The organism is Streptomyces sp. HUAS TT7, from assembly GCF_051550175.1.
Classification (GTDB): Bacteria; Actinomycetota; Actinomycetes; order Streptomycetales; family Streptomycetaceae; genus Streptomyces.
Map to the genome: position 1 here is coordinate 5,091,946 of NZ_CP196175.1, position 57,671 is coordinate 5,149,616.

Below are 57,671 nucleotides of genomic sequence, written 5' to 3' on the forward strand. Positions count from 1 at the left end.
TTCGGGACGGGCTGACTTTGCCCCATCTCCTGCCCCTCCTTCTTCCTCAACCGGGCCTGAATGCCGGAGAATTCGGCATTCTGGGGGCTTCTTACCGGTAAGGGGCGCGCGGCGTCGAACAAGCGTGTAGCTTGCCGGGGCAAGAGGGGCCGGGGACCGGGGGGTCCGAGTGGGCTGCCCTCAGCTCGTAGAGCTGGGGAGAGCCCAGGGGATGGGGGGTAGCTCGATGGGCGTGCGGCTCATGGTGGTCGACGACCACCGGCTGCTCGCCGAGGCACTCGCCTCGGCGCTGAAACTGCGGGGCCACCGGGTGCTCGCCGCGGCGGCTCCGGTCGCCGGGGCCGCCGAACTGGTGGTGAGCCGGGCACCCGAGGTGTGCCTGCTCGGCACGGCCTCGCCCGCCGAACCGGGGGTGTTCGACCCGATCGTACGGATCAAGCGGGAGCGGCCGCAGGTGGCCGTGGTGGTGCTCGGCCCGGTGCCGAGCCCGCGCGGAATCGCGGCGGCCTTCGCGGCGGGGGCGTCGGGGTACGTGCGCCACGACGAGCGCATAGAGGGCGTTGAGCGGGCGATGGTGAAGGCGAGGGCGGGTGAGGCGGCGGTGGCTCCGCAACTGTTGCAGGGTGCGTTCGCCGAACTCCTCAACCCGGCGGCCCAGCCCGACGACGAGGGCCAAAGGCTGTTGCAACTGCTGACCCCGCGCGAGGTGGAGGTCCTGGTCAGGGTGGCGGACGGCGAGGACACCCGCCTGATCGCGGCGGGCATGGGGATAGCTCCCTCGACCGCCCGGACCCACGTCCAGCGAGTCCTGATGAAACTGGGCGTCGGCTCCCGCCTGGAGGCGGCGGCACTGGCCGCGCGCACGGGCTTGCTGGACCGGGCGGCCCAGCCCCCGCTGGAGGCGCCGTAGCGATCATGCGGCTCGGTGGGGTGCGCTGGGGCTCCGCCCCAGACCCCGGGAGTCCCCCACCCCACCCCTTCCCGAAACCCGCCGGGGGGAAAGTGCTCCTGGGGCTCCGCCCCAGACCCCGTTCGCGCCTGAAGGGCGCTCGTCCTCAAACGCCGGACGGGCTGAGATGCCGGGACTGGCCAGCACCGACCCTGCCAGGGGCGCGGGGAACTGCGCGACCAGCCCGCCACGGTCCGCAGCCGAAGGAATACCTGCGGGAGCGCCGAGCCGTCAGGGGTGGCCTGCTTCCACCCCGCCAGGGGCGCGGGGAACTGCGCGATCAGCCACGTACGGGCCGCACCCAACCGACCCGCACCCCGCAGAACCCCCTACTCCCCGGATGACGACGGCGTAGGCGAAGCCGTAGGCCGCAGTTTCAGCCACACCAGGAAGAACACCCCCAGGGCGAGCATGCCCAGGCCCGTCCAGAGGTTGATGTTGATCCCCTGCGCCTTCTTCAGGTCCGCGGAGGACGCGAAAACCCCCGCCCCGCCCACAATCACCCCGTACAGGGTGAACAGCCCCCCGATGATCCGGCGGATGTCGAACAACCGGGCCGCCGACGCCGACTTCCGCTCCAACTCGGATACTTCACGCTGCAGTTCAGACATTTAAGGCGACCTCCGGTCAGAACGAGTAGGGGACGTAGCAGAGCGCGGCCAGCGCAATCGCGCCCCAGCCGAGAAGAGCCGGCCGGCGGTACCACGCGGCGTCGCCCTCGGCGGGCGGCTCCTCGGCGCCGGGGGACTTCGTCCCGTAGACGAGGCCCGCGAGCTCGGAGGCCGGCTTCGGTGCTGTGAACAGGGTGACCAGCACCATCACCACCGCGCCCGCCACGAAGCCCACGATCGCCGAGACGAAGTTCGCGCCCTGGTCGGTCGGGATGGACACGACACCCTGCTTGTAGATCCAGAAGTAGTTGACCATCGCGGCCGTGGTGCCCGCCAAGAGCCCCCACACCCCCGACTTCACCGACGCCCGCTTCCAGAACATCCCGATCACGAACACCACGAACATCGGCACGTTGAAGAAGGAGAACAGCGTCTGGAGGTAGCCCATGATGTTGGAGAAGGACGAGGCGATGAACGCCGTACCGATGGAGGCGAGCACCCCGATCGCGGTGATCAGGCGCCCGAACTTCAGGTAGTAGCCATCCGGCTGGTCCTTCTTCACGTACTTGGCCCAGATGTCGTACGTGAACACGGTGTTGAAGGACGACACGTTCGCCGCCATGCCCGCCATGAACGCCGCGAGCAGACCCGTCACCGCGATGCCGAGCACGCCGTTGGGCAGCAGCTCCTGCATGAGCATGGGGATCGCGTCGTTGTACGTCAGGTCCGAGCCCGCCGTGCCGATCTTGGGTACGAGCACGGCCGCGACCAGGCCCGGGATCATCACCAGGAACACGATGAACATCTTCGGGAACGCGGCGATCAGCGGGGTGCGCCGGGCCGCGCTCAGGTTCTTCGCGGACAGCGCCCGCTGCACCTCGGCGAAGTTGGTCGTCCAGTACCCGAAGGACAGCACGAAGCCGAGCCCGAGCACGATGGTCAGCCAGTTCGCGCCCAGCGGGTTGGCCTGGCCGATGCCGGTGCCGCCCCACGCGGACAGGAAGTTGTCACCGTGGCTGGTCTTGAGCGAGCTCGTCAGGCCGTCCCAGCCGCCGACCCGCTTCAGACCCAGGACCGTCAGCGGTATGAGCGCGGCCAGGATCACGAAGAACTGGAGCACCTCGTTGTAGATCGCCGAGGACAGCCCGCCGATGGTGATGTACGCGAGCACGAACAGCCCCGCGACGACGATCGCCACCCACTGCGGCCAGCCGAGCAGCGCCTCCACGACGATCGACAGGGCGTACAGGTTGACCCCCGCGATCAGCACCGCGGCGAACGCGAACAGCACCGAGGCCAGCAGGTGCGCCGACCTGTCGAAGCGCTGGAGCAGGAATTCCGGTACGGAGCGGACTTTCGACGAATAGTAGAAGGGCATCATCACGAGACCCAGGAAGACCATCGCCGGGATCGCGCCGATCCAGTACCAGTGCACGACCGCGACGCCGTACTGGGCGCCCGTCGCGGACATGCCCAGGATCTCGGTGGCGCCGAGGTTGGCGGCGACGAAGGCGAGCCCGGTCACCCAGGCCGGCAGCGACCGGCCCGACAGGAAGAAGTCGAGGCTGGTCTTCACGCTGGCGCGGGCGGCGAAGCCGATGCCCAGAACGACGATGAAGTAGATCGCCAGAATCGTGTAGTCGAGCCCGTTGGTGGGGAGCCGAAGCCCCGCGGCCAGGTAGTGCATGCGTACTCGCTTCGTCGCGCTTACTGATCCGGACGGGAACCTACGCCTCCATGTTCAGAAACTGAACAGTTTTGATGAGATTGTTTGTTTGATTGTGATCGAGCAGGGATCCCGGCCCGGTCTGCCGCCGCACTTCGCCGCCGTACTTGATCATCGATAGCAACCGCTTGCACGCCCATTGACGGAGCCTGTTGGCTTGTGGTTTGTTGTGTGCGGTTCTGTTGGATGGTGGAGGTTGGTTGCAGGTGAAGAAGACGTCGACCCGGCTCGCCGACGGTCGTGAGCTGCTCTACTACGACTCGCGGGACGACCTCGTACGGGACGAGACGGACAGCCGCCCCCTCGACCCGGTCTCGACCGCGTCCGAGATCCGCCGCGACCCGCTGCTCGGCGACGCCGTCGCCGTCGCCTCCCACCGCCAGGCCCGCACCTATCACCCGCCGGCCGACGAATGCCCCCTGTGCCCGTCGCGCGACGGGCGCCTCAGCGAGATCCCGGCCGACGACTACGACGTCGTCGTCTTCGAGAACCGCTTCCCCTCGCTCGCCGGCGGCTCCGGCCGCTGCGAGGTCGTCTGCTTCACCTCCGACCACGACGCGTCCTTCGCCGACCTCACCGAGGAACAGGCCGCGCTCGTCCTGGAGGCCTGGACCGACCGCACCGCCGAACTCGCCGAACTCCCGCAAATCCAGCAGGTGTTCTGCTTCGAGAACCGGGGCGCCGAAATAGGTGTCACCCTCGGCCACCCGCACGGCCAGATCTACGGCTACCCCTTCACCACCCCGCGCACCGCCCTGATGCTCCGCTCGCTCGCCGAGCACCGTGAGCGCACCGGCGGCCGCAACCTCTTCGACGACGTGGTCGAGCGGGAGCTCGCCGACGGCGACCGGGTGGTTGTCGAGGGCGAACACTGGGTGGCGTTCGTGCCGTATGCGGCGCACTGGCCGTACGAGGTCCATCTGCACCCCAAGCGGCGCGTCCCGGACCTGCGGGCCCTCGATGACGGCGCGCGCACAGAGTTCCCACAGGTCTATCTGGAACTCTTGAGGCGCTTCGACCGGATCTTCGGCCCCGACGAGCCGCCCACCCCCTACATCGCCGCCTGGCACCAGGCGCCGTTCCGGGGCGAGGGCGCCGTCGACCGCGCGGAGTTCGGGCTCCATCTTGAGCTTTTCACCATCCGACGCACTTCCGGCAAGCTGAAGTACCTCGCGGGTTCCGAGTCCGGCATGAGCGTGTTCATCAACGACGTGCCGCCGGAGGCCGCGGCCGAGCGACTGCGAGAGGTGGCCAGCAAGTGAGCAAGTACCTGGTGACGGGCGGAGCGGGGTACGTGGGCAGCGTGGTGGCGGCCCACCTGGTCGAGGCCGGCCACGAGGTGACCGTCCTGGACGACCTCTCCACGGGCTTTCGCGAGGCGGTCCCGGCGGGTGCCGAGTTCATCGAGGCCCGCGTCCAGGACGCGGCCGAATGGCTGGACTCCTCCTTCGGCGCCGTCCTCCACTTCGCGGCGTTCTCGCAGGTGGGCGAGTCGGTGGTGAACCCCGAGAAGTACTGGTCGAACAACGTGGGCGGCACGATGGCGCTGCTCGCGGCGATGCGGGACGCGGACGTCCGCACACTGGTCTTCTCCTCCACGGCCGCGACCTACGGCGAACCGGTCTCGACCCCGATCACCGAGACCGACCCGACGGCCCCGACCAGCCCGTACGGCGCCTCCAAGCTGGCGGTCGACCACATGATCGCGGGCGAGTGCGCGGCCCACGGCCTGGCCGCGGTGTCGCTGCGCTACTTCAACGTGGCGGGCGCGTACGGGAGCTGCGGTGAACGCCATGACCCGGAATCGCACCTGATCCCGCTGGTGCTCCAAGTGGCGCTGGGGAAACGGGAGTTCATCTCGGTCTACGGCGACGACTACCCGACCCCGGACGGCACGTGCGTACGGGACTACATCCACGTCGCGGACCTGGCGGAGGCGCACCTGCTCGCGCTCGACGCGGCGACGGCCGGCGAGCACCTGGTCTGCAACCTGGGCAACGGCAACGGGTTCTCGGTCCGCGAGGTCGTGGAGACCGTACGCAAGGTGACCGGGCACCCGGTCCCGGAGGTCGTCGCGGGCCGGCGCGGCGGCGACCCGGCGGTCCTGGTGGCCTCCGCGGCGCGTGCCCACGAGCGCCTGGGCTGGCAGCCTTCGCGCGCCGACCTCGCCGGAATCGTGGCGGACGCCTGGGCGTTCGCACGGCGGGCGGAGCACGCGGGTGAGTGAAGTGGCCGCCGCCTTCCGGGAGTTGTACGGGTACGAGCCCGACGGGGTGTGGGCGGCACCGGGCCGGGTCAACCTGATCGGCGAGTACACCGACTTCAACGAGGGCTTCGTCATGCCGCTCGCCCTGCCGCACACGGCGGTGGCGGCGATGTCCCGGCGCGCCGACGGGGTCCTGCGGATCCACTCGGCGGACATCGAGGGCCCGGTCGTGGAGCTCCGGGCCGACGAGCTGGAGCCGCTGTCCGGCGCGGGCTGGGCGGCGTACCCGGCGGGCGTGGTGTGGGCGCTGCGGCAGGCGGGGCACGAGGTGACCGGCGTCGACATCCACCTGACGTCGACGGTGCCGACGGGCGCGGGCCTGTCGTCGTCGGCGGCGCTGGAGGTGGTGACGGGCCTGGCGCTGCGCGATGCGTTCCAACTCCCGCTGTCGATGGAGGAGTTGGCGTCGATCGCACAACGGGCGGAGAATGATTTCGTAGGCGTCCCCTGCGGGATCATGGACCAGACGGCGTCGGCGTGCTGCACGGAGGGCCACGTACTGCACCTGGACGCCCAGAACCTGAGCAGGCGTCAGATCCCTTTCGATCTGCCGGCGCACGGTCTGCGGCTCCTGGTCGTGGACACCCGCGTGAAGCACGCGCTGGGGGACGGCGCTTACGCCGAACGGCGCGCCGGCTGCGAGCAGGGCGCGCGGGATCTGGGCGTACGGACCCTGCGCGAGATCCCGTTCGCACAACTCGATTCCGCGCTCGGCCAGTTGTCGTCCCCGACCGTACGGGACTACGTACGGCATGTGGTGAGCGACAACGAGCGGGTGGAGCGGGTGGCGGCGCTGCTGTCGGCGGGGGACGTCCGGGGCGTCGGCCCGGTCCTGACCGCGGGCCACGCCTCCCTGCGGGACGATCTGCGGGTGTCCTGCGCGGAGCTGGACCTGGTGGTGTCGACGGCGGTGTCCTCGGGGGCGCTGGGTGCGCGTATGACGGGCGGGGGGTTCGGGGGCTCGGCGATCGTGCTGGTGGAGGAGGCGGGGATGGGCCCCGTGACGAAGGCCCTGGTGACGGCCTTCGAGGGAGCCGGCCTGACCCGCCCGAGAGTGTTCGAGGCGGTGCCGTCGCAGGGGGCGCGACGGGTGGGCTGAGGGGGCTTTCCCCCACTCTGCCCTTTCCCGCTCCGGCCGGCACGCCGCGTTGGGGCTGCGCCCCAGGCGTGTCGGGTCAGTGCGCGCTCCGGAGCACGCCCCCGCTCGCGCCCCCGTCCGCGGCGCGGCCCAGCCGCTTGGTCAGGGTGTATTCCGTGACCCCCGGAGGATAGTCGGGGATGGCGCACACGACCTCGTACCCCCGCTTGCGGTAGAACCCCGGTGCCTGGAAGTCCCATGTCTCCACCCGGGCGAACCCGCAACCCCGCTCGCCGCGCGCCAACTCCTCGGCGGCGGTGAGGAGTTGAGATCCCAGGCCCCCCGAGCGCAGCCCCGCGTCGATCCACAGGAGGTCCACGTGCAGCCACCCCGCCCACGTACGCCCCACCAGGCCCCCCGCGAGCAGCCCCTCCTCGTTCAACCCCCAGACGTGGAGCGGCTCTTCCTTCTCCGACGGCGTCCCCCGCAGTGCGCGCAGCACCGGGGACCGCTCGGTATTCGTGTCCCGCAGCCGCCGATGCAGCTGAACCTGCCGGTCCTTGTCCACTTCTGTCTCGATACGAAACATGGAACTCACCCTAAACATTCGCGCACGCCAAGTAGCCGCACGGGTTCAATCAGTTCTGCAAAGTGCCTTCCGCTCACAGCTCACGGCCCTACGCTGATGCACAACACCGGTGGGGGCCGGTGTTGATCAGGGGGCGAGACAGTCGGGTACGTCGCCCGGGGTGGGGTAGTACTCAGTGCACGGCGGCGGCCGTGCGACTGCGGTGAACCCGGCTCCGGGCGCCGTACCCGTACCGGTCCGTCCCCCGACCCTGGGGGTGTCACTTGGTACGTATCCGAGTTCTGGTGGTGGACGACCATCGCATCTTCGCCGAGTCGCTCGCCGCGGCCCTGGCGGCGGAGCCCGACGTGGACGTCGCCGCCGCAGGCAGTGGCCCCGCGGCGCTGCGCTGCCTGGAGCGGGGCGCCGCCGAAGGGCGCAGATTCGATGTGATGCTCGTCGACGCGGACTTGGGCACATCGGCGACGGTCCCGGTGGCCCGCGCGGTGCCCGACAGCGGCGCCGAAGGCCTGGTGGACGGCATCTCGCTGGTCGCGGGCGTGCGTTCGGGCCAGCCCGCGGTGCGCACCGTCGTGCTTGCCGAGAAGGACGACCCGCGCCGGGCCGCCCTCGCCCTGCAGGCCGGCGCCTGCGGCTGGGTCGCCAAGGACTGCTCCCTGCAACGGCTGCTCGCCGTGATCCGGGGCGTCCTGCGCGACGAGACGCATCTGCCGCCCGCGCTGCTCACGGGCGTACTGCGCGAGCTGACCGCCGCCCGCAAGCACCGCACCGAGTCCGAGCGGCTCGTCGAGTCGCTCACCCCGCGCGAGCGCGAGGTGCTGCGCTGCATGGTGGCCGGGCTCGGTCGCAAGGCGGTCGCCGAGCGCCTGTTCCTGTCCCCGCACACGGTGCGCACCCACATGCAGAACGTGCTCGGCAAACTCGGTGTGCACTCCACGCTCGCGGCCGTCGCGCTGGCCCGCCGGGCGGGCGTCGGCCCGGTCGACCTAGCCGGGGATGTTGTCGAACGGGGCGGTCAACTGGCGTAGCAGGGCCGCCAGTTCGCCCCGCTGGCCGCGGCTGAGCTCGCCGAGGATGGCCCGCTCCTGCTCAAGGAGTCCGGCGAGCGCCTGGTCGGCCCGGTCGCGCCCCTCGGGCGTGAGCCGCACCAGGACCCCGCGCCGGTCGCTGGGGTCGGGCAGTCGCTCGACCAGGCCCTTCTTGGCGAGCCGGTCGATCCGGTTGGTCATCGTGCCCGAGGTGACAAGGGTCTGCGTCAGAAGCTGCCCGGGGGAGAGCTGGTAGGGGGCGCCCGCGCGCCGCAGCGACGTCAGCACGTCGAACTCCCAGGGCTCCAGGCTGTGCTCGGCGAACGCGAGCCTGCGGGCCCGGTCGAGATGGCGGGCCAGCCTGCTGACCCTGCTGAGCACCTCGAGTGGTTCCACGTCGAGGTCCGGGCGCTCTCGGCGCCATGCTGCGACCAGTCGGTCGACCTCGTCCTCCATGGCGATCAGTGTAGAGGGTCTGTCGACGTGAAGTCTCTTGACGTCAAGATATATATCGAGCCACCATTGGGCATGGAGGGGCCGGGACCCTGTTCCGCTTCGGCCAGCCGTACCTGCAAGGGGGCTCGAACATGCATTCCGATTCATCGACGACCACCACACAGACCGAGCCACCGGTCTGGGATCCGCAGCAGTATCTGCGTCACGCCGGGCATCGCACCCGCCCGTTCCTCGACCTGCTCAGCCGCATTCCGGAACTTCCCGCGATCGGCGGCCTCTCGCCTCGGATCGCCGACCTCGGCTGCGGCCCCGGCAATGTCACCGCCCGCCTCGCCGACCGCTGGCCCGACGCCCGCATCACCGGCTTCGACCTGTCGCCGCAGATGCTCGCCCAGGCCGACAAGGACCACGCCGGCACCACCTCCGGCGGCGGCTGGCTCGACTTCCAGGTCGCCGACGCCGCGCACTGGGTGCCGGACGAACCGTACGACCTGATCGTCTCCAACGCGGCCCTGCAGTGGGTTCCCAACCACCCCGAGTCGTTCCCCGCCTGGATCGACGGCCTGAGCCCCGGCGGCACCTTCGCCTTCCAGGTGCCCGGCAATTTCACCTCGCCCAGCCACGCGATCCTCGCCGAACTCTGCGAGTCCCCGCGCTGGCGCCGCCGTCTCGACGAACACGGCCGCCGCTACGTCCATATCCTCGAACCCGCCGACTACCTCACCCGCCTCGCCGACCTCGGCTGCGAGGCCGATGTCTGGGAAACCGTCTACTGCCAGCTGCTCACCGGCCCCGACCCCGTCCTCGACTGGGTGAAGGGCACCGCCCTGCGCCCCGTGCTCACCGCCCTCGACGGGGACCAGGAAGCCATTGACGCCCTGCTCGCCGAATACCGCGACCGGCTCCGCGAGGCCTACCCGCCGGGCCCGCACGGCACGGTCTTCCCGTTCCGCCGCATTTTCGCCGTGGCCAGAAAGAAATAGGGGAACTTCGCCCATGCTCGCCGCCGTCGACCATGTGCAGCTCGCCGCCCCGCCGGGCAGCGAGCCGCAGTTGAGGACGTACTACGCAGACATACTCGGCATGACCGAAATCCCCAAGCCCCCGGTCCTCGCGGCCCGCGGCGGCTGCTGGTTCCGGTACGGGCCCGTCCAGCTCCACCTCGGCATCGAGGAAGACTTCCGCCCCGCGAAGAAGGCCCACCCGGGGCTGCGCGTCACCTCGATCCAGGCGTACGCACGCCGCCTGGAGGAGCACGGCGCGAAGGTCGTCTGGGACGGCAACCTGCCGGGCCACCAGCGCTTCTACTCCGAGGACCCGGTGGGCAACCGCCTGGAATTCCTGGAGCCGGTCCCTGCTTCCGGATGAACGCCGAGTGCCCCGCCCCTTTCGTTGACCGAAGGGGCGGGGCACTCGCGCGTGGGCCTAGTAGATGCCGTTGTACGTGTTCCAGCCGCCGCCCAGGCTCACGCGCTCCTTGAAGGAGCCCGTGCCGTTGGCGTCGTAGCGCCAAGCCGTACCCGAACCGTCGACGCCGATCACGTCGGCGCGGCCGTCACCGGTCATGTCGCCCGGGGTGGCCAGCTTGTTGTAGCCGTTCCAGCCGCCGCCGAGGTCGATGCGGTTGCCGAAGCCGGGGGTCGACTTGCCCGGGTACATGAACAGGTGGCCGTTGCCGTCACGGGCCAGCAGGTCCGCGATGCCGTCACCGTTGATGTCACCGGCACCGATGAGCTTGTTGAACCCGTTCCAGCCGGCGCCGAGATCGATCCGGTTGTAGAACCCGGTCGCCTGGCCGTTGCCCGGGTAGAGGTACATGTGCCCGTTGTTGCCCCGCGCGAGCAGGTCGCCGTTGCCCTCACCGGTGAGGTCGCCGATACCGGCGAGCCCGTTGAACGCGTCCCAGCCGGCGCCGAGGTCGTTCTGCCCGACGTGCAGGTGGCCGTCGGGGAAGACCGCGATCAGGTTGCCCCAGCGGTCGTTGCTGGACAGCGAGGACGTGTACGTCAGCGCGTTGGCGGGCGCACCTGCCCAGTCGCCCGGGTCGCCGACCAGCTGGCGGTCGGAGAGGGTGCCGTCGCCCTTGGCCCAGTAGTAGTAGAGCGAGCCCTGGCCGTCGAGGGCCATCAGATCACCCTTGCCGAAGGTGGGGTTGCCGCCGCTGTTGGCCAGGGCGGCGGAGCTCCAGCCGGTTCCCATCCGCGAGCGCTCGCCGAGGCCGCCCGTGCCGTTGGGGGCGTAGAACCACAAGGTGCCCGCGGCGTCGCGTGCCACGATGTCGCCGTAGCCCGTGGTGTCGTCCATGCCGAGGATCTGGTTGTAGATCCCCCAGCCGGTGCCGATCTTGACCCGGTCCTTCAGCGGGGCTGCGGCGTTGCCGGAACCCGGGTAGAAGAACAGGTCGCCGCCGGGCGTGCGCGCCACGACGTCGGCGTTGCCGTCGGCGTTCATGTCGCTGGCACCGACGAGCTGGTCGTAGGTGCCCCAGCCGCTGCCGACCTTGATCCGGTCGCCGTACGGGCTGCCGGTGACCGAGCCGGTGCCCGGGTACAGGTACAGGTCGCCGGAAGGCGTGCGCGCCATCAGGTCGGCCTTGCCGTCACCGGTGACGTCGCCGGGGGAGAACAGCTTGTTGTAGGCGTTCCAGCCGTTGCTCGACCAGGACAGCGAGCCGCTGTTGACGGAGAGCTGGTCCTTGCCGGCCGAGTCCGTGTAGTGCGTGGCGGACAGGCCGGTGTACAGCGAGAGCTTGCCGGTCGCGGACAGGACGAGCAGCTCCGGGTTGCCGTCGCCGTCGAGGTCGCCCGGCTCGATCAGGTCCTTGAAGGAGCCGTAGCTGTTCGCGACTGTCGGGTTCGGGACGGTCCCTCCGACCTCCAGACGGAGCGATTCGTCCGGCTCGCGTACGAGAAGGTCGCTCCTGCCGTCCTTGTCCAGGTCGAAGCGGGGCTTCGACGGGACGGCCGACGTGGCGGCGTACGCCGACTTGCGCTTCGGGATCTGAAGTGAGGGCTGGGTGAACTTCTTCGCGGGCTTCGCCGCGACATGCGGCCCCGCCGGGCTGGTGTCGGCCGAAGCCGGCCCGGCGAGCAGCATGCCCGCCGACAGGACGATGGCGGTGCAGGCCGCGAGGCGGCTCGCGCGCTTGGTGCGCACAGAGGACAAAATTCCCCCCATGGGAATAAGCGGGTAGATCCGGGGGGGAATGGGAATCGCTGCGTATTCGTCGTCGCATGGGCGCGCGGAAAGGGCGCGGCACACACACCGTGGCGGCACTGCAGGCAGCCACGGGTGATTGCACGCGAGGAATGGCGAAAATCCCCCCCGGGATTGTGTGTGAAGACTACAGCGGATTCTTGTGCAGTTGAAGTGAAAATTGTGGCCGATGTCGTCCGCTGTTGCCTTGTGTGTTGCCCGAGGGGGAGTGGGATCAGTTTTTGCGGTGCCCTATCAGGCGCGGTTTCGGTTCAAGACCGTCCAAACCGTGCCAGGCCAGATTCACCAGATGCGCCGCGACTTCCGCCTTCTTGGGCTTGCGCACGTCCAGCCACCACTGCCCGGTGAGCGCCACCATGCCGACCAGTGCCTGCGCGTACAGCGGCGCCAGTTTCGCGTCGAAACCGCGGGCCTTGAACTCCAGGCCCAGAATGTCCTCGACCTGCGTCGCGATGTCGGAGATCAGCGAGGCGAATGTTCCGGTCGACTGTGCGACGGGGGAGTCGCGCACCAGAATGCGGAATCCGTCCGTATACGTCTCGATGTAGTCGAGCAGGGCGAATGCGGCCTGTTCCAGGAGTTCCCGCGGGTGCCCCGCGGTCAGCGCGCCCGTCACGCCGTCGAGCAGCGAGCGCATTTCCCGGTCCACTACGACCGCGTACAGGCCTTCCTTGCCGCCGAAGTGCTCGTACACCACCGGCTTGGAGACGCCGGCCTTCGCCGCGATCTCCTCGACCGAGGTGCCCTCGAAGCCCTTCTCCGCGAAGAGTGTGCGACCGATGTCCAGCAGTTGTTCCCGGCGCTCGGCGCCGGTCATCCGGGTTCGGCGGGTGCGCCGGGGCTTGTCTGCGGACCCTGCGGCCCCGGCCGAGCGGGAGGAACCAGAGGTGCTGGTGGTACGGGTGGTACTGGAGTCGGTCGCCACGTCGTCCATCATGCCGCCTCGGCGGCCTTTTCCCTGCGCCGGGACCGGCCGCCGTCCTCGTTCCGCTTGGAGTCGATGCGCGCCGCGCTCGGCCAGCGCACGTCATGGGCCAGCCCCAGCCGCTCGCACCAGCGGATGATCCGGGCACTGGAGTCGATCTGCCCGCGCATCACACCGTGCCGCGCCGACGTCGGGTCCGCGTGGTGCAGGTTGTGCCACGACTCGCCGCACGAGAGCACCGCCAGCCACCACACGTTGCCGCTGCGGTCACGCGACTTGAAGGGCCGCTTGCCCACCGCATGACAGATCGAGTTGATCGACCACGTCACATGGTGCAGCAGCGCGACCCGCACAAGGGAGCCCCAGAAGAACGCCGTGAACGCGCCCCACCACGACATCGTCACCAGACCGCCCACCAGCGGCGGAATCGCGAGCGACAGCGCCGTCCAGTACACGAAGTCGCGCGAGATGCGGCGGATCGCCGGGTCGGCGAGCAGATCCGGGGCGTACTTCTCCTGCGAGGTCTGCTCCTCGTCGAACATCCAGGCGATGTGCGCCCACCACAGGCCCTTCAGCAGCGCCGGCAACGTCTCGCCGAACCGCCACGGCGAATGCGGGTCGCCCTCCGCGTCCGAGAACTTGTGGTGCCGGCGATGGTCGGCCACCCAGCGCACCAGCGGCCCTTCCACCGCCATCGAGCCCGCGACCGCGAGCGCGATCCGCAGCGGCCGCTTCGCCTTGAAAGAGCCGTGTGTGAAATAGCGGTGGAAACCGATCGTCACGCCATGGCAGCCCAGGTAGTACATGAACACGAGGAGGCCGAGATCGAGCCAGCTCACCCCCCAGCCCCAGGCGAGCGGCACCGCCGCGAGGAGCGCCACGAAGGGCACCGTGATGAAGAGCAGCAGGGCGATCTGCTCGATGGAGCGTTTGCTCTCGCCGCCCAGCGTCGCGGACGGCAGCGGAGGCTCGTCCGGCGACTTGAGCAGATCGGGACTGGTGGTCATGGGGAGTACCCCCGGCAGGGTGAGGAATTCGAGAGGGATTGCCTGGCTACGGTTGCGTAACCTACGGCAACGTAAGTATGGCAGTGCCGTGGCCGGGGACAAGAGCCCGTGACGGCGGGGCGGAATGGGACACCTATCCTGGGTCTCGTCGGACAGCGCGGTCCGCAAGCCTCCAGAACCCCTCCAGACGTGCTCAAACACTGCAAGGAGCCGCACCTGTGAGCAGTGCCGACCAGACCCCCTCCGCCAGCCACGAGCTGCGCGCCGACATCCGCCGACTGGGTGACCTCCTGGGCGAGACCCTCGTCCGACAGGAGGGCCCCGAGCTCCTGGAGCTCGTCGAGCGGGTCCGCGCGCTGACCCGGAGCGACGGCGAGGCCGCCGCCGAACTCCTCGGCGGCACCGAAGTCGAGACCGCTGCCAAGCTGGTGCGCGCGTTCTCCACCTATTTCCACCTCGCGAACGTGACCGAGCAGGTCCACCGCGGCCGTGAGCTGCGCGCCCACCGCGCCGCCGAGGGCAGCCTGCTCGCCCGCACCGCCGACATGCTCAAGGACGGCGACCCCGAGCACGTCCGTGAGAGCGTCAAGAACCTCAACGTGCGGCCGGTCTTCACCGCCCACCCCACCGAGGCCGCCCGCCGCTCCGTCCTCAACAAGCTGCGCCGCATCGCCGAGCTCCTGGAAACCCCGGTCATCGACTCCGACCGGCGCCGCCACGACCTGCGCCTGGCTGAGAACATCGACCTGATCTGGCAGACCGACGAGCTCCGCGTCGTACGGCCCGAACCCGCCGACGAGGCCCGCAACGCCATCTACTACCTCGACGAGCTCCACGCCGGCGCCGTCGGGGACGTACTGGAGGACCTCGCGGCCGAACTGGAGCGCGTCGGCGTCGAGCTGCCCCCGGGCACCCGCCCGCTCACCTTCGGCACCTGGATCGGCGGCGACCGCGACGGCAACCCCAACGTGACCCCCAAGGTCACCTGGGACGTGCTGATCCTCCAGCACGAGCACGGCATCAACGACGCGCTCGAAATGATCGACTTCCTGCGCGGGCTGCTCTCCAACTCCATCCGCTACGCCGGAGCCACCGAAGAGCTGCTCTCCTCCCTCCAGGCCGACCTCGAAGCCCTCCCCGAGATCAGCCCCCGCTACAAGCGGCTCAACGCCGAGGAGCCCTACCGGCTCAAGGCCACCGCGATCCGCCAGAAGCTCGTCCACACCAAGGACCGGCTCGCCAACGGCACCCCGCACCAGCCGGGCCGCGACTACCTCGGCACCGCCGAGCTCATCGCCGACCTCACCCTCATCCAGGCCTCCCTGCGCGACCACCGCGGCGCCCTGTTCGCCGACGGCCGCATGGACCGTACGATCCGCACGCTCGCGGCGTTCGGCCTCCAGCTCGCCACCATGGACGTACGCGAACACGCGGATGCCCACCACCACGCGCTCGGCCAGCTCTTCGACCGGCTCGGCGAGGAGTCCTGGCGCTACGCCGACATGCCGCGGGACTACCGGCAGAAGCTCCTCGCCAAGGAACTCCGCTCCCGCCGCCCGCTCGCGCCCACCCCGGCCCCGCTGGACGCCGCCGGACAGAAGACCCTCGGCGTCTTCGGCACGATCAAGGAAGCCTTCGAACGGTTCGGGCCCGAGGTCATCGAGTCGTACATCATCTCGATGTGCCAGGGCGCCGACGACGTCTTCGCCGCCGCCGTCCTCGCCCGTGAGGCGGGCCTGCTCGACCTGCACGGCGGCTGGGCCAAGATCGGCATCGTGCCGCTCCTGGAGACCACGGACGAGCTGCGCGCGGCCGACGTGATCCTCGACGAGATGCTCGCCGACCCGTCCTACCGGCGGCTCGTCTCGCTGCGCGGCGACGTCCAGGAGGTCATGCTCGGCTACTCGGACTCGTCGAAGTTCGGCGGCATCACCACCTCCCAGTGGGAGATCCACCGTGCCCAGCGCCGGCTGCGCGACGTCGCGCACCGGTACGGGGTGCGGCTCCGCCTCTTCCACGGCCGCGGCGGCACCGTCGGCCGCGGCGGCGGCCCCTCGCACGACGCCATCCTCGCCCAGCCCTGGGGCACCCTGGAGGGCGAGATCAAGGTGACCGAGCAGGGCGAGGTCATCTCCGACAAGTACCTCATCCCGTCCCTGGCCCGGGAAAACCTGGAGCTCACGGTGGCGGCCACGCTCCAGGCGTCCGCCCTGCACACCGCGCCCCGCCAGTCCGACGAGGCGCTCGCCCGCTGGGACGCGGCGATGGACACGGTGTCCGACGCGGCGCACTCGGCGTACCGCAAGCTCGTCGAGGACCCGGACCTCCCCGCCTACTTCTTCGCCTCCACCCCCGTCGACCAGCTCGCCGAGCTGCACCTCGGCTCGCGGCCCTCGCGCCGCCCCGACTCCGGGGCGGGCCTCGACGGCCTGCGGGCCATCCCGTGGGTCTTCGGCTGGACCCAGTCCCGGCAGATCGTGCCCGGCTGGTACGGCGTCGGCTCGGGCCTCAAGGCGCTGCGCGAGGCGGGGCTCGACACGGTGCTCGACGAGATGAGCGAGCAGTGGCACTTCTTCCGCAACTTCCTCTCCAACGTGGAGATGACACTGGCGAAGACGGACCTGCGGATTGCCCGGCACTACGTCGACACGCTCGTGCCGGACGAGCTGAAGCACGTGTTCGCGGCGATCGAGGCGGAGCACGAGCTGACGGTGCGGGAGGTTCTGCGGATCACCGGGGGTGAGGAACTGCTCGGCGCGAACCCGGTGTTGCAGCAGACGTTCGCGATCCGGGACGCCTATCTGGACCCGATCTCGTACCTTCAGGTGGCGCTGCTTGCCCGCCAGCGGTCTGCCGCCGAGCGGGGCGAGCCTGCCGATCCGCTGCTGTCCCGTGCCCTTCTCCTCACGGTGAACGGAGTAGCAGCGGGCCTGCGCAACACGGGCTGATTGCCCCACCCCGCCCCTTCCCTAGACCCTCCGGGGGTTTGGGAAGGGGCGGCGGCCGTCCCTGGGGCTCCGCCCCAGACCCCGTTTGCGCCTTAAGGGCGCTCGTCCTCAATCTCCCCCAAGGCCTTAAGGGCCAGGGGGGACCCCCATGACGGGCTGGGTATGCCCGCATCCCCCCTGCCAGGAGCTGCTGGGCTCCGCCGAGTGGCACGACCGGGAGTGCCTGCACCGACCCTGCCAGGGGCGCGGGGAACTGCGCGAGCAGCCACCTACGGTCCGCAGGCTGACGGGCGGTGGGGTTCGGGCCGCAGCCCCGGGTGCCTGCACTGGATCCTGCCAGGGGCGCGGGGAACTGCGCGAGTAGCCACGCACGGTCCGCGGGCTGATGGGCGACGGGGGTTCGGGGCGCGGCCCCGGGTGCCTGCACTGGATCCTGCCAGGGGCGTGGGGAACTGCGCGAGTAGCCACGCACGGTCCGCGGGCTGATGGGCGACGGGGGTTCGGGGCGCGGCCCCGGGTGCCTGCACTGGATCCTGCCAGGGGCGTGGGGAACTGCGCGAGTAGCCACGCACGGTCCGCAGGGCGAAAGACGGGGGTTCGGGGCGCGGCCCCGGGTGCCTGCACTGGATCCTGCTAGGGGCGCGGGGAACTGCGCGCCCAGCCACCTACGGTCCGCGGGCTGATGGGCGACGGGGGTTCGGGGCGCGGCCCCGGGAGCCTGCACTGGATCCCGCCAGGGGCGCGGGGAACTGCGCGAGTAGCCACGCACGGTCCGCAGGGCGAAAGACGGGGGTCGGGGGGGGCAGCGCCCCCGGGAAGTTACAGGGCGATGAATGCCGCGGCCATCGTCGCCGCGCCCACCAACCCCGTCACCCAAGCCGTCCGCGGCATCCGCAGCCCCCCGCCGATCACCAGCGCCGCAAGCAGCAGCGCCCCCGCCAGGGGGAGCCAGGCGTACAGGAGGCCCGCCGCGCCGCTGCGTACCGCCTCCGTCGTGCCCGGTTTCACGACCACCGGTATGTGGTCGCCCCGACGGACCGCCACCGACTCGGCGATCGTCATGCCGGGGTGCGCCGACGAACCCGGCGAGGGCCGGTAGGGGCCGGTGCACACGTCGTCCGCGCACCGCGCCACCGTCAGCGTGCCGTGGTCGCGGCCCTTCGCCAGGACCACGTGCTGGGCGGTGCCCCACGACGACCAGAACCCGGCGACCACGAGCAGCGCGGCGACCAGGGCCATCGCGGCCCGCCGCACGTACAGCAGGAAGGTACGGCTCCGTTTCGTCATGGGGCGCGATCCTGACGGGTGACGATGCGTTCGGTCAACCTCTCCCCAAGGGAGCGGCGGTGCTTCGCCGCCCTTGTCAGGAGTTGTACGTCGACTGGGCTCGCTCCAGGCCCTCGATGACCAAGGCCTCCGCCGCGTCCGCCGCCCGGTCCACGAAGTAACCCAGCTCCTTGCGCTCCGTCGAGGAGAAGTCCTTCAGGACGAAGTCCGCCACCTGCATCCGCCCCGGCGGACGCCCGATCCCGAACCGCACCCGGTGATAGTCCGCCCCCAGCGACTTCGTGATCGACTTCAGGCCGTTGTGCCCGTTGTCCCCGCCGCCCAGCTTCAGCCGCAGCACTCCGTAGTCGATGTCCAACTCGTCATGAATCGCAACGATGTTGGCCACCGGGACCTTGTAGAAGTCGCGCAGCGCCGTCACCGGGCCGCCCGACAGGTTCATGTACGACAGCGGCTTCGCCAGCACCACCCGGCGGTTCAGCGGACCCGGCGGACCGATCCGCCCCTCCACGACCTGCGCCCGCGCCTTGTGCGCCTTGAACCTGCCCCCCATCCGCTCGGCGAGCAGATCGACGGTCATGAACCCGACGTTGTGCCGGTTCGCGGCGTACTCCGGACCCGGATTGCCCAGGCCCACGATCAGCCAGGGTGCGTTCGCGTCGGTCGTCATGGGGCCAGCGTCTCCTCACGTACGGACAAAAGTTGTGGACGAAACATGTGGGCAAAGAAAAACGGGGCGGCGGGCCAAGTGTGGCCCGCCGCCCCGTCGGAGTCCGTGCCCGGCACGGATCTCAGGCAGAGCGTGCGGCTCAGGCCTCGGCGCCTTCGGCGGCCTCGGTCTCGGCGGCCGGCTCCTCGGCCTGCGCGGCCAGGATCTGGATGACGACGGCCTCGGGGTCGGTGGCCAGGGTGGTACCGGCCGGCAGCTTGACGTCCTTGGCGTGGATGGAGGCACCGGCCTCCAGGCCCTCGATGGACACGGTGACGGAGGTCGGGATGTGGGTGGCCTCGGCCTCGACGGAGAGCGTGTTCAGCACGTTCTCGACCAGGAAGCTGCCCGGGGCCAGGTCGCCCTCGGTCAGGACGCCGACCTCGACGGTGACCTTCTCGCCCTTCTTGACGAGCAGCAGGTCGACGTGGACCAGGTAGCCCTTGAGGGCGTCACGCTGGACGGCCTTCGGGATCGCGAGCTCGGTCTTGCCGTCGATGTCCAGGGACAGCAGGACGTTCGGCGTACGCAGCGCGAGCAGCAGGTCGTGGCCCGGCAGGGTCACGTGGACCGGCTCGGTGCCGTGACCGTAGATGACACCGGGAACCTTGTTCTCACGGCGGATGCTGCGGGCGGCGCCCTTGCCGAAGCTGGTACGGACGTCGGCGGCGAGCTTGACCTCGGACATATGCACTCCTCGTAGAAGGTGAACCAAAAATTGGCGGTCACCCGGCCACGACTGGCCTGCTACGAAGAGCGCGTCGATAACGGACCGCCGTACCTCAGGTACGGCCTCCCTCGCCGAGCAACTTCCCCAGACTACCCGGCCACCCCCCACCCGCCCAATTGGATCAACCTGCATGACGCGACTATCAGGTCCGACTCCATAGGTGTTCGCCTATCCTTGCTGCTCATGGACCTGCTGCTGCACCTCAGGTACTTCCGCACCGTCGCCGAAGAACAGCACTTCGGCCGCGCCGCCGAACGCCTGCGCGTCGCCCAGCCCTCCCTCTCCCAGCGCATCCAGCGCCTTGAGCGCGAACTCGGCGTCCGCCTCCTCGACCGCGGCCGCACCGGCGCCACCCTCACCCCCGCCGGACACCTCGTCCTCGCCGAAGCCGACACCCTCCTCGACGCCGCCGACCGCCTGCGCACCCTCGTCGGCCGCGTCCAAGGAGGCGCCGCGGGCACCCTGCGCGCCGCCGTCCCGCCCCAGCTCGGCGGCGCCACCGTCGCCGCCCTCCTCACCGCCTACCGCGAGCGGAGCCCCGGCGGCGAGCTCGACCTCCGCGAACTCGACACCGCCGACCAGACCGCCGAACTCACCGCGGGCACCCTCGACGCCGGCATCGTCCGCCACCCCTGCCCCTCGACCGGCCTCGGCTTCGGCCCCCAGCTCCACCAGCCCCTCGGCGCCCTCCTCGCCGACCAGGACCCCCTCGCCGCCCACACCGAGATCGACGTACGCGAACTCGACGGCCGCGAACTCGTCCTCTTCCCCCGCGCCGGCGCCCCCGCCCTCCACGACGAAACCCTCACCGCCTGCGCCCGCCACGGCTGCACCCCCAGCGCCGTCCGCGAAGTCGCCGGCATCGAATTCACCCGCGCCCTCATCCTGTCCGGCACCCACGTCGTCGCCCTCCTGCCCCGGCCCGCCCCCGAACCCGGCACCACCTGGCGCCCCCTGCGCGCCAACCCCCTCACCTGGCGCACCTCCACCGCCTGGCCCGCCGGACGCGACGGCCCCGCCGTCCGCCTCTTCACCGAAGCCGCCCACGACGTCCTGCGCGAGACCGCGGGCCTCATCCCCACCGCCCCCCAACGGCGCCTCTTCCCCCGCCCCGCATCGGAGTTCCCGCTGTGAACACCCCCGTACGCAGCCGCATCACCGCAGCCTTCACCGACGCCGGCACCACCGGATCCCTCTGCGCCACCGACATCGACACTGGCGCCGCCATCACCCTCAACGCCGACACCCCCGTCTCCACCGCCAGCGTCCACAAGCTGTGCCTCGTCGCCACCCTCTACCGCGAAGCCGCCGCCGGACGCATCGACCCCACCACCCCCCTCGACATCCCCGCAGACGGGCGCGCCCCCGGCCCCACCGGCCTCGCCGTCATGCGCGACGCCGCCCGGCTCTCCCTGCGCGACCTCGCCTCCCTCGCCATCGCCGTCAGCGACAACGCCGCCGCCGACCTCCTCTGGGACCACATCGGCCTCGACACCGTCAACGCCACCATGAACGCCCTCGGACTGACCCGCACCATCGCCGTCCACAACCAGGCCGGCCTCTACGCCACGATGGTCACTGACACCGGCCGCAGCGGCCCCGCGGCCCTCGTCGACCCCGCCGCCGTCGCCCGCCTCACCGTCCTCGACCCCACCCGCACCAACCGCTCCACCCCCCGCGACATGGCCGCCCTGCTCGCCGCCATCTGGCGCGACGAAGTCTGCGAAGAACCCTGGGCCGACGAACTCCGCGCCGTCCTCGGCACCCAGGCCTGGAGCCACCGCCTCGCCTCCGGCTTCCCCTTCGACGACGTACACGTCAGCGGCAAAACCGGCACCCTGCCCACGCTCCGCCACGAAGCCGGCGTCGTCGAATACCCCGACGGCGGCCGCTACGCCGTCGCCGTCTTCACCCGCGCCGCCTCCACCGCCGCCACCCTGCCCGCCGCCGACGCCGCCATCGGACGCGCCGCCAGAATCGCCGTCGACGCACTGCGGGCGCCCGCCAGGGCATGAAGAACACGAGTACCAGGGCATGAAGAAGGGGCCGCGCCCCAACCGGACGCGGCCCCAACTCCCGACAACTACAAGCTAGTTCTCCTCGAAGAGACTCGTCACCGAGCCGTCCTCGAAGACCTCGCGCACCGCGCGGGCGATCGACGGAGCGATCGAAAGCACCGTGATCTTGTCGAGCTCCAGATCCGACGGATCCGGCAGCGTGTTCGTGAACACGAACTCGCTCACCTTGGAGTTCTTCAGACGGTCCGCCGCCGGACCCGACAGGATGCCGTGCGTCGCCGTCACGATGACGTCCTCCGCACCGTGCGCGAACAGCGCATCGGCAGCGGCGCAGATCGTGCCACCCGTGTCGATCATGTCGTCCACCAGGACACAGACGCGGCCCTTCACGTCACCGACGACCTCGTGCACCGTCACCGTGTTCGCGACGTCCTTGTCACGGCGCTTGTGCACGATGGCCAGCGGCGCGTCCAGTCGGTCGCACCAGCGGTCGGCGACCCGCACACGGCCCGCGTCCGGAGACACGATCGTCAGCTTCGAGCGGTCGACCTTCGCACCCACGTAGTCCGCCAGAACCGGCAGCGCCGTCAGGTGGTCCACCGGGCCGTCGAAGAAGCCCTGGATCTGGTCCGTGTGCAGATCCACCGTGAGGATGCGGTCCGCGCCCGCCGTCTTCAGCAGATCGGCCACCAGACGCGCCGAAATCGGCTCGCGGCCCTTGTGCTTCTTGTCCTGACGGGCATAGCCGTAGGACGGCACGATCACCGTGATGGAGCGGGCCGACGCACGCTTCAGCGCGTCGATCATGATCAGCTGCTCCATGATCCACTTATTGATCGGAGCCGTGTGGCTCTGGATCAGGAAGCAGTCCGCACCACGCGCCGACTCCTGGAAACGAACGTAGATCTCACCGTTCGCGAAGTCGAAGGCCTTCGTCGGCACGAGGCCCACACCCAACTGGTGCGCAACCTCCTCGGCCAGCTCGGGGTGGGCGCGGCCGGAGAAGAGCATCAGCTTCTTCTCGCCGGTCGTCTTGATCCCGGTCACAGCACAGTCTCCTCAGACGTGTTCGATGCTGCTGCACCCGCGCGGTCCCTTTCGCGGCGAGCCAGCCGAATATGTGCACCTATCACGGTACGCCGTGAAAGACGCACCCGAATCCGGTCAGTTCTCCCCGCCCGACTGCTCGGCCGCAGCCTGAGCAGCCTGCGCGGCAGCACTTCCCGGACGCTTGCGCTCCACCCAACCCTCGATATTCCGCTGCTGGCCACGGGCGACAGCCAACGAACCCGGCGGCACATCCTTCGTGATCACCGAACCCGCAGCGGTGTAAGCACCGTCCCCCACTGTGACAGGAGCAACAAACATGTTGTCCGAACCCGTCTTGCAGTGCGAGCCGATCGTCGTGTGATGCTTGGCCTCACCGTCGTAATTCACAAACACACTGGCCGCGCCGATGTTCGTGAACTCACCGATCGTCGCGTCCCCCACATACGACAGATGCGGAACCTTCGTCCCCTCACCGATCGTCGCGTTCTTCGTCTCCACGTACGTACCGATCTTGGCCTTCACACCAAGCCGCGTACCCGGCCGCAGATAGGCATACGGGCCGACCGTCGCACCCTCGCCCACCTCCGAGTCGTACGACACCGCATTGTCGACCCGCGCGCCCCGGCCCACGATCGTGTTCGTCAGACGCGAATGGGGACCCACCTCGGCACCCGAAGACAGATGAGTCGTCCCCAGCAGCTGAGTACCGGGCAGCACCACGGCATCCTGCTCGAAAGTCACCTGCACATCGACGAACGTCGTCGCAGGATCCACCACCGTCACGCCGGCCAGCATCGCCCGCTCAAGGAGACGGTCATTCAGCAAACGACGCGCCTCGGCCAGCTGCACCCGATTGTTGATCCCCAGAATCTCCCGGAAATCCCCCGCCAGCGACGCACCGACCCGATGCCCCGCCTCACGCAGAATTCCCAGCACATCAGTCAGGTACTCCTCACCCTGACTGTTGTCCGTCCGCACCTTGCCCAACGCATCCGCCAGCAACGCGCCGTCGAACGCGAACACACCGGAATTGATCTCGCGAATCGCGCGCTGCGCCTCGCTCGCGTCCTTGTGCTCGACGATCGCGGTCACCGCACCCGAGACGTTGTCCCGCACGATGCGGCCGTAGCCGGTGGAGTCGGCGACCTCGGCGGTCAGCACGGTGACCGCGTTGCGGTCCGCCTCGTGCGTACGGGTCAGCTCCGCCAGCGTCGCGCCGGTCAGCAGCGGGGTGTCGCCGCACACCACGACGACCGTGCCCTCGATGGTCTGGCCCAGCTCCTCCAGCGCCATCCGGACGGCGTGGCCGGTGCCGTTCTGCTCGTACTGGACCGCGGTGCGCACGTCGGCGTCGATGGCGCCGAGGTGGGCGGACACCTGCTCGCGGGCGTGGCCCACGACCACGACGAGGTGCTCGGGCTCCAGCTCACGAGCGGCCGCCACGACATGGCCGACGAGCGAGCGCCCGCAGATCTCGTGCAGAACCTTGGGAGTGGCCGACTTCATGCGGGTGCCCTCACCCGCGGCGAGGACGACGACGGCGGCCGGGCGGGTTGCGCTCACGGAGGTGCCCTTCGGCTTCGGGGGGTGGACACCCGAAGGATACCGGGGGGTTTCGCGGATGAAATCGGGGTGGGTGCGGGGGAAAACGCGGCGGGTCCTGACGAATGTCGTCAGGACCCGAACCTACGAAGCTCCCCCGCCAGGACTCGAACCCGGACATAGGGCACCAAAAGCCCCAGTGCTGCCAATTACACCACGGGGGATGGAAACCAGCTAAACCGGACATTTGGTCAGGTCGCCGGATTGGCACCCAACACTATGCCGTACCAAGCGCCTTCCACGCGACGGTAGAGATCGGCGCTCTTGGTCACGTAGATCACCAAGCAGCCCCGGTACGCCTCTGCGGTGTTCTTCCGTGTTGTGCGCGGGTTGTGTTTCTTGAGCGTGGCCCGCTTGAAGACCGAGGCGTCCACTCCGGCCAACTCGGCCCAGAACCGCTGGGCCTCGGCGACGTCGGCCGACTCGTGGATGCTGACGCGGAAGGTGAGGCGGTCGCGTGAGACGCCCAAGAGGTTCAGCCAGTTGAGGTAGACCTTGATCATGTCGGGGTCGCTGTTGATGAACTGCAGCACTTCCCTTCGGCGGTACGTCTTGTCCTTGGCACCCTCGGCCCAGTACAGCGCGACGCCGACGAGGAAGAGCTCCCGATCCGAGAGCTTTCCGATCTCCTCGCGTGCTGCTGCCTTGGTCGCTCGACGCTCTTCGTCCTGTGCCGCCCGGAGCTGGGTGAGGCCCTCGTTCATCAGGGCGCGCCGCTCTTCGTCCGTGTAGCGGGGTTCGGGCCTCGGGAGGTCGCGTACCCACAGCGATATCGAGCTCTTGGAGCAGCCGAGCTCGACCTGGATCTGGTCGTACGTCATGCCCTGCGAGCGGAGCTCTCTCGCGCGGTCGCGCAGGTCGTCCTTGGCGTTGGGGCGCTTGGTCCACTCCGGGGGCGGCTCGCCCTTCACCAGCCGGTGGAGGAGGTCGTTGTTGTCGACGTGCAGCCGGTCGCGGATCTGGCGCAGGCTGAGCCCTTCGCGGCGCAAAGCGATGGCCTGCTGGCGCAGGCCCTCGAAGTCGGCGTATTTGCCGGGTGTGGTTGATGTCATACGGACACGCTCGTCCGGAATGCGGATGTCCGCTCGAATATCCGGTCGATTCACTGCATCGGGGGATGATCGCCGATTTCTGGCGTGTTCGATGCGATTTCGTGCTGCGTATGCCGACGGAAAAACGTTCGCGCCCGCCCGTAGTCTGGGTGCTATGACCGCAACGGGGGCTTACCAGGAAGCCACGGGGTTGACCTCCCGTGGCTGGTGGTGGTGGGAACGCAGGCGCAGCGCGGTGCTGGATGTGCTGCTCGGGGTGATCTCCGCGCTGGAGTGTGCGCTGGAGGGTGTGAGTTTCGCAGGGGCCTCGGGGCTGCCCGTGCCGGCCGGGGTGCTGCTCGGGCTTGTCGCGGGGGCGTCGTTGGTTCTGCGGCGCCGGTGGCCGATCGCCGTGGTGCTGGTGTCGGTGGCGGTGACGCCGGCCAGCATGGGTTTCGTTCTGAGCGTGGTGGGTCTTTACACGCTGGCCGCGTCGGACGTGCCGCGCCGGATCACGGCGGCGCTGGCGGGGATGTCGGTGGCGGGGACGTTCATCGTCACGTTCGTACGGATGCATCAGAGCGTGGCGCGGGGTGATTACGACCCCGGGCGCTGGTATGTGCCGCTGCTTTCGGTGGTGATGTCGCTCGGGATCGCGGGTCCGCCGCTGTTGTACGGGCTTTATATAGGGGCGCGGCGGCGGTTGATGGAGTCGTTGCGGGAGCGGGCGGATTCGCTGGAGCGGGAGTTGTCGCTGCTCGCGGACCGGGCCGAGGAGCGGGCGGAGTGGGCGCGTACGGAGGAGCGGACGCGGATTGCCCGGGAGATGCATGACGTGGTGGCGCACCGGGTGTCGTTGATGGTGGTGCATGCGGCGGCGTTGCAGGCGGTGGCCCGCAAGGATCCGGAGAAGGCGGTCAAGAACGCGGCGCTGGTCGGTGACATGGGCCGGCAGGCGTTGACGGAGTTGCGGGAGATGCTCGGGGTGTTGCGGGCTGCCGATCAGCAGCCGGTGGCGGTGCGGGTGGATCCGGTGCCGTTGGCGGCGGTGGGGGCGGCTGCCGCGGCGGCCGCCGCTGCCGCGGAGGAGGGGCCCTGTCTGGCGGACATCGAGGCTCTGGTGGGGCAGTCCCGGGAGGCCGGGATGGTGGTGGAGCTGATGGTGCAGGGGGAGGTGCGGGGGTATGACGCGCTGGTGGAGCAGACGGCGTACCGGGTGATTCAGGAGGCGCTGACCAATGTGCACAAGCATGCGGCGGGCGCGAAGGTGATGGTGCGGCTCGCCCGTCGGGAGGCCGAGGTGGCGATGCAGGTGGAGAACGGTCCTGCGGACGGGGTGACGGCGGATGCGGGGTTGCCGTCCGGCGGTAATGGGCTGGTGGGGATGCGGGAGCGGGTGACGGCGCTGGGCGGGGTGTTCGTGTCGGGGGCGACGGATGCGGGTGGGTTCCGGGTGTCGGCGGTGCTGCCGGACCGGGCTCCGGTGGTGTCGTAGCGTCCCTGGGGCTTTGCCCCGGTCCCCCGGGGGCCCCACGACGGGCCGGGCATGCCTGAGTGGGCACCCCGCCAGGAGCAACCCTGATAGGGGCGCGGGGAACTGCGCGAGTGCCGTGCACGGCCCGGTGCTGGTCAAGGCCGGGGTTCGGGTCAGCCCGAGGTCAGGCGGATCGGCTGGGTGCCGGTGATCAGGGTGTTCAGGGCCGCGTCGATGTCGGGGCCGAGGTACCAGTCGCCGGTGTGGTCCAGGGCGTAGATGCGGCCCTGAGTGTCGATGGCGAGTACGGCCTGCTGGTCGCCTTCTTCGCCGAGGGGGGCGATGTCGGTTTCGAGGGCGCGGCCGAGGTCGGCGAGGGTGCGGGCGAGGTGGAGCCCGGCGAGGGGGTCGAAGCGCAGGGCGGCGGGGGCGTTGCGGCGGCCGGGCCCGGGGGCGGTGAGGGTGAGGCCGCCGAATTCGGCCCAGGCTTCGACGGCGGCGGGGAAGACGGTGTGGCGGTGTCCGGCGGGTGAGGTGTGGCCGCGCAGGACGTCGGCCCAGGCTTCGGCCTGGCGGATGTCCCAGCGGCCGGGCTGCCAGCCGGCGGTGCGCAGGGCGGCGTCGACGGGGACGGGGAAGCGGGTGGTGGAGATGTCCGGCATCGGCCGCGGCCTTTCCGTGAGGTTGTGGGTGTGGGGTCGGCTCAGGGTTCGACGCTGCGGACGCCGAAGTGGTCGAGCAGGGCGGTGCAGGAGCGGCAGGGGGGTGCGTAGCTGCCGTGGAGGGGGTCGCCGTCCTCGCGTATGCGGCGGGCGGTGAGTTTGGCGTGCTTGAGGGCGCGGCGGGCCTCGCCGTGGGTGAGGGGTTTGCGCTGGGCGCGTTTGGAGCGTCCTGCTTCGACGGCGGTCAGGTGTCTGGAGAGCAGGATCGCTTCGGGGCAGCGGCCGGTGAAGCGTTCGCGCTGGCTGCTGGTGAGGGTGTCGAGGTAGTCCTGTACGAGGGTGTGCAGGATTGGTGGCTGTTCGCCTTTGCCGGCGGTGCAGGTGAGGGTTTCGCCGCGTACGGAGAGGGCGGCGGCGATGGCGGGGAGGATGCCGTCGCGGCGGTGGCGGAGTAAGGGTGCGGCGGTGGTGGCCGTGGCGCTCCACCCCAGGCGTGGGTCGCCCGGTGTCCCCTTTATCGCGCTTGTTGCCGATGTTTCGCCTGGTGCGGTGTGCATGGTGCTGTGTTCCTCCCACTGGCCGCGGCTTCAGCCGCACGTGTCAGCGCCCCCGAGTTGCGGGGACAGCCTGCCAAATGCGCGTACTGGTACGGAAGCTGGGGCGTGATAAGCCGCGCGTCGCGGGCGCAGGGTGATGCGGCTGTGACGGTTGGTGACCGATATGCGGGGCCGGGACCCGGTATTGCCTCACCGCATAGTCTGGTCCTCACCAGCCAGACGCAGAGCACGCAGCAGGGGGCAACCGCCATGACGACAGGTCGGCTCGGGCAGCATGCCGCGCCACCGAACGCGGCCTATGCCGGGCAGGTCGTGCACTTCCCGGATCCGGTCCGGGCTTCCCGGCATCCCAGAGGGGTGCGGGTGGACGAGAGCGGCTTCCCGGTTTTCTCGGTGTACGCCCGTGCGGCGGCGGAGATCGCGGAGCCGCCCGAGGGTTTCGGGGTGGACGAGCTCCGGCTGACCGACTACGTGTCGGCGAACGCGGCGCTGGCCGCGGCGGGCCATGAGCTGTGGGACACGATCGCTCCGGTGGCGACGCCGCACGGCTGGACGTGGCATCACGTGCCGGGCGGCCGCCGTCTGGAGCTGGTGCCGGTCGAGGTGAAGGCGCTGCTGCGGCATTACGGCGGTCTTGCGACGGCGCAGGTCGAGCACGGCAAGCGGGGTACGCGTCCGCTGCAGGAGACGCGGCCCGCGCATTTCGGTCTGCCGAAGGGCTCGGTGTCGGTGACGGAGTCCCAACTCCTCGGTGTCGAGGAGGACTTGGGGTACCGGCTGCCGGGCGCCTACCGGTCGTTCCTGAAGGCGGCGGGGGGCTGTGCCCCGGTGGGCGCGGCGCTCGACGCCGAGCTGGGGCTCCTGGTGGACCAGCCGTTCTTCACGGTGCGCGACGAGGCCGCGGTCAATGACCTGGTCTACATCAACAAGTGCCTGCGGGATCACCTCACCAAGGACTATCTGGGCGTCGCGTTCGTGCAGGGCGGGATTCTCGCGGTGAAGGTGAAGGGTTCGGCGGTCGGTTCGGTGTGGTTCTGCGCGTACGACGACGCGCGGGACCGGGACGGGCTGAGCGTGCAGGAGCGGGTGGAGCAGTTGCTGCTGCCCTGCGGGGACGATTTCGACGCGTTCCTGGCGCGGCTCGCGGGCAATCCGCCGGAGCTGGAGACCGTGGCGAATCTGATGGTGGACGGCGGCTTCGCGCGCGCCGTCGAGACGACCTCGGTAGGGGAGTGAGCCGGCCGATGGTGACTTTCGCTCAGGCGCAGGAGCGCGCGGAAGAGTGGATCAACGGCGATGTGCCCGCGTATCAGCACCGTGAGGTGCGGGTGCGGGAGTTCGAGCTGGGCTTCGTGGTGTGGGCCGAGGACCGCGAGAACGGGCCTTCGGGCGGTGGCGGCGCGCAGCGCCTGGTGATCGCCCGGGACAGCGGCGAGGCGTCGCTGTGGCCGGCGCTGCCGGTGGGTGAGGTGATCCGCCGGTACGAGGAGGAGTACGGGGTGCCCGAGGACGCGCCGCCCGCGCCGGAGCCCCCGGCGCGGATCGATCTGAACCAGACGTCGTTCCTGCTGAGCCCGCCGGAGTGGCTGCAGGAGGCGGCGGACAAGCTGGGGATTCCGGACCGGCGGGGCGAGAGTGCCGCGTCGGGCGCTTCTCAGGGGGCCGGTGCTTCTCAGGGTGCCGGTGTGCCGGGTGCCGGCGCGTCGCATGGCGCTCCCGTCCCCGCTCCGGCTGCCCCCGAGCCTTCCGCGCCCGCGTGGCCGACGCCCGCTGCCGCCTCGCAGGGTGGCCCGGCTTCCGGGACTCCTGCCGGGGGCACGCCCTGGGCGGGGACGGACACCAACGCGGGTTCGGACGACGGTTCGGTGCCGCTGCCCGCGACGGTGTTCGCGCCCTCCCTTTCCGGTACGGACGGTGAGGACGCGGCGGCGCCGAGGGTGCTGCCCGAGGCGAAGACGGCGCTGATGGCGGGGGGCAGTCAGCTTCCGCCGACGGCGCTTGCGCCGGCGCTCGACCCGCAGGCCGCGCCGCCGCCGGGGTCGACCCCGCCGCCGGTCGCGCCCGCGCCCGCCCAGCCCACCGGTCCCGCCGCCTCTTCGGGTGCCGGGGACATCGCGGATGCCGCCACCAGCAAGGCTGTCGGTCCGCCGCCGGGTGCGCGCGGCGCGCGGGGCGGGATTTCGGCGACTCCGCCGCCGCCCGGTGCGCCGGGTACTCCGGGTGCCCGTCCGGGCCCGTCGGCGCCGCCGCCCGCGCCGGGTTCGACTCCGCCGCCGGGTGCGCCCGCCGGTGGTTATCTGCCGACGCAGCTGGTCTCGCACCTCGGGCCCGAGGGCGCGCAGCCGCCCGGCCCGCCGACGCCGCCGCCCGCGCAGGGCAGTGTGCACCAGGCCGCCACGATGTTCGCGGACCCGAGCCAGATGGGCCCGGCCAGCCAGGGCGGCCAGGGTGCGCCGATGCCTCCGGGCCCGCCCGGAGCGCCCGGCGCCCCGATGCCTCCCGGTCCGCCCGGAGCCCCGGGTGCCCCCGGCGCCCCGATGCCCCCCGGTCCTCCTGGCGCGCCCGGCACTCCGCCCGGCGGGGTGCACCAGGCCGCGACGATGTTCGCGGACCCGAGCCAGATGGGCCCCGGCGGTCCCGGTGGCCCGGGTGCTCCGGTGCCGCCCGGTCCTCCTGGCGCGCCCGGTGCCCCTGGTGCTCCGATGCCTCCCGGTCCGCCCGGCGCCCCGGGTGGTCCCGGCGCGCCCATGCCGCCCGGTCCTCCCGGTGGCGGTGTGCACCAGGCGGCGACGATGCTGGCGGGTCCCGCGCAGATGGGCCCCGGTGGCCCGGGTGCTCCGGTGCCTCCCGGCCCGCCCGGCATGCCGCCGGGTGGTCCCGTGCCGCAGGCGGCGCCCGCGTACGGCTATCCGCAGCAGCCCCCGGCGGGGCTGCCGACGGTCGGCCCGGGGTATCAGGCGGTGCTGCGTTACCGCGCGCCCGACGGTTCCGAGCAGCAGCTCATCCGCCGTTCGGCGCCGGGCATTCCGCACCCGGAGTGGCAGATCTTCCATGAGCTGCGGGCGATGAACGTGCCTGCCGACCATGTCCTGGAGCTGCACACGGAGCTGGAGTCGTGCGAGCTGCCGGGTGGTTACTGTGCGCGGATGATCCGCGAGCAGTGGCCGCAGGTGCGGATCACGCATGTGGCTCCGTACGGCAAGGACCACGGTTCGCGCCGGCAGGGTGTGCAGCATCTGCTCACCCACCAGGGCGAGTTGGCGCAGGTCGCGGACGGTCCGGCCAGGCCGCAGCCGGTGCGGGCGCCCATTGCGGCGGTGCAGCCGGTGCCGCCGCTGCCGCCGGAGGGTGTGGCGCACGAGCTGGCGGGCGCGTTCGGTCCGCAGGGCGTGTTCCGCTTCGACCAGCGCGCGGTGTCGCGTCAGGGTGTGCCGGAGGTCGTGGCGGTCACGCTGGTGTGGGCGGGTCTGCCGGTGGACTTCGGGCCGTTCTTCTGGGCGCAGGCCGCGCCCGGGCAGCCGGTGCCGACGCTGGCGGAGCTCGCGCAGCAGCGTGGTGTGCAGCCGGCCGCGGACGCGGGTTCGTACCTGGTGATGGGCTCGGACTTCGGGCGGGCGATCTGTGTCCAGTACGGGACCGCGAACATCGTGGCGGTGCCGGTGGAGGCGGGGCCGGGCGGGCAGTCGGTGCCGCCGCAGTTCGTGAACTCGGGGCTGCCCGAGTTCGTCCGCTCGCTGGCGCTGCTCGGCCGGATGTGGCGGCTGCGGTTCGGGCTCAACCCCGAGCAGGCGGGCCGCTGGACGGTCGACTTCCAGGCGCAGCTCGCCGCTCTGGACCCGGCGGCGCTCGCGTCGCCGGAGAGCTGGTGGTCGGTGCTTCTTGAGCAGATGTGGGACGGGCTGCTCTGACCGCTGCTTTTTGCCGCGCCGAGGCGCTCACCGTGCGGGTCGCGGTGGGCGCCTCTGGCGTGTGCCACCTGGGGGATTCCGGCTTCTGACGCCCATTGGCGCATCCTTGAGCGGGTGATGTGGGCGGAGTGTCGCGTTATGGCCGCTTCGCCTCGATCGGTCAGGATGCGATCGGTCAGGGTGAGTGAGCGCCGGTCGGCCAGGACGGGCACGCCGGGCCGCCCGTGGGTGCCAAGGAGAGGCTTCAGGATGAGCGCAGCATCGATGTCACCACCACCGCGGCCGACGGTGGAGCCGTTCGGTTTCGGCTGGGGCCGTGGCTACCGTCCCGATCAGGTCGACCGCACGCTGGCCCTGATCTCCCAGGAGCGGGACGCGGCCTGGGAGCGGGCGGCCCGGCTCACCGTGCTCGCCAAGGAGATGTCCGCCCAGGCGGCCGTCCTCGGCGAGCAGGCCGCGGCGCTGGGCCCGCAGACGTACGACGCGCTCGGTGGGCGCGCCGGGGTGCTGTTCGCGCTGACCGTCGAGGAGGCGGACGCCATGCGGGCCGGCGCCGAGGAGGCGGCGGCCGACACGGCGCGTGCCGCCGAGGAGGCGGGCCGGGCGATCCGGGACGCGGCGCGGGCGCACAGCGAGGGGGTGCTCGCGGAGGCCGAGGCGCAGGTGCAGCAGACGCTGCTCGCGGCCCGCACCGAGGCGGACGAGATGCGGCTCGCGGCCCGCGCCGACGCCAAGGAGCAGCGCGAGGAGGCGGCCGACGCCCTCGACGAGATGCGCCGGCGCTGCGAGGAGTTCCTGGCCGGGCAGGAGCAGCAGCGGACCGAGGCGTTCGAGGCCGGTGAGCGTGAACAGGCCGTCCGGGAGGCCGAGTTGGACACCAGGGTCGCCGAGCTGACGGCCGCCGCCGAGGAGGGGCTGGAGGAGGCGCGGCGCTCGTTCGCCGAGGCCGAGGAGGAGGCGCGCCGCGCCCAGGAGGACGCGGAGGCGCGGGCGGCGGAGCTGGTGGCCGGGGCGCGGGCCGCCGAGGAGCGGATCGTCGCGGAGACGGAGCGGCTGCTGCGCGAGCACGCCGGGTCCCGTGAGCAGGTGCAGGCGCACATGGCGCATGTGCGCAACAGCCTGGCGACGCTGACGGGCCGGCCGGTGGATGAGGACTCGCCGGACAACTCCCCCTCCGAGCAAGGGAGTTAGGGGGCGTCTTCCTGGTTCTTGCTGTGCTCGGCGAGGACCGGGAAGCGGCGCGGGGCCAGGAGGAGCAGGACGAGCAGCGACAGGACGGCGGCGATCGCGGCGCCGATGTAGACGTGGCCGACCGCGCTCGCCACGGCTCGGCGCAGGTAGTCGGCGGCGTCGGCGGTCAGGGCCGCCGGGTGCTGCAGGGCGTGCGATACGGAGTCGAGGTCGCCGGGCAGGCCCGGCATCGGGGCGTGGGCCAGGCGCGCTGCGAGGGTGGCGTTGGCGATGGCGCCGAACAGGGCGGCGCCGACCGACTGGCCGACCTGGCGGCAGAACAGGACGGACGCGGTCGTGGTGCCGCGCTCGGCCCAGCCCACCGTCGACTGGACGCCGATGATCAGCGGGAGCTGGAACAGGCCGAGCGCGCCGCCGAGCAGCAGCATGAGCAGCGCGGGCTGCCAGGCCTGGCCGGGGAAGGGCAGCAGGGGGAAGGCGGCGAGGATCAGTGCGGCGAGCGCGATGCCGGTGATGGCGCTGTTGCGGAAGCCGATGCGGGTGTAGACGCGGCTGGAGAGCGCGGCCGACAGGGGCCAGCTCAGCGTCATCACAGACAGGACGAATCCGGCGGCGGTGGGGTTGAGGCCGAGGACGGACTGGGCGTACGTGGGCAGGAACACGGTCGGGGCGACCATGAGCAGGCCGAGTCCGCCGAGTGCGAGGTTGACCGCGGCGATGGTGCGCCGGCGCCACACCCAGCCGGGTATGACGGGTTCGGCGGCCCGGCGCTCGACGTACACGGTGAGGGCCGCGAGTGCGGCGCTGCCCGCGAGCAGGGCGAGTGAGGGCGCGGAGAGCCAGGGCCAGGCGACGCCGCCCTGGACGAGCGCGGTGAGCAGCAGGGCGCCGGTGGCGAAGACGCACAGCGCGCCGGCCCAGTCGATGCGGGGCCGGGTGGCGGGCTTCGGGCGGGCGGGTTCGGTGAAGTGCCGGGCGACGAGATACAGGGCGACCGCGCCGACCGGCACGTTGATGAGGAAGATCCAGCGCCAGTCGGCGTACGTGGCGAAGAGGCCGCCAAGGGCGGGTCCGGCGACCGCGGAGACCGCCCAGACGGTGGACAGCTTGGCCTGGATCTTGGGGCGTTCCTTGAGCGGGTACAGGTCGGCGGCGATCGTCTGGACGGTGCCCTGGAGGGCGCCGCCGCCCAGGCCCTGCACGATGCGGAAGGCGATGAGCGCGGCCATGTTCCAGGCGAAGGCGCAGAGTACGGAGCCGGTGAGGAAGACGATGACGCCTGCGATGAGGACGGGCTTGCGGCCGAAGGTGTCGGAGAGCTTGCCGTAGACGGGCAGGGTGACGGTCACGGCGAGCAGATAGCCGGAGAACAGCCAGGAGAAGACGGCGAATCCGCCGAGGTCGCCGACGATCTGGGGGACGGCGGTCGAGACGATGGTGCCGTCGAGGGCGGCCAGGGCCATGCCCATCATGAGGGCCGCGACGACCGGGCCGCGCCCGCGCGTGGGGGCCGCGTCCGGTGTCGCGCCGGGTATCGCCGCTTCGGTGCCGGGTGCTTCGTCGGAGACGCTCACCGAGATCCCTTCACTGTGCATGCATCTGGGGGACTCACCTTCTCACCCGGGCCTGGAGTCGCGGCAGGGGTGGAGGCATCCCCGAGACGTACTGGTCCCACGGGTGGAGACCCCTAAGGGGCGGTCCCTACTTGGGGGCAGGGGGTGTTCGTCCCGGCGGAGGAGGTGGCGGTATCCCTTCGGTCCTTACCGTGGTTTTACGTCGGGACGCGCGGCCGGGGTGGGGAAAGCCCCACCTCAAGACTGCGCCTGGCACCAGGGCGCGGGGCCCTGCATGGCTCGACACTCGATGCGTACGTCAGCGACTGGCTGAAATTGACCTAGGAGAATTACCGTGACAACGGCTGTGACCATTCCCAGGCACGGGGACACTGGAGGGCGTACGGCGGTCGCGGCCCGGGCGCGGCAGGTCGTGAAGGCGTACGGATCGGGTGAGACCCGGGTGGTGGCCCTCGACCACGTCGATGTCGACATAGCCCGCGGCCAGTTCACCGCGATCATGGGCCCCTCGGGTTCCGGCAAGTCCACGCTGATGCACTGCCTGGCGGGGCTCGACACGGTGACCGGCGGCCAGATCTACCTGGACGAGACCGAGATCACCGGCCTCAAGGACAAGAAGCTGACGCAGCTGCGCCGGGACCGGATCGGGTTCATCTTCCAGGCGTTCAACCTGCTGCCGACGCTGAACGCGCTGGAGAACATCACGCTGCCGATGGACATCGCGGGCCGCAAGCCGGACGCGAAGTGGCTGGAGCGTGTGGTGGAGACGGTGGGCCTGGCGGGGCGGCTCAAGCACCGGCCGACCCAGCTGTCCGGCGGCCAGCAGCAACGCGTCGCCGTGGCAAGGGCGTTGGCGGCGCAGCCGGAGATCATCTTCGGTGACGAGCCGACCGGAAACCTGGACTCCCGGGCGGGTGCCGAAGTGCTCGGCTTCCTGCGCCAGTCCGTCGACGAGCTGGGCCAGACCATCGTGATGGTCACCCACGACCCGGTGGCCGCCTCCTACGCGGACCGGGTGCTCTACCTGGCGGACGGCCGCATCGTGGACGAGATGTTCCGCCCGACCGCGGACGCCGTCCTCGACCGTATGAAGGACTTCGACGCGCGGGGGCGGACCTCGTGAGCGTGCTCAAGACCTCGATGCGCAACTTCCTCGCGCACAAGGGACGGATGGCGCTCTCCGCCGTCGCGGTCCTGCTGTCGGTGGCGTTCGTGTGCGGCACGCTCGTCTTCACCGACACCATGAACACCACCTTCGACAAGCTGTTCGCGGCGACCGCCTCGGACGTCACCGTCAGCCCCAAGTCGGCCTCCGACGACGGTGCCCCCTCTCGGACCGGCAAGCCCGACGCGCTGCCCGCCTCCCTGATCCAGCGGGTCGAGAAGGCGCCCGGCGTGGGCAAGGCCGAGGGCGGCGTCGGCAGCACCAGTGTCACGGTCGTCAACGCCAAGAACGAGAACATGGGCTCCTCCACCGGCGCCCCGACCATCGCCGGCAACTGGACCGACAACGACCTCAAGGCGATGGAGATCACCTCCGGGCACGCCCCGCGCGGGCCGACCGAGATGATGGTCGACGCCGACACCGCCGACAAGCACCACCTCAAGATCGGCGACTCGCTGCGCACCATCGCCGTCACCGGCGACTTCACCGCGAAGATCACCGGCATCGCCACCTTCAAGGTGACCAACCCGGGCGCGGCCGTCGTCTACTTCGACACCGCGACCGCCCAGAGGGAACTCCTGGGCGCCACCGGCCAGTTCACCCAGATCAACGTCACCGCCGCGAGCGGAGTGAGCGACACCCAGCTCAAGCAGAACGTGGCGGCCGCGCTCGGCTCGGGCCCGTACAAGCTCCAGACCGCGAAGGAGGCGGCGGACGCCGGCCGGGACAGCGTCGGCTCGTTCCTCGACGTGATGAAGTACGCGATGCTCGGCTTCGCCGGGATCGCCTTCCTCGTCGGCATCTTCCTGATCATCAACACGTTCTCGATGCTGGTCGCCCAGCGCACCCGCGAGATCGGCCTGATGCGCGCCATCGGCTCCAGCCGCAAGCAGGTCAACCGCTCGGTGCTCCTGGAGGCGCTGCTGCTCGGCGTGTTCGGCTCGATCCTGGGGGTGGCCGCGGGAGTCGGCCTCGCGGTCGGCCTGATGAAGCTGATGGGCTCCATCGGGATGGAGCTGTCCACCGGTGACCTCACCGTCAAGTGGGCGACGCCCGTGATCGGCCTGGTCCTCGGTGTCGTGGTGACCGTCGTCGCCGCCTACGTTCCGGCCCGGCGCGCCGGGAAGATCTCGCCGATGGCCGCACTGCGCGACGCCGGCACCCCGGCCGACGGCAAGGCCGGCGTCGTCAGGGCCGTCATCGGTCTGGTCCTGACCGGCGCGGGCACCGCCGCCCTGTTCGCCAGCGCCAACTCCTCCAAGGCGGCGGCCGGTTCGGGCCTGCTCGGCCTCGGTGTCGTCCTCACCCTGATCGGCTTCGTCGTCGTCGGGCCGCTGCTCGCGGGCGGTGTGGTGCGGGTGATCAGCGCGCTTGTGCTGCGGATGTTCGGCCCCGTGGGGCGGATGGCCGAGCGCAACGCGCTGCGCAACCCGCGGCGTACGGGGGCGACCGGCGCGGCCCTCATGATCGGCCTCGCCCTGGTGGCGTGCCTCTCGGTGGTCGGCTCCTCGATGGTCGCCTCGGCCACCAGCGAGCTGGACAAGTCGGTCGGCGCGGACTTCATCGTCTCCTCCGGCACCGGCCAGCCGATCGTGCCGCAGGCCGCCGACGCCCTGAAGAGGACCCCGGGCATCGCGCACGTCACCAACTACAAGGACATGGACGCGAAGGTGACCGCCCCCGACGGCAGCACCTCCAAGGACGGGAACCTGATCGCCGCCGACCCGACGTACCAGCAGGACCTGCGGCGCAAGGTGGTCTCCGGCGACCTGGCCGCCGCGTACGGCAAGGACGCGATGTCGGTCGGCGACGCCTTCGCCACGGCGCACCACGTCAAGGTCGGCGATTCGATGACCGTCGCCTTCAAGGACGGCGGGACCGCCCGGCTGAAGGTCGCGGCGATCACCTCGGACGACACCAACGTCGACAAGGCCGCGATGTACGTCAGCATCGCGACGGCCGCGAGCTACGTCCCCGCCGACCGGATGCCCAAGAACGTGATCATGTTCGCGAAGGCGGAGGACGGCAAGGCCAAGGAGGCGTACGCGTCCCTGAAGGACTCGCTGAAGCCCTATCCGCAGTACAAGGTGCAGAACCAGGCCGACTTCAAGCAGGACCTGAAGGACCAGATCGGCCAGCTCCTGAACATCGTGTACGGCCTGCTCGCCCTCGCGATCATCGTGGCGGTGCTCGGTGTGGTGAACACGCTGGCCCTGTCGGTGGTCGAGCGGACCCGGGAGATCGGCCTGATGCGGGCGATCGGCCTCTCGCGCCGGCAGCTGCGCCGGATGATCCGCCTGGAGTCGGTGGTGATCGCCCTGTTCGGCGCGCTGCTCGGCCTCGGGCTCGGCATGGGCTGGGGCACGACCGCGCAGAAGCTGCTCGCCCTGGAGGGCATGGGCGTCCTGGAGATTCCCTGGCCGACCATCATCACGGTGTTCGTGGCCTCGGCCTTCGTGGGCCTGTTCGCGGCGCTGATCCCGGCGTTCAGGGCGGGCCGGATGAACGTCCTGAACGCGATCGCGACGGATTGACTCCCTTTACTCCACGCGTAGTTGGAGCAGTACGTAACCCCCGGCCACCCCGGCGACCGTGTAGACGGCGCCGGGGTGCAGTCCTTTCGCGTACCGGACGGGGTCGCCCGCCCAGCCGTCGGAGTTGTCGAGCGCGATGTAGTCCGGGGTGACGGGGCGCGCTGCGCCGACCCAGAAGACCCGGCAACGGGAGGTGAGCCGGGCGATCGGCCCGACGTTCGACTCGACACTCGCCCCGTCCGGAATCCGCCCCAACAGCCGCTCATGGGCTTCGACTTGGGGACTCTTGCGATACGTGGCCGGGTCGGTCAGCGCGGCCAGCGGCAGCGAGGGTGTCAGGGCGAGGGCCGCCGCGGCCGCGCAGAACGGCAGGTTGCGGGCGTACGAGCGAAGCCAGGGGCGGGGGCCGTACTTCGCGGAGGCCACCGCGTCGGCGAGGGCGAGCGCGAGGACCGGCATCAGGACCGCGCTGTAGTGCCAGTCCGTCGACCAGTAGTGGTCGTACGAGGACAGGAAGCGCCAGCCGAGGGTGGGCAGCGCGGCGAGCAGCAGCGGGGAGCGCAGCGCGAGAAGACCGGTGGTGGGCAGCAGGACCCAGAGGAGGGTCCGGGCCTTGACGTCCCAGCCGGCCAGAGGGCCTGGGCCGCCCATCTTCCCCCAGTAGTCGTACGCGCCAGAGGAGTTGAAGGCAGGTATGACGACGGTGAGGGTGACCAGGGTGGCCACCGCCCCGAACACGGCCACGGCGACGGCGTACCGCACGGCGCGGGGTGATGTGCGGCGGGCACGCAGGGCGACGACGACGGCGAGTGCGGCCGTCGTCAGGCCGAGGTCCTCCTTCACGAGGACGAGCGGCAGCGCGTACAGGAGGGCCGCCCGCCACCGTCCGCGCAGCACGGCCTCCAGGCCGAAGGCGATCAGCGGGACGGCGAAGCAGATCTCGTGGAAGTCGAAGTCGGCGGCCCGCTGGATCCCCCACGAAAGCCCGAACGCGGCTCCGACCGCGAGCCCGGGCCCCCGCCCGAGCAGCCGGGCCGAGGCGCGGGTCACCGGGACCGCGGCCAGCGCGAACAGGGCGGACTGGGCGACGAGCAGGGTGACGGGCGTGGGGAACAGCCGGTAGGCGGGGGCGAGCAGTGCGGTCACGGGACTGAAGTGATCCCCGAGGATGTCGGCGCCGGGCCCCTTGAGATCGGCGACCGGCGCCTGGAAGTGGGCGTAGGCGCGCACGACTTGCTCGAAGATCCCGAGGTCCCAGGACAGGGTCTCCATCCGCCGGTAGCGCAGCACGCCGAGGGCGGCGTAGGCGAGGAAGAGGGCGGCGGCGAGGAGGTGGGGATCGGCGGCGGGCGGGGGTATTCGGGACGGAAGCCTGTCGTGATTCTCCTGCTCTGTGCTGTTTTGAGCCTGATTTTCGGGCAGGGTGAGGAGAGCTCCGGACACGGTGGGGTTCCTTGGGTCAGCGGGGGCGGGCGGTCGGGGTGACGGATCCGGAGTCGTCGGGGAGGGAGAAGGAGGGGGACGGGGGCGGTGAGCCGAAGGGCGGGGAGGGGGTGGCAGTGGCGGTCGGCGGCGGGGTGGGGTAGGAGGGGCTGGGCCGCTCGGACGGCGTGCCCGTGTCCCGTGCGGGGGAGGGCGTGCCGGCGTCCGGAGTGGAGGCGGGCAGCACCGGCGGGCTCTGCTGGAGCCGCAGGCCGAGCGCGGCGCCGGACCCGGCGAGCAGGCACACGGCGCAGGCGGCGAGCGCGGCCATGGTGCGGCGGCGGCGCCGCAGGCCGCGTGCGGCGACGCGTTCGGCGGGCTCGGGGACGATGCCGCGGCCGCCCGCGTCGGCGGCCCGCTTCAGGGCGCGGGCCAGGGACTCCTCGTCCCGGTCGAAGTCAGACACCGTGTTCTTCCTCCAGGAGGCGGGGCGCGAGGGCGGCCCGGGCGCGCGAAAGGTGGGTCTTGACGGTGCCGGCGGTGATGCCGGTCTCGTGTGCGACCTGGTCCACGCTCAGGTCGCACACGTAATGCAGTACGGCGACTCGGCGCTGGCGGTCGGAGAGGCCGCGCAGGGCGTCGATGAGGGCGACGGTGCCGGGGTCGGGTTCGGGGGCCTCGGTGCTGTGCACCTGGTGGTGGCGGCGCCAGGCTTCCGCGGCCCTGCGGCCCCGGCGCCACCGGCTCACCGCGAGCCGCCAGGCCACGGTGCGTACCCAGGCCTCGGGGCCGGCCCCCGCGTCGAGGCGGTTCCGGCGGCCCCAGGCCCGCACGAACGCCTCCTGGACTACGTCCTGGGCCTCGTGGAGGTCGCCGGTCATCAGGTAGACCTGGCCGACCAGCGGTTTCACGGAGTGAGCGTAGAACTCCTCGAACTCCTCGTCGGTCAAGGTGGCGCTCCTGTGGGGGTGGGTAGGTCTCACGGGGTATACGCGCCGGGGGCGGTGCGCGGTTGACACCGCGGGGCGACTTTTCCCCACCCCGGGGGGGTTGAAGGCCCCTGGGGCTCCGCCCCAGACCCCGTTCGCGCCTGAAGGGCGCTCGTCCTCAAACGCCGGACGGGCTGAAATGCTCTGGTGCGGGCCAGCACCGACCCTGCCAGGGGCGCGGGGAACTGCGCGACCAGCCACGCACGGTCCGCAGGTGAAGGGGCGGAGTGGGTCCGGGGCACAGCCCGGGGGTGTCCGCACCGACCCTGCCAGGGGCGCGGGGAACTGCGCGAGCAACCGCCCACGGTCCGCAGGCCGAAAGGTGGCAAGGGGGTTCGGGGCACAGCCCAGGGGAGCTCACACCGGCCCTGTTAGGGGGCGCGGGGAACTGCGCGAGCGACCACTCACGGTCCGCAGGCCGAAAGGCGATGGGGGCTGGGGCGCAGCCCCAGGGGGTTGGGGGTGCGGCGGGCGGCGGGCGGCGGGCGGCGGGTGTCGGTGGGGCGTCGTACGCTGGAAGCCCCCCGGCCCGTAACACGTGTCGGGCGGTTCGCGTTGCCCACTCCCCGGGATGGATGCCCTTCATGAGCCTGCACGGTCTGCTGGACGCCGTTGTACGAGACCCCGCGTTCGCTGAAGCGGTGAGGGCCGCCACCGACGGCCACCGGATGCACGTCGACCTGGTCGGCCCCCCGGCCGCCCGCCCCTTCGCCATCGCGGGCCTCGCGCGCGAGGCCGGGCGGCCCGTGCTCGCCGTGACCGCCACCGGCCGGGAGGCCGAGGACCTGGCGGCGGCGCTCCGCTCGATGCTGCCCGCCGAGGAGATCGTCGAGTACCCGTCGTGGGAGACGCTGCCGCACGAGCGGCTCTCGCCCCGCAGCGACACCGTGGGCCGAAGGCTCGCCGTCCTGCGCCGCCTCGCCCACCCCAGCAAGGACGACCCCTCCGCCGGCCCCGTCAGCGTCGTCGTCGCCCCCATCAGGTCCGTGCTCCAGCCTCAGGTCAAGGGCCTGGGGGATCTGGAGCCCGTCGCGCTCCGCATCGGGCAGTCGGCCGACCTCGGCACCGTCGTCGAAGGGCTCGCCGCCGCCGCGTACGCCCGCGTCGAACTCGTCGAGAAGCGCGGCGAGTTCGCCGTGAGAGGCGGCATCCTCGACGTTTTCCCCCCTACCGAAGAACACCCCCTCCGCGTCGAGTTCTGGGGCGACGACGTCGAGGAGATCCGGTACTTCAAGGTCGCCGACCAGCGCTCGCTCGAAATCGCCGAGCACGGGCTCTGGGCGCCGCCCTGCCGCGAGCTGCTGCTCACCGACGACGTGCGCACCCGCGCCGCCGCCCTCGCCGAGGAGCACCCCGAGCTCGGCGAGCTGCTCGGGAAGATCGCCGAGGGGATCGCGGTGGAGGGCATGGAGTCCCTCGCGCCGGTTCTCGTCGACGACATGGAGCTGCTCATCGACGTCCTGCCCAAGGGCTCGATGGCGGTCGTGTGCGACCCGGAGCGGGTGCGGACCAGAGCCGCCGACCTGGTCGCCACCAGCCAGGAGTTCCTCCAGGCGTCCTGGGCGGCGAGCGCCGGCGGAGGCCAGGCGCCCATCGACGTGGACGCCGCCTCCCTGTGGGGCATCGCCGACGTCCGCGACCGGGCCCGCGAGCTCGGGATGATGTGGTGGTCGGTGTCCCCGTTCGCCGCCGACGAGGCGGACCTCACGGAGACATCAGCCGCTGACGCGGCGGGGTCCACCCTCAAGCTCGGCATGCACGCCCCCGAGACGTACCGCGGCGACACCCAGCGCGCGCTCGCCGACACCAAGCAGTGGCTCGCCGACGGCTGGCGCACCGTGTACGTGACGGAGGGCCACGGCCCGGCCTCGCGCACCGTCGAGGTCCTCGGGGGCGAGGGCATCGCGGCCCGACTGGCCGTGGACCTGGCCGAGTTGACGCCGTCCGTCGTGCAGGTCGCCTGCGGCACCATCGACTACGGCTTCATCGACCCGGCCCTCAAGCTCGCCGTCCTGACCGAGACCGACCTCACCGGCCAGCGCACCGCCACCAAGGACCTGGGCCGTATGCCGGCCCGCCGCCGCAAGACCATCGACCCGCTCACCCTGGAGGTGGGCGACTACATCGTGCACGAGCAGCACGGCGTGGGCCGCTACATCGAGATGGTCCAGCGCACCGTGCAGAACGCGACCCGCGAGTATCTGCTGGTGGAGTACGCGCCCGCCAAGCGTGGCCAGCCCGGCGACCGGCTCTACATTCCCACCGATCAGCTGGAGCAGGTCACCAAGTACGTCGGCGGCGAGGCGCCCACCCTGCACCGGCTCGGCGGCGCCGACTGGACCAAGACCAAGGCGCGTGCCAAGAAGGCCGTCAAGGAGATCGCCGCCGATCTGATCAAGCTGTACTCGGCCCGTATGGCCGCGCCCGGCCACGCCTTCGGCGCCGACACGCCCTGGCAGCGCGAGCTGGAGGACGCGTTCCCGTACGCGGAGACCCCCGACCAGCTGTCCACCATCGCCGAGGTCAAGGAGGACATGGAGAAGACGGTCCCCATGGACCGGCTGATCTGCGGCGACGTCGGCTACGGCAAGACCGAGATCGCGGTAAGGGCCGCCTTCAAGGCCGTCCAGGACGGCAAGCAGGTCGCCGTCCTGGTGCCCACCACGCTCCTCGTCCAGCAGCACTTCGGCACGTTCACCGAGCGCTACGCCCAATTCCCGGTCAACGTAAGGGCGTTGAGCCGTTTCCAGACCGACACCGAGGCCAAGGCCACGCTGGAAGGGCTGGGGGACGGCTCCGTCGACCTCGTCATCGGCACCCACCGGCTCTTCTCGTCCGAGACCAAGTTCAAGGACCTGGGCCTGGTCATCGTCGACGAGGAGCAGCGCTTCGGTGTCGAGCACAAGGAGCAGCTGAAGAAGCTCCGCGCCAACGTGGACGTACTGACCATGTCCGCGACACCCATTCCCCGTACGCTCGAAATGGCCGTCACCGGCATCCGCGAGATGTCGACGATCACCACTCCGCCCGAGGAGCGCCACCCCGTCCTCACCTTCGTCGGGCCGTACGAGGAGAAGCAGATCGGCGCGGCCATCCGGCGTGAGCTGCTGCGCGAGGGCCAGGTCTTCTACATCCACAACCGGGTGGAGTCCATCGACCGGGCGGCCGCCCGGCTGCGCGAGATCGTGCCCGAGGCGCGCATCCAGACCGCGCACGGGCAGATGGGCGAGAGCCAGCTGGAGCAGGTCGTGGTCGACTTCTGGGAGAAGAAGTTCGACGTGCTCGTCTCGACGACGATCGTCGAGTCGGGCATCGACATCTCCAACGCCAACACCCTGATCGTCGAGCGCGGCGACAACTTCGGCCTCTCCCAGCTGCACCAGCTGCGCGGCCGGGTGGGCCGTGGCCGCGAGCGCGGCTACTCCTACTTCCTGTACCCGCCGGAGAAGCCGCTGACCGAGACCGCGCACGAGCGGCTCGCCACCATCGCCCAGCACACCGAGATGGGCGCGGGCATGTACGTGGCGATGAAGGACCTGGAGATCCGCGGCGCGGGCAACCTGCTGGGCGGCGAGCAGTCCGGGCACATCGCGGGCGTCGGCTTCGACCTGTACGTCCGCATGGTCGGCGAGGCCGTCGCCGACTACCGGGCGCAGATGGAGGGCGGCGAGCAGGAGGAGGCCCCGCTCGAAGTCAAGATCGAGCTGCCGGTCGACGCGCACGTCCCGCACGACTACGCGCCGGGCGAGCGGCTGCGCCTCCAGGCATACCGCGCGATCGCCTCGGCCAACTCCGAGGAGGACATCAAGGCCGTGCGCGAGGAGCTCACCGACCGGTACGGCAAGCTGCCCGAGCCCGTCGAGAACCTGCTCCTGGTGGCCGGCCTGCGCATGCTGGCCCGCGCCTGCGGGGTCGGCGAGATCGTGCTCCAGGGCGCCAACATCCGTTTTGCCCTCCCGTCACCCGGCCACCGCCCCTCAACGAGCGCTGACGCGCGCCCCTCTCCATTGGAGTTGAGGGAGTCCCAGGAGCTCCGCCTCAAGCGGCTCTACCCCCGTACGGTCATCAAGGCGCCCACCCGGCAGATCCTGGTGCCCCGCCCGACCGCGGGGAAGATCGGCGGGAAGCCGGTGGTGGGGCGGGAACTGCTCGCGTGGACGGGTGAGTTCCTGACCACGATCCTGGGGTCCTGAGGACGCAGGGGAGGCGGGTGGCACCGTTCGGCGCTGCCCGCCTTTTCCGTGCCGGGGGGAGTTGTGGCGGTACGTCAGATCCCGGATCAGCTCGCGGCGATGGAGGACTTCGGCGGGGCGACAGCGTGGACCGGCTCGCCGAAGTGCGAGAAGTCGAGGGTGCCGGGGCTGTCGCCGCCCACGGTGACCATCTTCAGGAGGTACGGCTTGCCCGAGGTCGCCACGTCGACGGTGAAGCTCTCGTTGCCGTCCTTCTCGGTCAGCACGATCGCGGGCCGGCCGTCGACCTCGGTGGTCGCGCCCTTCTTGGCCGCGTTGTCCTTGCCCGGGGCGCCGAGATAGCTGTTCAGGTCGCAGACCGAGGCGAGGTCCTTGCCGTCGGCCGAGTCGGTGTTCGTCTTCGTCCACTTGGTCATGCCCTGCGGCCGGAGGTAGACCGTCCTGCCGGTCTTGATGAGGCCGACGGCGTCCTTGCCCGCCCCGATGGTGCCGGTGCAGTCGCCCTTGGCGTCCATGGCCAGGTCCAGCTTGGTGGGGCCGTCCTGACGGTCGTTGATGTCGGCCTTGAGGCGCAGTGAGGGGGCCTGGCGGTTCGCCTTGAGGGCGTCGGTGAACATCTGGCCGCCGGTACGGTCCGCGTCCGGGCCCTTCGGCGAGGCGGCTGCCGGGCTCGCGGCGGCGGGCGCCTGGGGCGCGGCCGAGTCCTTGGCGGCCGTGCCGGAGCCGGAGCCCGAACAGGCCGTCAGGGCCGTGGTGGCGCAGGCGAAGAGGATGGTGGTGGCGATGGTGCGGCGGCGCATGGCGTGAACTCCCCCTGGGGGTGGTGGTGCTGGGCGGGCGGAATGGGGCGGCAGGTGTGGCGGGCCGGGACACATGAGAGCAGCTGTCTGTGAACCGAGTCAACATCGACATCTGAATCGTGATCGTTCATGGCGTGTATGGAGTACTGCGGTGCGCTTCGGTAGGGTCGGCAGCACGCGGACGAGGGGAGCAGTCAGGTGCCGGAGCACGCAGCGGAGGTGACCGCGGCCGCCATCGCCCGGCTCGCGGGGGTGGGCCGCGCGGCCGTCAGCAACTGGCGCCGCCGGCATGCCGACTTCCCCAAGCCGGTCGGCGGCACCGAGACCAGCCCCTCCTTCGCACTCCGCGAAGTCGAGCAATGGCTGCGTATCCAGGGCAAGTTGGCCGAGGTCCCGCTGCGCGAACGCGTCTGGCAGCAGCTCTCGACGCATCCCGCGGGCGCGGTCACGGCCCTGGTCCACGCGGGCTGCGCCCTGCTGGCCGTACGGGACCACCCCGCCAAGTGGCGCGAGCTGGCCGCACTTCGGGGCGCGGGACTGGCCGAGGGGCTGCCGGGGCTTCTTGGGGAGGTGGTGGGGGAGCGGTTCGGGGAGGCGGACCCCGCAGGTGCTGTTCACAGCCGCTCTGTGAACACCCCCGACGCCGCCGAGCTCGCCCCCTCCCTGCCCCTGTTGCGCGGGGTCGTCGAGCTCGCCGCCGAAGCCGGGGCCCGGGAGGCCTTCGAGTTTCTGCTCGGGCGGCATCTCGACGCCAACCCCCGTCAGTACACGCTCACTCCGCAGGGGCCCGCCGAGCTCATGGCCGCGCTCGCGGGGCCCGTGAGCAGCGTTCTCGACCCGGCCTGCGGCACCGGCACCCTGCTGTGCGCGCTGCCGGACGCCGTTGCCCTGCACGGCCAGGACGCCGACCCCGACCTCGCCGCGCTCACCGGACTCCGGCTCGCCCTCGCCGGGTCCGCCGCCATCCGTACCGCGGCCGCCGACTCGCTGCGCGCGGACGCCTTCGGGGCCCTCGCCGCCGACGCCGTGCTGTGCCACCCGCCGTTCAACGAGCGGGCCTGGGGCCACGACGAACTCGCCTACGACCCGCGCTGGGAGTACGGCCTCCCGGCCCGTGCCGAGTCCGAACTGGCCTGGGTGCAGCACGCGTTGGCCCGGCTGCGCGAGGGCGGCACCGCCGTCCTTCTGATGCCGCCCGCCGCCGCCTCGCGCCGCTCCGGGCGCCGGATCCGCGCCGACCTGCTGCGCCGCGGCGCCCTGCGCGCGGTCGTCGCGCTGCCCGCCGGGGCCGCGCCGCCGTACGGCATCCCGCTGCACCTGTGGGTGCTGCGCAGGCCGGACGGCGCCGCCCGGCCCGCGCCCGAGCTGCTCCTCGTCGACACCGCCGGGATCGAGGGCGTCGCGGTGGACGGCGGCCGCGACCGGCTGCCCTGGCCCGCGCTCCAGTCCGCGGTGCTCGACGCCTGGACCCCCTTCGACCGCGACGGCACGGCCGTCGAACAGCCCGGGGTCAGCCGGTCGGTGCCGGTCATCGAACTCCTCGACGACGACGTCGACCTCGCCCCGGCCCGCCATCTGCCGCCGCCCGCAGCCGAGGGCGGCACCGCCGCGCTCGACGGGGTGCGCGAACGCCTCGACGCCACCCTGCGCCTGGCCGCTGAACTGACGCCGCCCGCCGCACCCGCCCCCGCGCAGGGCGCCCGCTGGTCGCCCACCACCGTCGGCGAACTCGCCCGCGCGGGCGCCCTGGTGCTGCGCGCGGGCGGCACCGGCACCGGGCCGGACGGGCCCGCCGTCCTCACCGAGCACGACGTACTGGCCGGGACCGCACCCTCGGGCACCCTGCCCGAAGGGCCCGCCGAGGACCCGGTGCTGACCCGTCCCGGCGACGTCGTGGTGCCCGTGCTCGGCGGCGGCACCGTCGCCCGGGTCGTGGACGAGGCGAGTGCGGGCGCCGCCCTCGGCCGCAACCTCCAGCTCCTGCGGCCCGAACCGGCCGCCCTGGACCCCTGGTTCCTCGCCGGGTTCCTGCGCGGCACCGCCAACAACCGCCAGGCCAGCAGCTACGCCACCACCGCCTCCCGGCTCGACGTACGCAGGCTGCACCTGCCCCGGCTCCCACTCGCCGAACAGCGGCGCTACGGCGAGCGGTTCCGGGCCCTGGCTGCGTTCGAGGATGCGCTGCGGCTCGCGGGCAGGCTCGGCGAACAGCTCGTACAGGGCCTGCACGACGGCCTGACGGACGGTTCCGTCGAGCCCGGGTGAGGGTGGGGCGGACGGTTCTGCCGGGCCTGGGCGAGAGGGGAGTCGCGGAGCGGGGTGTTTCCGGGAATCCGGGGGCCGTCCCGGTCCCGGGTGACGGTTGGATACCGGCCGGGGGATCGCCCGGGACGTTGTCAGTGGCGGTGTATACGCTCGTATCCCTGACCCGTCCCGGTCCCCGTACCCGTCCCAGTTCCAGGAGCAGAGATGCACGGCCCCGGCTATGGACCGCCGCAGCCCCGCCCCTCGGGCGCGGGGGCGATCGCGCTGCGCGTGCTGTTCGCGCTGCTGCCGCTGCTCAGCATCGGAATGCTGTCGTGGACCGCGCTGCTGCGGCTCGCGATCGTGACCCGGCGCGGGGCGCACTGGGCGCTGTTCTGGGCCCAACTCGCCGTATTCGTCTTCTTCTTCACCTTCATCGTGGCCGCCCCCGACGAGAACGACTGGCGGACGGACGTCGGGATGATCGGCCTGCTCGCGCTCGCCGTGGCCAGCACGGCGTACTTCCTGTACGCCGACATCCGCCACGCGGCGCAGGCACCGTTCGCCGTGCCCCCGTTCGGCCAGTACGGGGGGCCGGCCGGTTACGGTCCGCCGCACATACCGGGGACGCACATACCGGGGGCCACGGCCCCGCAGTTCGGGCCGTACGTGAACCCGTACGCCGACACCCCCGTGCCGAGCACGCCCCCGGCCCCCGTGCCCCCGCACACCCCGGCCGCGCCCAGGATCGAGCAGGTCAGGGCCGAGCTCGACGAGCTGTCGCAGTACCTGCGCAAGGGGACCGAGGGCGAGGCCAGGTGACCGAGGGGCGGGTCGTCGCCGGGCGCTACGAACTGGCGGCGCTCCTCGGCCAGGGCGGCATGGGCCAGGTGTGGACGGCGTACGACCAGCGCCTGGACCGCCGGGTCGCGGTGAAGCTGCTCCGGCCGGACCGGGTCGCGGGCGTCGGATCCGCCGAGGAGGTCGACGAGCTGCGGCGCCGGTTCGTGCGCGAGTGCCGGGTGACCGCGCAGGTCGACCATCCCGGGCTCGTCACCGTGCACGACGCGGGCAGCGACGGCGACGACCTGTACCTCGTCATGCAGTACGTCGAGGGCGCCGACCTCGCCGACCACCTCGCCGAGCACGAGCCGTACCCCTGGCCGTGGACGGTGGCAGTCGCCGCCCAGCTGTGCGCGGTGCTCTCGGCGGTGCACGCGGTGCCGATCGTCCACCGCGACCTCAAGCCGCGCAATGTGATGGTGCGCCCCGACGGCACGGTGACCGTGCTCGACCTGGGCGTCGCCTCCGTCCTCGACTCCGACACGACCCGGCTCACGCACACTGGTTCGCCCATCGGCTCGCCCGCCTACATGGCGCCCGAGCAGGCGATGGGCGGCGCGGTCGGCCCGTACACCGATCTGTACGCGCTCGGGGTGCTGCTGCACGAACTGCTCAGCGGGGACGTCCCGTTCGCGGGCTCCACCGCGCTGGGCGTCCTGCACCGCCACCTGTACGAACCGCCCGTCCCGGTCCGCAGACTGCGCCCCGAGGTACCCGAACCGCTGGAAGCCCTCGTCCTCCGCCTCCTGGCCAAGGACCCCCAGTCCAGGCCGAGTTGTGCACAGGAGGTGTACGAGGCGCTGGTGCCGCTGCTTCCGGTGCGGGGCGGTCCAGGACCCGCGGGGCCGCTCGACCCGACCCGGCCGTTCCTGCGCCCGCACGCGCCCTGGCCGGACCGCGCCGCGGCCACCGCGTCCGGGCCGGTCGCCCCGCCGGTGCCCTCCGGGCCCCCGCGGCCCGATGTCGCGGGCGCGGTCGACGAGGTCAAGCGGCTGCTCGGCGAGGGCCGCATCACCCAGGCCGTCGACATCCTCGGCTCGATCCTGCCCGCCGCGGCGGCCGAACACGGCGAACGGTCGCCGGTGGTACGCATCCTGCGCAAGCAGTACGCGGCGACGCTGATGGACGACGGGCAGTACCGGCGCGCCCTGCCCGAGCTGCGCCGGCTCGCCGCCGACCGGGCGGCCGAGGCGGGCCCCGCCGACCCGCAGGCCCTGGACTTCCGGCACGACGTGGCCCAGTGCCTGGAGCAGCTGGGCGAGGCGGGTGCGGCGCTGGCCGAGTACCGGGCGGTGTTGCCCGGCTTCGAGGCGCGGGACGGGTCCGCCGACCCGTCCCGGGTGTTCGGCATCCGCCATCGGATCGGGCACCTGCTGCTTGCGGTGGGCGACCACGGGGCGGGACATCAGCAACTCCAAGCGCTGCTGTGGGATGCGGAGCGGGTGTACGGGGTGCAGCACCCCTACCCCGCCGAGCTGCGCCGCGCCCTCGCCCGCCAGCGGGAGGTGCGGGGAGGGTGAGCTGTCCGCTGGGTGCGGGTGCGGGTGCGGGTGCGGGTGCGATGGTGCGTGCGGGCCGGCGTCGCTGGCTGCGCAGTTCCCCGCGCCCCCCATATGGCCTCCTAGGGCCGGGGAGCGTGAGCGTGCTGCGGGGTGCGGTTGTTCGGCCTCGGGCCGTGGGTGGCTGGTCGCGCAGTTCCCCGCGCCCCTAGCGGGTTTGCTCCTAGCAGGAGCGCCCCTGGCAGGGGGGGCATTTCAGCCTGTCATGGGGGTCCCCCCTGGCCCTTAAGGCCTTGGGGGAGTTTGAGGACGAGCGCCCTTAAGGCGCGAACGGGGTCTGGGGCGGAGCCCCAGCTACGCCCCGCCCGTCCGGAACCGGCGGCGTACCGGCCCCCGCACCCCCACCCCCACCAGCGCGAGCAACGCCCCCACCCCCACCGCCGAGCCCGACCGCAGGCCCGGGGGACGGAAGTCGCAGGACACCGAGCGAGCCCCGGCCGACAGCGGGACGGCGACCAGGCCCAGATAGTCGCCCGCCGGAGCCGCCCCCGCCCCGTTCACCTCACAGCTCCACCCCGCGATCCGCGGCATCGCGAACACCGCCGTTCCGCTCGCCCCCGCGGGGAGCTCGGCGTGCACCGAGCTCGACGACACCGAGACCGAGGCGGCCCCCGTCGCCCGCAGCCGGTCCACCGCCCGCGCCAGCGCCCCCCGGTCCAGACACCCCAGCTCCGCGTGGCGATCCGCGGGAGTCAGGGTGATGTGGGAAGCGGGGCCCGGCCCCGCCGAGGGGCCGAAGGGGATCAGCGGCGCCCGCCGGCTGGGCGCGCCGCCGCGCATCTCGACGACCGGGCCGTCGCCGAGGCGCGCGGACCCGAAGTGCTCCGGCGCCCACAGGAAGATGTCGGTCCCGGCCGGGCAGCCCTGCGTGAGGGTGCGGGTCGTGTAGACCCGGGCGCCGAGCAGGAGCTCCTGGTTGCGGAACGGGTTGCTGCCGTACGCCGGTTGGGGCCCGGACGGCCGGAGCGTGACCAGGGGCGGGGTCGCGGCGGCCCGGATCAGGGCGGGGTCGCCGCCCTTCTCGGCGACCCGCACCCGCGCGCCCACCGAGAAGATCGCGTCGGTCACGGGGTTGTCGAGGCTCTGGATCGCCCGCCCCCGAGAGGTCCAGCCGCCGCCGAGCGCGGTCATCGTACGGTTCAGGACTTCCGGGGTGAGGCTGGAGTAGTAGGCGCCGCCCTCGCCGCCGAGCAGCAGCGGGTCGTTGTTGGTGATCTGGCGCTGGCCGGGGTCGGTGCGGTAGCCGGGCCAGCCCGGGGCGTCCGACTCCAGCGCGGCGCGTGCCGAGTGCTCGGCGCCCCAGGCGGGATAGCCGTCCATGCGGGCCGCCCGCTGCTGGTCCCCGTACGCCGTGGTCACGCCCGCCTGCGCGATCTGCGCCCCGGCCAGCAGCGCGAGGGCGAGAAGGGAGAGTCCCCGCCGGCCCCGGCGGGCCAGGAGCAGACCGCCGGTCATGGCCGCAAGGCCCAGGGCGAACAGCGGATACGTCCAGGCCGAGACCAGCTCGCTGAAGGCCGCGCCCGCCGCGATCAGGGCGAGTACGCCGCCCCCGCCGAGCAGCGCGCGGCGCCCGGGGATTCCGTACGACAGACAGATCCAGGCGGCGATCACGAGGATGCCGCACAGGATGAAGGTCTGCCGGTAGGGGCTGCCGTTGGGGGTGACGAAGGCGTGCCAGGCCAGATGGGCCGGCTTCCACTGGAAGGACAGCGCGACGGCGAGCGCGAGCCCGCTCCACGCGTACCGCTCGCGGCGCGGGACCGCGCGGTGGAAGGCGAGGGCGCAGGCGAGAAGCAGCGCGCCGGTGCCGAGGAAGACGGCGGGGGAGGAGAAGGAGTACGTGCCGGGCAGCGTGCGGGCCAGGTAGTCCGGCCAGGACACCGGAGCGAACTCCCGCACCCAGCCCGGATGCGCGTGCTTCGTGCCCAGATAGATGGTGAACAGGAGCGGCGCCGAGAGGCCGATGCCGATCACGAACGAGCGCGTGGCGAGCAGGACCGCCCGCACCCGGCCGCGCCGGTCCGTGTCGCGGTCCACGTACAGCAGGAGGAGCAGGACGAGTCCGGCGCCGATCGTCGCCATGTACGCGGTGTAGAAGTTGGCGATCCAGGCGAGTGCCACGAGCAGCGGGCCGAGCACCGGCCGCCGCCCGGTCCTGGCCCAGTGGCCGACCAGGCAGAGCAGCGGGAAGGCGATCAGGCCGTCCAGCCACATCGGGTTGTAGATCGACTCCAGGACCGACCAGCCGCACAGCGCGTACGAGGCGCCGAGCACCCCGGCCATCCAGCGGCGGGGGGCCGCCGGGCGCAGCGCGAGAAGCAGCACCGTCATGGCGACGGCGGCGGCCGCCATCTTCAGGACGGTGATCACATACACCGCGAGGTCGATCCGGTCGCGTGGGAAGAGAGCGACGAGCAGCGCGAACGGGCTGCCGAGGTACGTACCGAGGTCGGGCAGGAACGAAGTGCCGTACCCCGACTGCCAGTTGAGGAGAAGGCCGCCGTCGGCGCGCCCGTGCAGCAGGTCCCACAGGTGCTCGTGGAAGGGGATGAACTGGTTGCCCAGGTCGTTGATGCTGCGGGTGTGCCGCTGGAGCGGGCCGAGCGGGACGACCCCGGCGACCGCGTCCGCGCCGCACACCGCGATCAGGGTGATCAGTGCGGAGAGGGCGGCGGGGCGGGCGGCCGGGCGGCGGGTGGCAGCGATCCGCACCGGGGCCACCGGTGGGGCGGGGGCGGCTTCGAGGGTCGGCATCGAGGTCCTTTGCTGTGCGCTGCCGTCGAATATGCCGGACCCTCCGGGGCGGCGCAGTGGGCCGGGAACTCAGTTCACGCAATGGACGGCGCGGCTTCACCCGGCTTCACCCCCGCGACCGATGGGGGTCGCGAATCGTTGGGCGAATCAGTGGCCCCGGCCACGCCGACTGCCTAACATCGATCACCGCAAGGTCTTAGCAAGGTCCGTCGCCACGCCGCACGTATCTGCTCCGCCGGGAGGCTCCTTTGCACCGCCGCCGTCGCACCGCGCTCTCCGTCTCCGTCGTCCTGCTCGCCGCGGGCCCGCTCCTCGCGGCCTGCGGCAGTACGGCCCACCCGGGGGCCGCGGCCGTCGTCGGGGGGCAGCGGATCGAGGTGTCCGCACTCCAGGCCGAGGTCAAGGACGTACGGACGGCGCAGGAGAAGTCCCCGCAGTCCGCCCAGCTGATCAAGGACTCGGGGCAGCTCGGCAAGGTGAAGCTGAGCAACATGATCTTCGACCGGGTCCTCGCGCGCGCCGCCGAACAGGCCAAGGTGAGCGTCAGCCGCAAGGACATCGAGGACGCGCGGGCCGCGATGGTCCAGCAGGCCGGCGGCGAGGACCAGCTGCGCGAGCAGGCCCTCACCAATGGCGGGCTCGCCCCGAACCAGATCGACGCGTACGTCCAGCGGCAGGTCACCGAGCAGAAGCTGGCCGCCGCGATCGGCGCCCGCACCCAGCAGGACCTGCTGCCCGCCCTGGTCAAGGCGTCCAAGGCCCTCGACGTGGACGTGAACCCGCGCTACGGCAGCTGGAACGCGAGCCAGATCCAGCTCGCCGACTACCAGGCCCCCTGGCTCGCCAAGCCCAAGCAGCCCGCGGCCCCGCAGGCCGCCCCCGAGGAGCAGCAGGGCGACCCCGGGGACTCCGTCTCGACCGGCTGAGGCAGCGGGTAGGTTCGACGGGTGACTGCTGTTGAAGAACCCGGCCGAATCGTTCTGCTCACCGCGAGCCACCGGGTCGCCCCGGGCCTGCTCTCCTGGCCCGCGTGGCAGACCCTGCGCGCCGCCGACCTCGTGCTGTGCCCCGACGCCGGGCACCCGCAGCTGCCGTATCTGCGCGAGGCCGGCGTGCCGGTGGAGATCTCGGCGCCGGACGCGCAGGAACTGGTCGAGGCCTGCGCCGGGGGCCGGACCATCGTCGTCCTCCCCTCCGGCGAGGGCGACCGCCGCCTCACCGACGGCCTGGCCCGTCTGGCCGGCTCCGGCCGCGTCCAGATGCCGGACCTGGAGCTGCTCCCCGGCTCCTACGACCTGCCGGGCGCCCGCCTGCTCGACCTGGTCCAGGTCATGGACCGCATCCGCCGCGCATGCCCGTGGTCCTCGCAGCAGACCCACAAGGGCCTGGCCAAGTACGCGCTTGAGGAGGCGTACGAGCTGGTCGAGGCGGTGGAGGAGGGGGACCGGGACGAGCTCCGCGAAGAGCTGGGGGACGTGCTGCTGCAAGTCGTCTTCCACGCCCGTATCGCGGAGGAGGACGCGGAGGCTCCCTTCTCGGTGGACGACGTGGCGGGCGGCATCGTGGAGAAGCTGATCCACCGCCATCCGCATGTGTTCGGTGCCGAGACGGCCTCGACGCCGGAGGAAGTGAAATCGCACTGGCTGCGGATGAAGGCGGTCGAGAAGCAGCGTTCCTCCGTGACGGACGGGGTGCCGCTGGGCCAGCCGGCCCTGGCCCTGGCGGCCAAGCTCTCCGCGCGCGCCCGGACGGCGGGCCTGACGGTGCCGCTTCCCTCCGGGGAGGGTGTGGGGTATCGCCTCCTCGCGCTGGCGGTGGAGGCGGAATCGGCCGGGGCCGACCCGGAGGCGGCACTGCGCGCCGCGGCGCGGGCCTACCGAGAGGCAATCCGCTCGGCGGAGGCGGCCTAGCCCCGGCGGGGTGAGCCGGGGCTCAGCCCCGGACCCCGATGGCTCGTGTGGGGTGGGCTGAGGTCCGTTGCCGGGGGCGCTGCCCCCGGGCCCCGCTCCTCAAAGGCCGGAGGGGCTGTATATGAGTACCGCTGCGGACCGTGCGTGGCTGGTCGGGCAGTTCCCTGCGCCCCTGGCAGGGTCGATGCTGGCCCGCATCGGGGCACTTAAGGCCTTGGGCGAGTTCGAGGACGAGCGCCCTTAAGGCGCGAACGGGGTCTGGGGCGGAGCCCCAGGAAACGATCGCCGGGCCGCGCCCGGACATCTCACCCCCGGCGGGTTCAGGGAAGGGGTGGGGAGGGGCCGACGGGGTCTGGGGCGGAGCCCCAGGATCGGGCCGCCGGGTTGTGCCACTGGTGGGACCGGGCGGTTCAGGGGAGAGGGCGGGATACGGTCGAGAGGGCGGGATACGGTCGAGAGGTGCAGGACAACAACCCCATTCCGCCCGCCCCGCCCGCCCCCGAACTCTTCACCTGGGAGTTCGCCACCGACCCGTACCCGGCCTACGCCTGGCTGCGCGAGCACGCCCCCGTGCACCGCACCCGGCTGCCGAGCGGCGTCGAGGCGTGGCTGGTCACGCGGTACGGGGACGCCAAGCAGGCCCTCGCCGACCAGCGGCTCTCCAAGAACCCCGCACACCACGACGAGCCCGCCCACGCCAAGGGCAAAACCGGCATCCCGGGCGAGCGCAAGGCCGAGCTGATGACGCATCTGCTCAACATCGACCCGCCCGATCACACCCGGCTGCGGCGTCTGGTGTCGAAGGCGTTCACTCCTCGTACCGTCGCCCAATTCGCGCCCCGGGTGCAGGAGTTGACCGACCGGCTCATCGACGCGTTCGAGGCCGAGGGGTCGGCCGACCTCATTCACGAGTTCGCGTTCCCGCTTCCCATTTATGCCATCTGCGATCTGCTCGGCGTGCCCCGCGAGGACCAGGACGACTTCCGCGACTGGGCGGGCATGATGATCCGGCACGGGGGCGGCCCCCGAGGGGGTGTCGCCCGCTCCGTCAAGAAGATGCGGAACTACCTGGCCGAGCTCATCCACAAGAAGCGCGAGAACCCCGGCGACGACCTCATCTCCCGGCTCATCGAGGCCAGCGACCACGGCGAGCACCTCACCGAGAACGAAGCCGCCGCCATGGCCTTCATCCTGCTCTTCGCCGGATTCGAGACGACGGTCAACCTCATTGGCAACGGTATGTACGCCTTGCTCCGCAATCCGGGGCAGCGCGAACGGCTTCAGGACTCCCTCGCGGCCGGGGAGACCGGTCTTCTCGAAACCGGGGTCGAGGAACTTCTCCGCTACGACGGGCCCGTCGAGATGGCCACCTGGCGGTTCGCCACCCGGCCCCTGACGCTCGGCGGGCAGGACATCGCGGCCGGCGACCCCGTGCTCGTCGTGCTCGCCGCCGCTGACCGTGACCCCGGGCGCTTCGCCGATCCGGACACCCTCGACCTCGGCCGGAAGGACAACCAGCACCTCGGATACGGGCACGGGATCCACTACTGCCTCGGTGCGCCGCTCGCCCGGCTCGAAGGGCAGACCGCACTCGCCACCCTGCTGCGGCGCCTCCCTGACCTGCGGCTCGCGGTGGAACCTGACGATTTGCGCTGGCGCGGCGGGCTCATCATGCGCGGACTGCGCACCCTGCCGGTCGAGTTCACGCCCTCACCGGAAACATCCGGATGTGACGGTCCGTCAAGACTGTGACTTTTATGTGATCCCCGCTGCATCGACTTGTGACAAGCGTTCGAGTACGGCTACGTTCACCGTTCATTCGGCTCAGCAGTCACACGGAAGGCCTTATCCATGCGCTCCGGGAATGGACGGCATCGTCGACCTCGCCAGGCACCCGCTCTCGTCGTCGCGGCAGGAGTGACCGGATCGGCCATCGCGCTTCCCCTACTCGCCGCGACCGGCGCGAACGCCGCGGACGCGACCACCTGGAACCAGGTGGCCGCCTGCGAGTCCGGCGGAATGTGGAGTGCCGACTTCGGCAACGGCCTGTACGGCGGGCTCCAGTTCTCGCAGGCCACCTGGGAGGCGTACGGCGGCACGGACTACGCGCAGCGCGCCGACCTCGCCAGCCGCGCCCAACAGATAGCCGTCGCCGAGCGGGTGCTCGCGGCCAAGGGGCCGGGGGCCTTCGCGAACTGCGGCACCGGCGCCGGGCTCACCAAGGGTGGCGGCTCGGCGGACGTCGACCCGGGCGCGCCCGACACGTCGACCGGGACGCCCACGCCCGCTCCCGCGACCCCCACCGCCCCGGCGATCCCCACCGCCCCGGCGACCAAGGCGCCCGACGCCACGCCGACGCCGAGCGGCTCCACGCCCGCCACGCCGGCCCCGGGTGCCACGAAGCCGAGCGACCCGGCCAAGTCCCCGACGCCGTCCGCGTCCACCCCGGCGAGCCCCGGCAAGCACCGCGGGGCGCCCTCGCCGGAGGAGAGCGCGGGCACGGCGCCGGGCGGTACGTCCCCGTCCGCCCCGACGACCGGTCAGGCCGACCCGGGCACGCCGGCCGGTACGAGTGGTTCGAACAATTCGGGCAACTCCCCCGATAGCCGCGATTCCGGACGGCACGCCTCGCGAGGTGACGATGCCTCACGTGAGTCCGGTAACGC

The 57,671-nt window shown here is 71.5% G+C and carries 45 protein-coding genes and 1 tRNA gene (1 of these 46 running past the window's edge); 24 read left to right on the top strand and 22 right to left on the bottom strand.

Translation table 11 applies throughout. From position 1 onward, the window contains the following. Positions 1 to 226 precede the first annotated feature (226 nt). Positions 227 to 910, top strand: a complete 684-nt coding sequence (locus ACSHXC_RS23080; protein ID WP_438296765.1) for a helix-turn-helix transcriptional regulator — start codon at positions 227 to 229, stop codon at positions 908 to 910. A 368-nt stretch (positions 911 to 1,278) separates the two neighbouring features. Here the strand turns inward: ACSHXC_RS23080 and ACSHXC_RS23085 are convergent, their stop codons facing one another. Beyond that, entirely contained in the window at positions 1,279 to 1,560 is a 282-nt protein-coding gene (locus tag ACSHXC_RS23085) for a hypothetical protein (RefSeq protein ID WP_438293424.1), read from the bottom strand. Between the two features lie 16 nt (positions 1,561 to 1,576). After that, positions 1,577 to 3,247 (bottom strand): sodium:solute symporter family protein, encoded by a 1,671-nt coding sequence (locus tag ACSHXC_RS23090; protein ID WP_438293425.1) that lies wholly within the window; start codon positions 3,245 to 3,247, stop codon positions 1,577 to 1,579. Positions 3,248 to 3,492: 245 nt separating this feature from the next. Between ACSHXC_RS23090 and galT the strand changes: the two genes are divergently transcribed. The 3 genes from galT to galK are packed head-to-tail and all read left to right on the top strand — an operon-like array spanning position 3,493 to position 6,651. Further along, entirely contained in the window at positions 3,493 to 4,548 is a 1,056-nt protein-coding gene (gene galT, locus ACSHXC_RS23095) for a galactose-1-phosphate uridylyltransferase (RefSeq protein ID WP_438293427.1), read from the top strand. Further along, positions 4,545 to 5,513, top strand: a complete 969-nt coding sequence (galE, locus tag ACSHXC_RS23100; RefSeq protein WP_438293428.1) for a UDP-glucose 4-epimerase GalE — start codon at positions 4,545 to 4,547, stop codon at positions 5,511 to 5,513. Before galT ends, galE begins: the two co-directional genes overlap by 4 nt. Further along, entirely contained in the window at positions 5,506 to 6,651 is a 1,146-nt protein-coding gene (galK, locus tag ACSHXC_RS23105; RefSeq protein ID WP_438293429.1) for a galactokinase, read from the top strand. The genes galE and galK overlap by 8 nt, the downstream gene beginning before the upstream one ends. A gap of 76 nt (positions 6,652 to 6,727) precedes the next feature. Here the strand turns inward: galK and ACSHXC_RS23110 are convergent, their stop codons facing one another. After that, complete coding sequence (locus tag ACSHXC_RS23110) at positions 6,728 to 7,219, bottom strand: GNAT family N-acetyltransferase (protein ID WP_438293430.1); 492 nt, start codon at positions 7,217 to 7,219, stop codon at positions 6,728 to 6,730. 263 nt (positions 7,220 to 7,482) lie between these two features. Here ACSHXC_RS23110 and ACSHXC_RS23115 point away from each other — a divergent pair, with 263 nt between their 5' ends. After that, positions 7,483 to 8,247 carry a LuxR C-terminal-related transcriptional regulator gene (locus tag ACSHXC_RS23115; RefSeq protein WP_386111760.1) on the top strand — a complete coding sequence of 255 codons (765 nt, stop codon included), beginning with the start codon at positions 7,483 to 7,485 and terminating at the stop codon, positions 8,245 to 8,247. Here the strand turns inward: ACSHXC_RS23115 and tamR are convergent. Next, positions 8,206 to 8,703, bottom strand: coding sequence for a MarR family transcriptional regulator TamR (gene tamR / locus ACSHXC_RS23120; RefSeq protein WP_189961533.1), 498 nt, complete (start codon positions 8,701 to 8,703; stop codon positions 8,206 to 8,208). The genes ACSHXC_RS23115 and tamR overlap by 42 nt on opposite strands. A 131-nt stretch (positions 8,704 to 8,834) precedes the next feature. Here tamR and ACSHXC_RS23125 point away from each other — a divergent pair, with 131 nt between their 5' ends. Together ACSHXC_RS23125 and ACSHXC_RS23130 are read left to right on the top strand one after the other, a co-directional pair. Then, positions 8,835 to 9,686 carry a trans-aconitate 2-methyltransferase gene (locus ACSHXC_RS23125; RefSeq protein WP_438293431.1) on the top strand — a complete coding sequence of 284 codons (852 nt, stop codon included), beginning with the start codon at positions 8,835 to 8,837 and terminating at the stop codon, positions 9,684 to 9,686. A 13-nt stretch (positions 9,687 to 9,699) separates the two neighbouring features. Next, positions 9,700 to 10,071: a VOC family protein gene (locus ACSHXC_RS23130; RefSeq protein ID WP_438293432.1), complete on the top strand. Its 372-nt coding sequence runs from the start codon at positions 9,700 to 9,702 to the stop codon at positions 10,069 to 10,071. A gap of 57 nt (positions 10,072 to 10,128) precedes the next feature. Here ACSHXC_RS23130 and ACSHXC_RS23135 read toward each other — a convergent pair whose 3' ends face one another. From ACSHXC_RS23135 to ACSHXC_RS23145, 3 genes are all read right to left on the bottom strand, one after another. Continuing rightward, positions 10,129 to 11,859, bottom strand: a complete 1,731-nt coding sequence (locus ACSHXC_RS23135; protein WP_438293433.1) for an FG-GAP repeat domain-containing protein — start codon at positions 11,857 to 11,859, stop codon at positions 10,129 to 10,131. A gap of 274 nt (positions 11,860 to 12,133) precedes the next feature. Next, positions 12,134 to 12,856 (bottom strand): TetR family transcriptional regulator, encoded by a 723-nt coding sequence (locus tag ACSHXC_RS23140; RefSeq protein ID WP_438293434.1) that lies wholly within the window; start codon positions 12,854 to 12,856, stop codon positions 12,134 to 12,136. After that, positions 12,853 to 13,851, bottom strand: coding sequence for an acyl-CoA desaturase (locus ACSHXC_RS23145; RefSeq protein ID WP_438293435.1), 999 nt, complete (start codon positions 13,849 to 13,851; stop codon positions 12,853 to 12,855). Before ACSHXC_RS23145 ends, ACSHXC_RS23140 begins: the two co-directional genes overlap by 4 nt. A 218-nt stretch (positions 13,852 to 14,069) precedes the next feature. Here ACSHXC_RS23145 and ppc point away from each other — a divergent pair, with 218 nt between their 5' ends. Further along, on the top strand, positions 14,070 to 16,799 hold the full coding sequence (gene ppc / locus ACSHXC_RS23150) for a phosphoenolpyruvate carboxylase (RefSeq protein ID WP_438293436.1): 2,730 nt from the start codon (positions 14,070 to 14,072) through the stop codon (positions 16,797 to 16,799). An 819-nt stretch (positions 16,800 to 17,618) separates the two neighbouring features. On the opposite strand, the gene ACSHXC_RS23155 is transcribed toward ppc, so the two are convergent. The 3 genes from ACSHXC_RS23155 to ACSHXC_RS23165 all read right to left on the bottom strand — a co-directional run bounded on the left by ACSHXC_RS23155 (position 17,619) and on the right by ACSHXC_RS23165 (position 19,483). Further along, positions 17,619 to 18,086, bottom strand: coding sequence for a hypothetical protein (locus tag ACSHXC_RS23155; protein ID WP_438293437.1), 468 nt, complete (start codon positions 18,084 to 18,086; stop codon positions 17,619 to 17,621). 76 nt (positions 18,087 to 18,162) lie between these two features. Further along, the gene (gene pth / locus ACSHXC_RS23160) at positions 18,163 to 18,756 is read right to left on the bottom strand and encodes an aminoacyl-tRNA hydrolase (protein WP_386032160.1); all 594 of its coding nucleotides are present in this window, start codon (positions 18,754 to 18,756) and stop codon (positions 18,163 to 18,165) included. A gap of 139 nt (positions 18,757 to 18,895) precedes the next feature. Then, complete coding sequence (locus ACSHXC_RS23165) at positions 18,896 to 19,483, bottom strand: 50S ribosomal protein L25/general stress protein Ctc (RefSeq protein WP_438293438.1); 588 nt, start codon at positions 19,481 to 19,483, stop codon at positions 18,896 to 18,898. Between the two features lie 225 nt (positions 19,484 to 19,708). On the opposite strand from ACSHXC_RS23165, the gene ACSHXC_RS23170 reads away from it, so the two are divergent. Together ACSHXC_RS23170 and ACSHXC_RS23175 are read left to right on the top strand one after the other, a co-directional pair. Then, positions 19,709 to 20,659, top strand: a complete 951-nt coding sequence (locus tag ACSHXC_RS23170) for a LysR family transcriptional regulator (RefSeq protein WP_438293439.1) — start codon at positions 19,709 to 19,711, stop codon at positions 20,657 to 20,659. Then, complete coding sequence (locus ACSHXC_RS23175) at positions 20,656 to 21,540, top strand: serine hydrolase (RefSeq protein ID WP_438293440.1); 885 nt, start codon at positions 20,656 to 20,658, stop codon at positions 21,538 to 21,540. The genes ACSHXC_RS23170 and ACSHXC_RS23175 overlap by 4 nt, the downstream gene beginning before the upstream one ends. Positions 21,541 to 21,615: 75 nt before the next feature. Here ACSHXC_RS23175 and ACSHXC_RS23180 read toward each other — a convergent pair whose 3' ends face one another. The 4 genes from ACSHXC_RS23180 to ACSHXC_RS23195 all read right to left on the bottom strand — a co-directional run bounded on the left by ACSHXC_RS23180 (position 21,616) and on the right by ACSHXC_RS23195 (position 25,247). After that, positions 21,616 to 22,590 (bottom strand): ribose-phosphate diphosphokinase, encoded by a 975-nt coding sequence (locus tag ACSHXC_RS23180; RefSeq protein WP_053725021.1) that lies wholly within the window; start codon positions 22,588 to 22,590, stop codon positions 21,616 to 21,618. A 117-nt stretch (positions 22,591 to 22,707) separates the two neighbouring features. Beyond that, on the bottom strand, positions 22,708 to 24,156 hold the full coding sequence (gene glmU, locus ACSHXC_RS23185) for a bifunctional UDP-N-acetylglucosamine diphosphorylase/glucosamine-1-phosphate N-acetyltransferase GlmU (RefSeq protein WP_438293441.1): 1,449 nt from the start codon (positions 24,154 to 24,156) through the stop codon (positions 22,708 to 22,710). 131 nt (positions 24,157 to 24,287) lie between these two features. Continuing rightward, positions 24,288 to 24,359, bottom strand: a tRNA-Gln gene (locus ACSHXC_RS23190). 27 nt (positions 24,360 to 24,386) lie between these two features. Then, positions 24,387 to 25,247: a hypothetical protein gene (locus ACSHXC_RS23195; RefSeq protein ID WP_438293442.1), complete on the bottom strand. Its 861-nt coding sequence runs from the start codon at positions 25,245 to 25,247 to the stop codon at positions 24,387 to 24,389. A 154-nt stretch (positions 25,248 to 25,401) separates the two neighbouring features. On the opposite strand from ACSHXC_RS23195, the gene ACSHXC_RS23200 reads away from it, so the two are divergent. Beyond that, positions 25,402 to 26,721 (top strand): sensor histidine kinase, encoded by a 1,320-nt coding sequence (locus ACSHXC_RS23200; protein ID WP_438293443.1) that lies wholly within the window; start codon positions 25,402 to 25,404, stop codon positions 26,719 to 26,721. 152 nt (positions 26,722 to 26,873) lie between these two features. Here the strand turns inward: ACSHXC_RS23200 and ACSHXC_RS23205 are convergent, their stop codons facing one another. Continuing rightward, positions 26,874 to 27,362 carry an SUKH-3 domain-containing protein gene (locus ACSHXC_RS23205; protein ID WP_438293444.1) on the bottom strand — a complete coding sequence of 163 codons (489 nt, stop codon included), beginning with the start codon at positions 27,360 to 27,362 and terminating at the stop codon, positions 26,874 to 26,876. 41 nt (positions 27,363 to 27,403) lie between these two features. After that, positions 27,404 to 27,919, bottom strand: a complete 516-nt coding sequence (locus ACSHXC_RS23210; RefSeq protein WP_438293446.1) for a YwqJ-related putative deaminase — start codon at positions 27,917 to 27,919, stop codon at positions 27,404 to 27,406. Between the two features lie 249 nt (positions 27,920 to 28,168). Here ACSHXC_RS23210 and ACSHXC_RS23215 point away from each other — a divergent pair, with 249 nt between their 5' ends. The 3 genes from ACSHXC_RS23215 to ACSHXC_RS23225 all read left to right on the top strand — a co-directional run bounded on the left by ACSHXC_RS23215 (position 28,169) and on the right by ACSHXC_RS23225 (position 33,018). Further along, positions 28,169 to 29,155 carry an SMI1/KNR4 family protein gene (locus tag ACSHXC_RS23215; protein ID WP_438293447.1) on the top strand — a complete coding sequence of 329 codons (987 nt, stop codon included), beginning with the start codon at positions 28,169 to 28,171 and terminating at the stop codon, positions 29,153 to 29,155. A gap of 8 nt (positions 29,156 to 29,163) precedes the next feature. After that, a complete protein-coding gene (locus tag ACSHXC_RS23220; RefSeq protein ID WP_438293448.1) occupies positions 29,164 to 31,827 on the top strand; it encodes an SUKH-4 family immunity protein in 2,664 nt (887 codons plus the stop codon). Between the two features lie 249 nt (positions 31,828 to 32,076). Then, positions 32,077 to 33,018 carry a cellulose-binding protein gene (locus ACSHXC_RS23225; protein ID WP_438293449.1) on the top strand — a complete coding sequence of 314 codons (942 nt, stop codon included), beginning with the start codon at positions 32,077 to 32,079 and terminating at the stop codon, positions 33,016 to 33,018. Here ACSHXC_RS23225 and ACSHXC_RS23230 read toward each other — a convergent pair. Continuing rightward, positions 33,015 to 34,613 carry an MFS transporter gene (locus ACSHXC_RS23230; protein WP_438293450.1) on the bottom strand — a complete coding sequence of 533 codons (1,599 nt, stop codon included), beginning with the start codon at positions 34,611 to 34,613 and terminating at the stop codon, positions 33,015 to 33,017. The genes ACSHXC_RS23225 and ACSHXC_RS23230 overlap by 4 nt on opposite strands. Before the next feature lie 313 nt (positions 34,614 to 34,926). Here ACSHXC_RS23230 and ACSHXC_RS23235 point away from each other — a divergent pair, with 313 nt between their 5' ends. Then, entirely contained in the window at positions 34,927 to 35,715 is a 789-nt protein-coding gene (locus ACSHXC_RS23235; RefSeq protein ID WP_438293451.1) for an ABC transporter ATP-binding protein, read from the top strand. Next, the gene (locus ACSHXC_RS23240; RefSeq protein WP_438293452.1) at positions 35,712 to 38,291 is read left to right on the top strand and encodes an ABC transporter permease; all 2,580 of its coding nucleotides are present in this window, start codon (positions 35,712 to 35,714) and stop codon (positions 38,289 to 38,291) included. The genes ACSHXC_RS23235 and ACSHXC_RS23240 overlap by 4 nt, the downstream gene beginning before the upstream one ends. 6 nt (positions 38,292 to 38,297) lie before the next feature. Here ACSHXC_RS23240 and ACSHXC_RS23245 read toward each other — a convergent pair whose 3' ends face one another. From ACSHXC_RS23245 to ACSHXC_RS23255, 3 genes are read right to left on the bottom strand one after another with little or no spacing between them, the layout of a single operon-like run. Then, positions 38,298 to 39,734, bottom strand: a complete 1,437-nt coding sequence (locus ACSHXC_RS23245; RefSeq protein ID WP_438293453.1) for a DUF2079 domain-containing protein — start codon at positions 39,732 to 39,734, stop codon at positions 38,298 to 38,300. Positions 39,735 to 39,750: 16 nt separating this feature from the next. Further along, positions 39,751 to 40,179: a hypothetical protein gene (locus ACSHXC_RS23250; protein WP_438293454.1), complete on the bottom strand. Its 429-nt coding sequence runs from the start codon at positions 40,177 to 40,179 to the stop codon at positions 39,751 to 39,753. After that, positions 40,172 to 40,663, bottom strand: a complete 492-nt coding sequence (locus ACSHXC_RS23255) for a SigE family RNA polymerase sigma factor (protein ID WP_438293455.1) — start codon at positions 40,661 to 40,663, stop codon at positions 40,172 to 40,174. Before ACSHXC_RS23255 ends, ACSHXC_RS23250 begins: the two co-directional genes overlap by 8 nt. A 623-nt stretch (positions 40,664 to 41,286) precedes the next feature. On the opposite strand from ACSHXC_RS23255, the gene mfd reads away from it, so the two are divergent. Next, a complete protein-coding gene (mfd, locus tag ACSHXC_RS23260; protein WP_438293456.1) occupies positions 41,287 to 44,895 on the top strand; it encodes a transcription-repair coupling factor in 3,609 nt (1,202 codons plus the stop codon). 86 nt (positions 44,896 to 44,981) lie between these two features. Here mfd and ACSHXC_RS23265 read toward each other — a convergent pair whose 3' ends face one another. After that, positions 44,982 to 45,695 (bottom strand): hypothetical protein, encoded by a 714-nt coding sequence (locus ACSHXC_RS23265; protein WP_438293457.1) that lies wholly within the window; start codon positions 45,693 to 45,695, stop codon positions 44,982 to 44,984. Positions 45,696 to 45,893: 198 nt separating this feature from the next. On the opposite strand from ACSHXC_RS23265, the gene ACSHXC_RS23270 reads away from it, so the two are divergent. The 3 genes from ACSHXC_RS23270 to ACSHXC_RS23280 all read left to right on the top strand — a co-directional run bounded on the left by ACSHXC_RS23270 (position 45,894) and on the right by ACSHXC_RS23280 (position 50,302). Continuing rightward, the gene (locus ACSHXC_RS23270) at positions 45,894 to 47,960 is read left to right on the top strand and encodes an N-6 DNA methylase (RefSeq protein ID WP_438293458.1); all 2,067 of its coding nucleotides are present in this window, start codon (positions 45,894 to 45,896) and stop codon (positions 47,958 to 47,960) included. A 204-nt stretch (positions 47,961 to 48,164) separates the two neighbouring features. After that, positions 48,165 to 48,761, top strand: a complete 597-nt coding sequence (locus ACSHXC_RS23275) for a hypothetical protein (RefSeq protein ID WP_438293459.1) — start codon at positions 48,165 to 48,167, stop codon at positions 48,759 to 48,761. Next, positions 48,758 to 50,302, top strand: a complete 1,545-nt coding sequence (locus tag ACSHXC_RS23280) for a protein kinase domain-containing protein (RefSeq protein ID WP_438293460.1) — start codon at positions 48,758 to 48,760, stop codon at positions 50,300 to 50,302. Before ACSHXC_RS23275 ends, ACSHXC_RS23280 begins: the two co-directional genes overlap by 4 nt. Positions 50,303 to 50,635: 333 nt before the next feature. Here ACSHXC_RS23280 and ACSHXC_RS23285 read toward each other — a convergent pair whose 3' ends face one another. After that, a complete protein-coding gene (locus ACSHXC_RS23285) occupies positions 50,636 to 53,095 on the bottom strand; it encodes a YfhO family protein (protein ID WP_438293461.1) in 2,460 nt (819 codons plus the stop codon). Positions 53,096 to 53,343: 248 nt separating this feature from the next. Between ACSHXC_RS23285 and ACSHXC_RS23290 the strand changes: the two genes are divergently transcribed. From ACSHXC_RS23290 to ACSHXC_RS23305, 4 genes are all read left to right on the top strand, one after another. Beyond that, complete coding sequence (locus ACSHXC_RS23290; RefSeq protein ID WP_438293462.1) at positions 53,344 to 54,021, top strand: SurA N-terminal domain-containing protein; 678 nt, start codon at positions 53,344 to 53,346, stop codon at positions 54,019 to 54,021. Between the two features lie 21 nt (positions 54,022 to 54,042). Continuing rightward, positions 54,043 to 55,005, top strand: a complete 963-nt coding sequence (locus tag ACSHXC_RS23295) for a nucleoside triphosphate pyrophosphohydrolase (protein WP_438293463.1) — start codon at positions 54,043 to 54,045, stop codon at positions 55,003 to 55,005. Between the two features lie 459 nt (positions 55,006 to 55,464). Continuing rightward, positions 55,465 to 56,757 (top strand): cytochrome P450 family protein, encoded by a 1,293-nt coding sequence (locus ACSHXC_RS23300; RefSeq protein WP_438293464.1) that lies wholly within the window; start codon positions 55,465 to 55,467, stop codon positions 56,755 to 56,757. Between the two features lie 99 nt (positions 56,758 to 56,856). After that, positions 56,857 to 57,671, top strand: the 5' portion of a protein-coding gene (locus ACSHXC_RS23305) for a transglycosylase family protein (RefSeq protein WP_438293465.1). The gene runs 217 nt beyond the window's last position; only the first 815 of its 1,032 coding nucleotides appear in the window; the start codon lies at positions 56,857 to 56,859; its stop codon lies beyond the right edge, outside the window.

Excerpts from the sequence above, each read along its gene's own strand:
- ACSHXC_RS23205 (WP_438293444.1), bottom strand. The coding sequence starts at position 27,362 with ATGCCGGACATCTCCACCACCCGCTTCCCCGTCCCCGTCGACGCCGCC.
- pth (WP_386032160.1), bottom strand. The coding sequence starts at position 18,756 with ATGACGACCGACGCGAACGCACCCTGGCTGATCGTGGGCCTGGGCAAT.
- ACSHXC_RS23080 (WP_438296765.1), top strand. The coding sequence starts at position 227 with ATGGGCGTGCGGCTCATGGTGGTCGACGACCACCGGCTGCTCGCCGAG.
- ACSHXC_RS23215 (WP_438293447.1), top strand. The coding sequence starts at position 28,169 with ATGACGACAGGTCGGCTCGGGCAGCATGCCGCGCCACCGAACGCGGCC.
- ACSHXC_RS23220 (WP_438293448.1), top strand. The coding sequence starts at position 29,164 with ATGGTGACTTTCGCTCAGGCGCAGGAGCGCGCGGAAGAGTGGATCAAC.
- ACSHXC_RS23265 (WP_438293457.1), bottom strand. The coding sequence starts at position 45,695 with ATGCGCCGCCGCACCATCGCCACCACCATCCTCTTCGCCTGCGCCACC.
- mfd (WP_438293456.1), top strand. The coding sequence starts at position 41,287 with ATGAGCCTGCACGGTCTGCTGGACGCCGTTGTACGAGACCCCGCGTTC.
- ACSHXC_RS23145 (WP_438293435.1), bottom strand. The coding sequence starts at position 13,851 with ATGACCACCAGTCCCGATCTGCTCAAGTCGCCGGACGAGCCTCCGCTG.
- ACSHXC_RS23130 (WP_438293432.1), top strand. The coding sequence starts at position 9,700 with ATGCTCGCCGCCGTCGACCATGTGCAGCTCGCCGCCCCGCCGGGCAGC.
- ACSHXC_RS23200 (WP_438293443.1), top strand. The coding sequence starts at position 25,402 with ATGACCGCAACGGGGGCTTACCAGGAAGCCACGGGGTTGACCTCCCGT.
- ACSHXC_RS23155 (WP_438293437.1), bottom strand. The coding sequence starts at position 18,086 with ATGACGAAACGGAGCCGTACCTTCCTGCTGTACGTGCGGCGGGCCGCG.
- ACSHXC_RS23170 (WP_438293439.1), top strand. The coding sequence starts at position 19,709 with ATGGACCTGCTGCTGCACCTCAGGTACTTCCGCACCGTCGCCGAAGAA.
- ACSHXC_RS23125 (WP_438293431.1), top strand. The coding sequence starts at position 8,835 with ATGCATTCCGATTCATCGACGACCACCACACAGACCGAGCCACCGGTC.
- ACSHXC_RS23090 (WP_438293425.1), bottom strand. The coding sequence starts at position 3,247 with ATGCACTACCTGGCCGCGGGGCTTCGGCTCCCCACCAACGGGCTCGAC.
- ACSHXC_RS23165 (WP_438293438.1), bottom strand. The coding sequence starts at position 19,483 with ATGTCCGAGGTCAAGCTCGCCGCCGACGTCCGTACCAGCTTCGGCAAG.
- ACSHXC_RS23110 (WP_438293430.1), bottom strand. The coding sequence starts at position 7,219 with ATGTTTCGTATCGAGACAGAAGTGGACAAGGACCGGCAGGTTCAGCTG.
- tamR (WP_189961533.1), bottom strand. The coding sequence starts at position 8,703 with ATGGAGGACGAGGTCGACCGACTGGTCGCAGCATGGCGCCGAGAGCGC.
- ACSHXC_RS23275 (WP_438293459.1), top strand. The coding sequence starts at position 48,165 with ATGCACGGCCCCGGCTATGGACCGCCGCAGCCCCGCCCCTCGGGCGCG.
- ACSHXC_RS23085 (WP_438293424.1), bottom strand. The coding sequence starts at position 1,560 with ATGTCTGAACTGCAGCGTGAAGTATCCGAGTTGGAGCGGAAGTCGGCG.
- ACSHXC_RS23285 (WP_438293461.1), bottom strand. The coding sequence starts at position 53,095 with ATGCCGACCCTCGAAGCCGCCCCCGCCCCACCGGTGGCCCCGGTGCGG.
- ACSHXC_RS23230 (WP_438293450.1), bottom strand. The coding sequence starts at position 34,613 with ATGCACAGTGAAGGGATCTCGGTGAGCGTCTCCGACGAAGCACCCGGC.
- ACSHXC_RS23195 (WP_438293442.1), bottom strand. The coding sequence starts at position 25,247 with ATGACATCAACCACACCCGGCAAATACGCCGACTTCGAGGGCCTGCGC.
- ACSHXC_RS23225 (WP_438293449.1), top strand. The coding sequence starts at position 32,077 with ATGAGCGCAGCATCGATGTCACCACCACCGCGGCCGACGGTGGAGCCG.
- ACSHXC_RS23140 (WP_438293434.1), bottom strand. The coding sequence starts at position 12,856 with ATGATGGACGACGTGGCGACCGACTCCAGTACCACCCGTACCACCAGC.
- ACSHXC_RS23210 (WP_438293446.1), bottom strand. The coding sequence starts at position 27,919 with ATGCACACCGCACCAGGCGAAACATCGGCAACAAGCGCGATAAAGGGG.